General features: G+C 68.5%; 47 protein-coding genes, 3 tRNA genes and 2 CRISPR repeat arrays (1 of these 52 cut by a window edge). Of the genes, 31 read left to right on the top strand and 19 right to left on the bottom strand.

The window, feature by feature from the left end; all coding sequences use genetic code 11:
* The 4 genes from TSB10GB4_RS06345 to TSB10GB4_RS06330 all read right to left on the bottom strand — a co-directional run.
* Window positions 1-263, bottom strand: partial view of an amino acid ABC transporter ATP-binding protein gene (locus TSB10GB4_RS06345; RefSeq protein ID WP_371328866.1) — the beginning only. 538 nt of this gene lie to the left of the window's left edge; only the first 263 of its 801 coding nucleotides appear in the window; its start codon is at window positions 261-263; its stop codon lies off the left edge, out of view.
* Between the two features lie 43 nt (window positions 264-306).
* Window positions 307-1,608 (bottom strand): amino acid ABC transporter permease, encoded by a 1,302-nt coding sequence (locus tag TSB10GB4_RS06340; protein WP_186395029.1) that lies wholly within the window; start codon window positions 1,606-1,608, stop codon window positions 307-309.
* A gap of 4 nt (window positions 1,609-1,612) precedes the next feature.
* Window positions 1,613-2,815, bottom strand: a complete 1,203-nt coding sequence (locus tag TSB10GB4_RS06335; RefSeq protein WP_186395028.1) for an amino acid ABC transporter permease — start codon at window positions 2,813-2,815, stop codon at window positions 1,613-1,615.
* A 348-nt stretch (window positions 2,816-3,163) separates the two neighbouring features.
* Window positions 3,164-4,180: an amino acid ABC transporter substrate-binding protein gene (locus TSB10GB4_RS06330; RefSeq protein ID WP_186389342.1), complete on the bottom strand. Its 1,017-nt coding sequence runs from the start codon at window positions 4,178-4,180 to the stop codon at window positions 3,164-3,166.
* Between the two features lie 297 nt (window positions 4,181-4,477).
* Here TSB10GB4_RS06330 and metC point away from each other — a divergent pair, with 297 nt between their 5' ends.
* Window positions 4,478-5,656 (top strand): cystathionine beta-lyase, encoded by a 1,179-nt coding sequence (gene metC, locus TSB10GB4_RS06325; protein WP_186389341.1) that lies wholly within the window; start codon window positions 4,478-4,480, stop codon window positions 5,654-5,656.
* Window positions 5,657-5,713: 57 nt separating this feature from the next.
* On the opposite strand, the gene TSB10GB4_RS06320 is transcribed toward metC, so the two are convergent.
* The 4 genes from TSB10GB4_RS06320 to TSB10GB4_RS06305 are packed head-to-tail and all read right to left on the bottom strand — an operon-like array spanning window position 5,714 to window position 9,637.
* Window positions 5,714-6,040 (bottom strand): lipid-A-disaccharide synthase N-terminal domain-containing protein, encoded by a 327-nt coding sequence (locus TSB10GB4_RS06320; protein ID WP_186389340.1) that lies wholly within the window; start codon window positions 6,038-6,040, stop codon window positions 5,714-5,716.
* 11 nt (window positions 6,041-6,051) lie between these two features.
* Entirely contained in the window at window positions 6,052-6,849 is a 798-nt protein-coding gene (locus TSB10GB4_RS06315) for a glycosyltransferase family 2 protein (protein WP_186395027.1), read from the bottom strand.
* A gap of 2 nt (window positions 6,850-6,851) precedes the next feature.
* Window positions 6,852-7,835, bottom strand: coding sequence for a phosphatase PAP2 family protein (locus TSB10GB4_RS06310; protein WP_208984504.1), 984 nt, complete (start codon window positions 7,833-7,835; stop codon window positions 6,852-6,854).
* Complete coding sequence (locus TSB10GB4_RS06305) at window positions 7,832-9,637, bottom strand: glycosyltransferase family 39 protein (protein ID WP_186395026.1); 1,806 nt, start codon at window positions 9,635-9,637, stop codon at window positions 7,832-7,834. Before TSB10GB4_RS06305 ends, TSB10GB4_RS06310 begins: the two co-directional genes overlap by 4 nt.
* 199 nt (window positions 9,638-9,836) lie before the next feature.
* Here TSB10GB4_RS06305 and TSB10GB4_RS06300 point away from each other — a divergent pair, with 199 nt between their 5' ends.
* The gene (locus TSB10GB4_RS06300; RefSeq protein WP_186395025.1) at window positions 9,837-10,658 is read left to right on the top strand and encodes a phosphodiesterase; all 822 of its coding nucleotides are present in this window, start codon (window positions 9,837-9,839) and stop codon (window positions 10,656-10,658) included.
* 32 nt (window positions 10,659-10,690) lie between these two features.
* On the opposite strand, the gene TSB10GB4_RS06295 is transcribed toward TSB10GB4_RS06300, so the two are convergent.
* Window positions 10,691-12,289, bottom strand: a complete 1,599-nt coding sequence (locus TSB10GB4_RS06295; protein ID WP_186395024.1) for a Na/Pi cotransporter family protein — start codon at window positions 12,287-12,289, stop codon at window positions 10,691-10,693.
* Window positions 12,290-12,634: 345 nt separating this feature from the next.
* Here TSB10GB4_RS06295 and TSB10GB4_RS06290 point away from each other — a divergent pair, with 345 nt between their 5' ends.
* Window positions 12,635-14,776, top strand: a complete 2,142-nt coding sequence (locus tag TSB10GB4_RS06290) for a bifunctional diguanylate cyclase/phosphodiesterase (RefSeq protein WP_186395023.1) — start codon at window positions 12,635-12,637, stop codon at window positions 14,774-14,776.
* Between the two features lie 191 nt (window positions 14,777-14,967).
* On the opposite strand, the gene TSB10GB4_RS06285 is transcribed toward TSB10GB4_RS06290, so the two are convergent.
* On the bottom strand, window positions 14,968-15,981 hold the full coding sequence (locus tag TSB10GB4_RS06285) for a 1-aminocyclopropane-1-carboxylate deaminase (protein WP_186395022.1): 1,014 nt from the start codon (window positions 15,979-15,981) through the stop codon (window positions 14,968-14,970).
* Between the two features lie 162 nt (window positions 15,982-16,143).
* Between TSB10GB4_RS06285 and TSB10GB4_RS06280 the strand changes: the two genes are divergently transcribed.
* The 10 genes from TSB10GB4_RS06280 to cas2e all read left to right on the top strand — a co-directional run bounded on the left by TSB10GB4_RS06280 (window position 16,144) and on the right by cas2e (window position 28,455).
* On the top strand, window positions 16,144-16,623 hold the full coding sequence (locus TSB10GB4_RS06280; protein WP_186395021.1) for an Lrp/AsnC family transcriptional regulator: 480 nt from the start codon (window positions 16,144-16,146) through the stop codon (window positions 16,621-16,623).
* A 163-nt stretch (window positions 16,624-16,786) separates the two neighbouring features.
* Window positions 16,787-19,072: direct repeats of the CRISPR family, unit length 28 nt; unit sequence GGTTCCCCCACACGCGTGGGGATAGGCC.
* A 146-nt stretch (window positions 19,073-19,218) separates the two neighbouring features.
* Complete coding sequence (locus tag TSB10GB4_RS06275) at window positions 19,219-19,623, top strand: hypothetical protein (RefSeq protein ID WP_186395020.1); 405 nt, start codon at window positions 19,219-19,221, stop codon at window positions 19,621-19,623.
* 230 nt (window positions 19,624-19,853) lie between these two features.
* On the top strand, window positions 19,854-22,442 hold the full coding sequence (gene cas3, locus TSB10GB4_RS06270) for a CRISPR-associated helicase Cas3' (protein WP_186395019.1): 2,589 nt from the start codon (window positions 19,854-19,856) through the stop codon (window positions 22,440-22,442).
* Window positions 22,439-24,037 carry a CRISPR-associated protein Cse1 gene (locus TSB10GB4_RS06265; protein ID WP_186395018.1) on the top strand — a complete coding sequence of 533 codons (1,599 nt, stop codon included), beginning with the start codon at window positions 22,439-22,441 and terminating at the stop codon, window positions 24,035-24,037. Before cas3 ends, TSB10GB4_RS06265 begins: the two co-directional genes overlap by 4 nt.
* On the top strand, window positions 24,027-24,608 hold the full coding sequence (locus tag TSB10GB4_RS06260) for a hypothetical protein (RefSeq protein WP_186395017.1): 582 nt from the start codon (window positions 24,027-24,029) through the stop codon (window positions 24,606-24,608). Before TSB10GB4_RS06265 ends, TSB10GB4_RS06260 begins: the two co-directional genes overlap by 11 nt.
* On the top strand, window positions 24,605-25,750 hold the full coding sequence (cas7e, locus tag TSB10GB4_RS06255; protein ID WP_186395016.1) for a type I-E CRISPR-associated protein Cas7/Cse4/CasC: 1,146 nt from the start codon (window positions 24,605-24,607) through the stop codon (window positions 25,748-25,750). The genes TSB10GB4_RS06260 and cas7e overlap by 4 nt, the downstream gene beginning before the upstream one ends.
* Window positions 25,743-26,486: a type I-E CRISPR-associated protein Cas5/CasD gene (cas5e, locus tag TSB10GB4_RS06250; protein ID WP_186395015.1), complete on the top strand. Its 744-nt coding sequence runs from the start codon at window positions 25,743-25,745 to the stop codon at window positions 26,484-26,486. Before cas7e ends, cas5e begins: the two co-directional genes overlap by 8 nt.
* Entirely contained in the window at window positions 26,483-27,247 is a 765-nt protein-coding gene (locus tag TSB10GB4_RS06245; protein WP_186395014.1) for a type I-E CRISPR-associated protein Cas6/Cse3/CasE, read from the top strand. Before cas5e ends, TSB10GB4_RS06245 begins: the two co-directional genes overlap by 4 nt.
* A gap of 3 nt (window positions 27,248-27,250) precedes the next feature.
* Window positions 27,251-28,138, top strand: a complete 888-nt coding sequence (gene cas1e, locus TSB10GB4_RS06240; RefSeq protein ID WP_186395013.1) for a type I-E CRISPR-associated endonuclease Cas1e — start codon at window positions 27,251-27,253, stop codon at window positions 28,136-28,138.
* The gene (gene cas2e, locus TSB10GB4_RS06235; protein WP_186389325.1) at window positions 28,138-28,455 is read left to right on the top strand and encodes a type I-E CRISPR-associated endoribonuclease Cas2e; all 318 of its coding nucleotides are present in this window, start codon (window positions 28,138-28,140) and stop codon (window positions 28,453-28,455) included. Before cas1e ends, cas2e begins: the two co-directional genes overlap by 1 nt.
* Before the next feature lie 54 nt (window positions 28,456-28,509).
* Window positions 28,510-30,240: direct repeats of the CRISPR family, unit length 28 nt; unit sequence GGTTCCCCCACACGCGTGGGGATAGGCC.
* 575 nt (window positions 30,241-30,815) lie between these two features.
* Here the strand turns inward: cas2e and TSB10GB4_RS06230 are convergent.
* A tRNA-Arg gene (locus tag TSB10GB4_RS06230) sits at window positions 30,816-30,891 on the bottom strand.
* A gap of 286 nt (window positions 30,892-31,177) precedes the next feature.
* On the bottom strand, window positions 31,178-31,483 hold the full coding sequence (locus TSB10GB4_RS06225; RefSeq protein ID WP_186389324.1) for an ETC complex I subunit: 306 nt from the start codon (window positions 31,481-31,483) through the stop codon (window positions 31,178-31,180).
* 276 nt (window positions 31,484-31,759) lie between these two features.
* On the opposite strand from TSB10GB4_RS06225, the gene TSB10GB4_RS06220 reads away from it, so the two are divergent.
* A tRNA-Pro gene (locus TSB10GB4_RS06220) sits at window positions 31,760-31,836 on the top strand.
* A gap of 200 nt (window positions 31,837-32,036) precedes the next feature.
* Here the strand turns inward: TSB10GB4_RS06220 and TSB10GB4_RS06215 are convergent.
* From TSB10GB4_RS06215 to TSB10GB4_RS06205, 3 genes are all read right to left on the bottom strand, one after another.
* Window positions 32,037-33,017: a diguanylate cyclase gene (locus tag TSB10GB4_RS06215; RefSeq protein ID WP_186395012.1), complete on the bottom strand. Its 981-nt coding sequence runs from the start codon at window positions 33,015-33,017 to the stop codon at window positions 32,037-32,039.
* Window positions 33,018-33,683: 666 nt separating this feature from the next.
* A complete protein-coding gene (locus tag TSB10GB4_RS06210) occupies window positions 33,684-34,193 on the bottom strand; it encodes a DUF192 domain-containing protein (RefSeq protein ID WP_244296517.1) in 510 nt (169 codons plus the stop codon).
* 161 nt (window positions 34,194-34,354) lie between these two features.
* Window positions 34,355-34,939, bottom strand: coding sequence for a cold-shock protein (locus TSB10GB4_RS06205; RefSeq protein WP_186389322.1), 585 nt, complete (start codon window positions 34,937-34,939; stop codon window positions 34,355-34,357).
* A gap of 345 nt (window positions 34,940-35,284) precedes the next feature.
* On the opposite strand from TSB10GB4_RS06205, the gene gloA reads away from it, so the two are divergent.
* On the top strand, window positions 35,285-35,725 hold the full coding sequence (gene gloA / locus TSB10GB4_RS06200; RefSeq protein ID WP_186395011.1) for a lactoylglutathione lyase: 441 nt from the start codon (window positions 35,285-35,287) through the stop codon (window positions 35,723-35,725).
* A 171-nt stretch (window positions 35,726-35,896) separates the two neighbouring features.
* Here the strand turns inward: gloA and TSB10GB4_RS06195 are convergent, their stop codons facing one another.
* Together TSB10GB4_RS06195 and TSB10GB4_RS06190 are read right to left on the bottom strand one after the other, a co-directional pair.
* Window positions 35,897-37,177 (bottom strand): hypothetical protein, encoded by a 1,281-nt coding sequence (locus tag TSB10GB4_RS06195; RefSeq protein ID WP_186395010.1) that lies wholly within the window; start codon window positions 37,175-37,177, stop codon window positions 35,897-35,899.
* A 184-nt stretch (window positions 37,178-37,361) separates the two neighbouring features.
* A complete protein-coding gene (locus TSB10GB4_RS06190; protein ID WP_186395009.1) occupies window positions 37,362-37,700 on the bottom strand; it encodes a helix-turn-helix transcriptional regulator in 339 nt (112 codons plus the stop codon).
* Between the two features lie 338 nt (window positions 37,701-38,038).
* On the opposite strand from TSB10GB4_RS06190, the gene TSB10GB4_RS06185 reads away from it, so the two are divergent.
* The 3 genes from TSB10GB4_RS06185 (at window position 38,039) to TSB10GB4_RS06175 (ending at window position 40,058) form a co-directional block, all read left to right on the top strand.
* A tRNA-Glu gene (locus tag TSB10GB4_RS06185) sits at window positions 38,039-38,114 on the top strand.
* Window positions 38,115-38,404: 290 nt separating this feature from the next.
* Complete coding sequence (gene chrA / locus TSB10GB4_RS06180) at window positions 38,405-39,604, top strand: chromate efflux transporter (protein WP_186395035.1); 1,200 nt, start codon at window positions 38,405-38,407, stop codon at window positions 39,602-39,604.
* A gap of 16 nt (window positions 39,605-39,620) precedes the next feature.
* Window positions 39,621-40,058 (top strand): YqaA family protein, encoded by a 438-nt coding sequence (locus TSB10GB4_RS06175; RefSeq protein ID WP_186395034.1) that lies wholly within the window; start codon window positions 39,621-39,623, stop codon window positions 40,056-40,058.
* Window positions 40,059-40,065: 7 nt separating this feature from the next.
* Here TSB10GB4_RS06175 and TSB10GB4_RS06170 read toward each other — a convergent pair whose 3' ends face one another.
* The gene (locus TSB10GB4_RS06170; RefSeq protein WP_186395008.1) at window positions 40,066-40,845 is read right to left on the bottom strand and encodes an IclR family transcriptional regulator; all 780 of its coding nucleotides are present in this window, start codon (window positions 40,843-40,845) and stop codon (window positions 40,066-40,068) included.
* A gap of 287 nt (window positions 40,846-41,132) precedes the next feature.
* Between TSB10GB4_RS06170 and TSB10GB4_RS06165 the strand changes: the two genes are divergently transcribed.
* From TSB10GB4_RS06165 to menC, 6 genes are all read left to right on the top strand, one after another.
* The gene (locus tag TSB10GB4_RS06165) at window positions 41,133-42,710 is read left to right on the top strand and encodes an ABC transporter substrate-binding protein (RefSeq protein WP_186395007.1); all 1,578 of its coding nucleotides are present in this window, start codon (window positions 41,133-41,135) and stop codon (window positions 42,708-42,710) included.
* A 196-nt stretch (window positions 42,711-42,906) separates the two neighbouring features.
* Window positions 42,907-43,824: an ABC transporter permease gene (locus TSB10GB4_RS06160; protein ID WP_186395006.1), complete on the top strand. Its 918-nt coding sequence runs from the start codon at window positions 42,907-42,909 to the stop codon at window positions 43,822-43,824.
* 4 nt (window positions 43,825-43,828) lie between these two features.
* Window positions 43,829-44,728, top strand: a complete 900-nt coding sequence (locus TSB10GB4_RS06155) for an ABC transporter permease (RefSeq protein ID WP_186389314.1) — start codon at window positions 43,829-43,831, stop codon at window positions 44,726-44,728.
* Window positions 44,725-45,576, top strand: coding sequence for an ABC transporter ATP-binding protein (locus TSB10GB4_RS06150; protein ID WP_186395005.1), 852 nt, complete (start codon window positions 44,725-44,727; stop codon window positions 45,574-45,576). The genes TSB10GB4_RS06155 and TSB10GB4_RS06150 overlap by 4 nt, the downstream gene beginning before the upstream one ends.
* Window positions 45,573-46,400, top strand: coding sequence for an ATP-binding cassette domain-containing protein (locus TSB10GB4_RS06145; RefSeq protein WP_244296514.1), 828 nt, complete (start codon window positions 45,573-45,575; stop codon window positions 46,398-46,400). Before TSB10GB4_RS06150 ends, TSB10GB4_RS06145 begins: the two co-directional genes overlap by 4 nt.
* 72 nt (window positions 46,401-46,472) lie before the next feature.
* Entirely contained in the window at window positions 46,473-47,615 is a 1,143-nt protein-coding gene (gene menC / locus TSB10GB4_RS06140) for an o-succinylbenzoate synthase (protein WP_186395004.1), read from the top strand.
* A gap of 912 nt (window positions 47,616-48,527) precedes the next feature.
* Here menC and TSB10GB4_RS06135 read toward each other — a convergent pair.
* Window positions 48,528-49,604 (bottom strand): ABC transporter ATP-binding protein, encoded by a 1,077-nt coding sequence (locus TSB10GB4_RS06135; protein ID WP_186395003.1) that lies wholly within the window; start codon window positions 49,602-49,604, stop codon window positions 48,528-48,530.
* A gap of 238 nt (window positions 49,605-49,842) precedes the next feature.
* Between TSB10GB4_RS06135 and TSB10GB4_RS06130 the strand changes: the two genes are divergently transcribed.
* From TSB10GB4_RS06130 to TSB10GB4_RS06100, 7 genes are all read left to right on the top strand, one after another.
* Entirely contained in the window at window positions 49,843-50,541 is a 699-nt protein-coding gene (locus TSB10GB4_RS06130; protein WP_186395002.1) for a GntR family transcriptional regulator, read from the top strand.
* Window positions 50,538-51,452, top strand: coding sequence for an alpha/beta hydrolase fold domain-containing protein (locus TSB10GB4_RS06125; protein ID WP_186395001.1), 915 nt, complete (start codon window positions 50,538-50,540; stop codon window positions 51,450-51,452). Before TSB10GB4_RS06130 ends, TSB10GB4_RS06125 begins: the two co-directional genes overlap by 4 nt.
* Window positions 51,453-51,486: 34 nt before the next feature.
* Window positions 51,487-52,704: a sugar ABC transporter substrate-binding protein gene (locus TSB10GB4_RS06120; RefSeq protein WP_186395000.1), complete on the top strand. Its 1,218-nt coding sequence runs from the start codon at window positions 51,487-51,489 to the stop codon at window positions 52,702-52,704.
* A gap of 138 nt (window positions 52,705-52,842) precedes the next feature.
* Window positions 52,843-53,760 (top strand): carbohydrate ABC transporter permease, encoded by a 918-nt coding sequence (locus TSB10GB4_RS06115; RefSeq protein WP_186394999.1) that lies wholly within the window; start codon window positions 52,843-52,845, stop codon window positions 53,758-53,760.
* Window positions 53,757-54,590 carry a carbohydrate ABC transporter permease gene (locus tag TSB10GB4_RS06110; protein ID WP_186394998.1) on the top strand — a complete coding sequence of 278 codons (834 nt, stop codon included), beginning with the start codon at window positions 53,757-53,759 and terminating at the stop codon, window positions 54,588-54,590. The genes TSB10GB4_RS06115 and TSB10GB4_RS06110 overlap by 4 nt, the downstream gene beginning before the upstream one ends.
* 20 nt (window positions 54,591-54,610) lie before the next feature.
* Entirely contained in the window at window positions 54,611-55,498 is an 888-nt protein-coding gene (locus TSB10GB4_RS06105; RefSeq protein ID WP_186394997.1) for a sugar phosphate isomerase/epimerase, read from the top strand.
* Window positions 55,495-56,490 (top strand): Gfo/Idh/MocA family protein, encoded by a 996-nt coding sequence (locus TSB10GB4_RS06100; protein WP_186394996.1) that lies wholly within the window; start codon window positions 55,495-55,497, stop codon window positions 56,488-56,490. The genes TSB10GB4_RS06105 and TSB10GB4_RS06100 overlap by 4 nt, the downstream gene beginning before the upstream one ends.
* The last annotated feature ends 175 nt before the right edge of the window (window positions 56,491-56,665 follow it).

Below are 56,665 nucleotides of genomic sequence, written 5' to 3'. Positions count from 1 at the left end.
ATCCCGTCGACGATGATCGAGCCCTTCTGATGCTCTTCCAGGCGGTTGATGCAGCGGATCATCGTCGACTTGCCGGACCCGGACGGGCCGCAGATGACGATGCGCTCGCCGCGCATCACCTTGAGGTTGATGTCGCGCAGCACGTGGAATTCGCCGTACCACTTGTTCATGTTGGTGATCTCGATGGCGACGTCGGTCTCCGACACCGTCATCTTGCTGCGGTTCGCATGGATCTCGGCAGCGTCGATAGCGTTTTCAGTCATGACCAGCTCCAAACGTTGTGTCGGCTTCGCGGGGCCGCGCGCGTCAGCGCGCGTGGCCCCTGTGCAGGCGGCGCTCCATGTAGATGGAATAGCGCGACATGCCGAAGCAGAAGATCCAGAAGACGAAGGCGGCAAAGACGAAGCCCGTCGCCGGCGTGTTGGGCGAGGCCCAGTTGGCGTCCGAGAAGTTCAGCGAGACGATGCCGAGCAGGTCGAACAGGCCGATGATCAGCACCAGGCTGGTGTCCTTGAACAGGCCGATGAACGTGTTGACGATGCCCGGAATGACCAGCTTCAGCGCCTGCGGCATGATGACGAGGCCGATGCCCTGCCAGAACGACAGGCCCATGGCGTCGGCCGCCTCGTATTGCCCCTTCGGGATCGCCTGAAGGCCGCCGCGCACCACCTCGGCCATATAGGCGGAGGCGAAGAGCGCGACGCCGATCAGCGCCCGCAGCAGCTTGTCGAAGTTGACCCCGTCGGGCAGGAACAGCGGCAGCATCACCGAGGACATGAACAGCACGGTGATCAGCGGCACGCCGCGCCAGAACTCGATGAAGATCACCGAGACCAGCTTGACCGCCGGCAGCTTCGACCGCCGTCCCAGCGCCAGCAGGATGCCGAGCGGGAAGGAGGCGACGATGCCGACGATGGCGACGACCAGCGTCACCAGCAGCCCGCCCCAGAGCTGCGTCTCCACCGACCTCAGGCCGAAATCGTAGGAGATGACGGCGAAGACCAGTGCCAGCGCCAGGTAGAAGCCGGCGACCACCGTCAGCGGCGAGGCCGGCGCGATCCCGGCGTTCCGGCAGATCAGCGCCACCACGGCCAGCGACAGCGCCGCCAGGACGGCGAGGCCGATCCAGAAATTGCCCGAGAGGCCGACATTGCCGCCGGTCAGCAGGATGAAGCCGACGATCGGGAAGACGACGAGCAGGTAAAGCACCGTCTCGCGCTTGAACGGCACCCGCGGGATCGCCGCCGGCACCAGGCCGGCGATCAGCAGCAGGCCAGTGAGATCCACCCGCCAGCGTTCGGCGATCGGGTAGCGGCCATACATGAACTGGGCGAACTTGGCGTTGACGAAGGCCCAGCAGGCCCCCGCCCCTTCCACGACGCAGGCCTCCCGGTTCGAGCCGGTCCACACCGCGTCGATGAACAGCCAGTTGATCGTCGGCGGCAGGATCAAGGCCAGCATGGCGATGCCCAGCACCGTCATGATGGCGTTGCCGACGCTGTCGAACAGGTTCTGCCGGACCCAGCCGACAACCCCGGTCTCGGAGACGGGCGGCGGCATGCGCGGCGCCTCGTCGGTTCGCACATAGGCGATTTTCGACACGCTCATCGCCCTACCTCTCCACCAGCGCCATGCGCGAATTGTACCAATTCATGAAGCCCGAGGTGAGCAGCGACAGGGTCAGATAGACCAGCATGGTGATGATGATCACCTCCACCGCCTGGCCGGTCTGGTTCAGCACCGTGCCGGCGAACACCGCGACAAGGTCCGGATAGCCGATGGCCACCGCCAGCGAGGAGTTCTTGGTCAGGTTGAGGAACTGGCTGGTCAGCGGCGGAATGATCACCCGCATCGCCTGCGGGATGATGACGAGCTGCAGGGTGCGCCGGGGCCGCAGGCCCAGCGAATAGGCCGCCTCGGTCTGGCCGTGCGAGACGGCGAGGATGCCGGCGCGGACGATCTCGGCGATGAACGCCGCCGTGTAGAGCGCAAGGCCCAGCAGCAGGGCCATGAATTCCGGGATGATGACGACGCCGCCGCGGAAGTTGAAGCCCGCCAGTTCCGCATAGGCAAGGTCCACCGGCATGCCGGTGACCAGGAAGACCAGCAGCGGCAGGCCGATGATCAGCCCGAGCCCGACAAAGACGCTCGGAAACTGCTGGCCGGTCGCCTGTTGCCGCTTGCGCGCCCAGCGGGAGATGCCGATGGAGGCGGCAATGGCCGCAAGCAGCGCCCAGAGAATCGCGGACGAGCCCGGCTGACCGATCACCTCGGGAAGGATCAGGCCGCGATTGTTGAGATAGACCCCCGATATCGGCTCCAGCGACTGGCGCGGCGAGGGCAGCACGGAAAGCACCGCCTTGTACCAGAACAGCAGTTGCAGCAGCAGCGGGATGTTCCGCAGCATCTCCACATACCAGGTGGCGATCTGGCGGATCAGGAAGTTCTTCGACAGCCGCGCGATGCCGACGATGAAGCCGAGCACCGTGGCAATCACGATGCCGATCACCGCCACCAGCAGGGTGTTGTACAGCCCGACCAGGAAGGCGCGGAAATAGGTGCTGTCGTTGGAATACTGGATCAGCGACTGGGAGACGTCGAAGCCGGCGCGCTCGGAGAGAAATCCGAGGCCGGAGGCGATCCCCGCCCGTTCCAGGTTGATCTTCGCGTTCTGGGCGAAGTAGGCAAGCATCCCCAAAAGGAAGGCGACGACCAGGACCTGGAAGACAATGCCGCGCACGCGCGGATTGTAGAACCAGGATGCGCCGGATCCGCCGCCTGCTTGCTCGCGCTCGGCAGAGCTTGCAGGTGTCATGTCAGACAGGTTCCCCTCGCCGGTTCGCTGTGTTCAGCGTTACCCGAAATCCGCTGTTCTCAGCGCAACCCCTAAATCACCGGCCCGTTTTCGGGCCTGGCCGGTCCGGTGTTCCGAACTCGGTCACGTGGTGTGCATCCCGGTGTGGCGACTTTGAACCACGCCTCGTTTGGCGGCGACCGCCAGAGCGTCTGTCAAACTCGAGAACCGCACCGGAACCGTAAACTTGCCGGTCGCCCTTTTCATCCGGCTCGTTGCGAGCCTGCCGCCAAACGGGACGACCTTCGGATGCGGGTGACCACAGCGGAAGAACCCGGCGCGAGGATCGCGCCGGGTCCGGTCATCGTCTTAGCGGATCGGCGGAGCGTATTGCAGGCCGCCCTTCGACCACAGCGCGTTCACGCCGCGGGCGATGCCGAGCGGGGTCTCCGGACCGACGGTCTTGTCGAAGACTTCGCCGTAGTTGCCGACATGCTTGATGATGCGGGCCGCCCAGTCGTTGCTGAGGCCGATCGACTCGCCGAAGTTGCCTTCGGTGCCGAGCAGGCGGCGCACGTTCGGGTCCTCGGACCCCTTCATCTCCTCGACATTGGCCGAGGTCACGCCGAGTTCCTCGGCGTTCAGCATGGCGTAGTGGACCCACTTCACCAGGTTGAACCACTGGTCGTCACCCTGGCGCACGGCGGGGCCGAGCGGCTCCTTGGAGATGATCTCCGGCAGCACCATGTGCTCGCCCGGATCGGTGAGCTGCAGGCGGATCGAGTAGAGGCCCGAGGCGTCGGTCGTGTAGACGTCGCAGCGGTTGGCGTCGTAGGCGGCGTTCACCTCCTCGAGCTTCTCGAACACGACCGGATTGTACTCCATGCCGTTGGCCCGGAAGTAGTCGGTCAGGTTCAGCTCGGTGGTGGTGCCGGTCTGCACGCAGACGGAGGCGCCCGACAGCTCCAGCGCCGAGGAGACGCCGAGCGACTTGCGGACCATGAAGCCCTGGCCGTCATAGTAGTTGACGCCGGTGAAGTTCAGGCCGAGCGTCGTGTCGCGGCTCATCGTCCAGGTGGTGTTGCGCACCAGCACGTCGACTTCGCCGGTCTGCAGCGCGGTGAAGCGCTCCTTGGCGGTCAGCGGGGTGAACTTGACGGCGTTGGCGTCGTCGAAGATCGCCGCGGCAATGGCCCGGCACATCTCGACGTCAATGCCGGTCCACTCGCCCTTGTCGTCCGGAGCGGCAAACCCGGCGAGGCCGGTGTTGGAGCCGCACTGCAGGAAGCCCTTCGCCTTGACGTCGTCGAGCGTCGCGGCGGACGCAGCGGTGGCCGTCAGGCCGAACGCCGCGCCGAGCACGATCGGAAGCAGTTTATGCGTCATGGATATGCAGCCTTCTCTTTTGCCCTGTCTATTCTGGGTTTTTTCGAGATCACGCGCGCGGGATACAGGATGCGGCCATGTTGCGTCTGCGAAAAGCAGTGTCGGCACAGGATACCCCCTCCCGGCATGTCCGCAGCCTTGTTGTTATCTGGCCGTCGGAAATGCCACCGTCATCTCATGAGTGCATTCGATGGCATTTATCGCTAAGGGTCAAGAGCCCGACGCACCGTAAGGTACGATTTGCGAAAAATTTTTCGCTATCTGAAAATCCAGTCAACATCCCGCGAAAGGTAGTGCATGTCTGCGTCCCAGTCGAACCGCGCCCGTGGTCTTGCCACGAAGCTCTCTCACGCAGGTCGGGAGCCCAGTGCGTTCCACGGTTTCGTCAACCCGCCGGTGGTTCACGCCTCCACCGTGCTGTTTCCGGACTGCGCGACCATGTTGTCCGGCGGTCAGACCTATCACTATGCCCGGCGCGGCAATCCGACGACCGACGCGCTGGAAGAGGCGCTCGCCGAACTGGAGGGCGCGGCCGGCGTGCGTCTTGCCGCCTCCGGGCTCAATGCCGTCGCGGTGGCGCTGCTGTCCTGCCTGTCGGCCGGCGATCATGTCCTGATCACCGACAGCGCCTATGGCCCGACGCGCCACTTCGCCGACACCACCCTCACCCGCTTCGGCGTCGCCGTCGACTATTATGACCCGGCGCTCGGCGCCGGCATCGAGGCGCTGTTCCGACCCAACACCCGCGCGGTGTTGACCGAGGCGCCCGGCTCGCTCAGCTTCGAGATGCAGGACATTCCGGCGATCGCCAGTGTCGCCCATGCGCGCGACGCGCTGGTGATCATGGACAACACCTGGGCAACGCCGGTCTTCTTCGATGCCATCGGCCATGGCGTCGACCTGTCGGTGCAGGCCGGCACCAAATATCTGATCGGCCATTCCGACGCGATGCTCGGCACGGTGGCGGCGAGCGAGCGGGCCTGGCCGCGCCTGAAGGAGACCCACGGCGCGCTCGGCATGCATGTCGGACCGGACGATGTCTATCTGGCCTTGCGCGGCCTGCGCACGCTGGAGGTGCGCCTGCGCCGGCACATGGAGAACGGGCTCGAGATCGCCCGCTGGCTGGAAGAGCGCCCCGAGGTCGCCCGCGTGCGCCATCCGGGGCTGGAGAGCGATCCGGGCCATGCCATCTGGAAGCGCGATTTCACCGGCGCCTCCGGCCTCTTCGCCTTCGACTTCGTCGACAGCGTCAGCGAGGCGCAGAGCCACGCCTTCCTCGATGCGCTGGAGCTGTTCGGCCTCGGCTATTCCTGGGGCGGTTTCGAAAGCCTCGCCATTCCGGTCCGGCTCAAGGGCGCGCGCACGGCAACGCCGCTGCCGACCGGGGGCCCCAGCGTGCGCCTGCATATCGGCCTGGAGGACACCGCCGACATCCGCGCCGACCTGGAAGCGGGCTTCGCGGCGCTGCGCGGCTGAGCCGGGCAGCCTCGGTTGGCGCCAAGCGAGGGGGCGGCAACCGCCCTCTCGCGCGCCTCAGATGTTCGGGTCCTGCCGCTTCTCGCGGAAGATCAGCCAGATGTTGCGGAAGTAGATCACCAGCCCCAGCCCCTGCCCGGCGATGAACACCGGATCGCCGGCCTGGATCGCATAGACCAGCAACAGGCTGCCGCCGGCGATGGAGAAGAACCAGAAGGCCACCGGCACGATCGACCGGCCGACCCGCTCCGAGGCGATCCACTGCACCACGAAGCGCATCATGAACATCGCCTGGGCGACGAAGCCGAGCGCCACCCAGCCGTCGAATCGCTGGATGAACACCAGATGGAACCAGGCGAGAAGATCGCTCAGCATGCCAGTCATATCCCTGTTTCCTAAGGCATCGCCCGGTCGCGAACGGTGATCTCGCTGACCTGCGGCACCCGCTTGCGGCGGCGGCGCAGCCACCACACGCCGTAAAGGTCGAGCACGCCGACCAGCGCCCGGTCGAGAATGCCGTATTTGGAAGTGCCGTGCCGGCGGTGCCGGTCGACGATGTCGACATGGGTGACGCCGTAGCCCTCGCGCAGCACCAGGGCCGGCAGGAAGCGGTGCCAGCTATCGAAATAGGGCAGCCGCAGGAACACCTCGCGCCGCACCGCCTTCAGCCCGCAGCCCGAATCGCGCGTCTGGTCCTTCAGCAGCCGCCCGCGCAGCCCGTTGGCAAGGCGCGAGGCCTGCCGCTTCGCCCAGCTTGCCTTGCGCCCGGTGCGCTGGCCGGCGGCAAGCGCGACGCCGTCGCCGGCCGCCTCCAGCGCGGCGATCAGCGCCGGGATATAGGCCGGATCGTTCTCGCCGTCGCCGTCGATGGTCACCACCACCGCGCCGCGCGCCACCTGCAACCCGCTGCGCACCGAGGCGCTCTGGCCGCAGGACACCGCATGCCGCAGGGCGCGCAGGAACGGGCGGCTGCGCATCAGTTCGGCGAGCACCTCGCCGGTGTCGTCGCCCGACCCGTCGTCGACGACGATCACCTCGAAGCCGCGCCCGTCCAGCGCCGCGGCGATCTCCTCGATCAGTTCCGGCAGGTTGTCGCGCTCGTCCTTGGCCGGCACGATCACCGAGATGTCCGGCGCCGGGGTCTCCGGAACCGCGGTCTCCGGCGCGCTGGCGCCGGATGTGGAAGCCGTCATGATCAGTCCGCCTCTTTGCGGGTCTCGGAAAGGATCGGCGCCGGCACCGCCCGGCGCCAGCCGCGCCGGCCGGTCACCCCCTGCCACAGCCCCGCCAGCGCCAGCCCGGCGCTCCGCCGTCCGGCGATCGGCTCGATCGCGCCGTGCTCGTCGAAATGGAAGCCGAGACGCCGGCGCGCCATCCAGCGCCCCATCGCCAGCGCGATGGTCAGGCCGAGCAGGGTTCCGGCGATCACGTCGCTCGGATAATGCGCGCCGACCATGATGCGGCTGAAGGCGATCCAGAAGGCGCAGACCGCGATCAGCCAGCGATAGGCCGGGAAGATCAGCGCCAGCGCCGTGGCGAAGGCGGCGACCGTCGTCGAATGGCCGGAGGGAAAGCTGGTATAGGCGCCCTTGAACGACAGCACGTCGAAATACACCGGCCCGACCTCTTCATACAGCTTCGGGCGGGCCCGGCCGAGAAGCCATTTCAGCAGCAGCACGGCGATGCCGCTCGCCGCCACCACGGAGAAGATGAAGGCCGCATGGGTCCACACGAGGGCCAGCGCCGCGCGCACCCGGAAGCGCAGCCGGTCCCAGTCGAGCGCCAGCGTCAGCAGGCAGTAGAGCCCCGTCGTCCACAGGATCCAGTGGCCCTTGCCGAGATCGGTGATGGCGGAGAAGGCCTGCTTGTACTCATCCGGCAGCGACCGCAGCCAGGGATAGGTCGGAATGTCGAGGGCGATCGCGGCGATGCCGACGGTCAGCAGCATCACCGCCAGCACGTCCTGCGGCCGGTGTCCGGGCCGCAGCGCCCGCCGCGCCCCGGCGGCGCGCTGCGACCGTCCGCGCAGGATCGCCCGCACCCGCAGCGCATTGCCCTTCATCCGCCGCAAGTGGCGCAGCGCCCACGCGCCCGCCTGCTCGACAGGCCCCGTCTCTCCGGAAGGTCCCGTCTCGCCCGGCGCCAGCCCCGACCGGTCCTGCATGTGTGTCTCCGTCATTGGGACAGGTCCGCGGCGCGGTAGATGCCGAAGTCGAGCCGCTTGCCGCCATTGATGTTGAAGCCCTGCAGCCGGATCGCCGGCTCGGCACCGGCAAAGCCCTGCTCGGCCATCGCGTCGAGGAAATTGCGCTCCTCGCGCCCCTCGACCACCGCCACCCGGCAGCGCTCGCCGCGCTCCGCCGCCCCGCGCCCCGCGATCAGGAAGCCGGCGGCGTCCTTGACGGAGGCCGGCAGCGTGTCGGTGCCTTGCAGGAAGATGTAGCTCGGCTCGTTGAAGCCGACATTGGTCACCTGCGGGGCGTCGCAGTCGGCGATCTCGCGCACCGTCTCGGCCAGCCGCGGGCTGATCCAGATCGGCGACAGGCCCGGCAGGATGAAGCCCCAGGCGGCGATGATGACGAGGATCGCCGCACCCAGCGCCGAGGGCAGCGCCGCCACGGCCGCCCCGCGCGCCAGGTGGCGCATCGCCGCCAGCCCCGGCACCAGCGCGATCAGCGCGATCACCACCCCCGGCGGCGACGGCCAGACGCCGAGCAGCGGCGCCAGCGCGAGACTGGCCACGGCGACGCCGGCGACCGGGATGATGAACAGCGCCGCCGCGCCGATCCGCCAGGCTTTGCCGGGCACCTCGCCCGCCTCGTCGAGGCGCGACAGCAGCAGCGCCGTCAAGATCGCGATGGCCGGCAGCAGCGGCAGCGTGTAATGCGGCAGCTTGGTCGCGGTCAGTTCGAAGACCAGCCAGGACGGCACGATCCAGCACAGCAGGAACACCACCGCCGGGGCGCGCCGCAGGCCCGCCAGCATCGGCAGCGCCAGCAGCGTGAAGGCCGGCAGCGGCCAGAAGGTGGCGAGCGCGGCGGCCAGATGGGTCAACGGCGGCGCGCCGTGGCTCTCCTGGCCCGAGCCGACCTTGGCCAGGAAGTCCTTGCCCACCGCCTCGGCGAAGAAGGCGCCGCCCGACTGCAGCGCGATGGCGATGAACCACGGCAGCACCAGCAGCACGAACAGGGCAAGGCCCGGCAGCGGATAAAGCCGCTTCAGCCAGCGGACCTCGCGCCCGACGAGGCAGAGCGCGACGAGGGTCAGGCCCGAGACCAGCGGCCCGACCGGCCCCTTGACCAGCACCGACAGCGCCATCGACGCCCAGAAGATCGCCGCCTGGCCCCTGTGCCAGCCGCCCGCCCGGTCCAGCCAGATCCGCGCCAGCGCCCCTTGCGCGGCCAGGATCGTCGCCAGCAGCATCGCGTCGGTCTTGGCCAGTCGCGCCTCGACCCCCAGCAGCAGCGTCGCCGCCGTCAGCGCCCCGGCGAACAGCGAGATCACCGGCCCGGCAAAGGCGCGGGTGCACCAGTAGGTCAGCAGCACCGCCAGCACCGCGCCGAGCTGCGAGGGCAGCCGATAGACCCAGATCGGCGCGTTGGTGCCGAGCCCGCTGATCTCCACGGCCGCCGATTGCAGCCAGTAGATGCCGACCGGCTTCTTGTGCCGCGCCTCCTCCTGGAAGCGGATGTCGACGAAGTCGCGGCTCTCCAGCATCTGCTTGGAAGCCTGGGCAAAGCGCGGCTCGTCGCGGTCGAGCGGCGGCACCTGCACAAGGCCGGGCAGGAAGACTACCAGCGACAGCAGCAGCAGCGCCAGCGGCGCCAGGCCGCGATGGCCGAGCCGGCGCAGCCAGCGCCCGCCGGCGCCGGAGAAGCGCCCGGTGAAGGTGCCGGCGAACATGCCCGTGAACGCGCCCTCCGGCGTCCCCGGATTGCGCGTCGGAGTATCTGTGGATTGACCGGCCGGTGTATCCGTCATGTCAAGATCGCCTGCTAGAGCCGCCTGGCGTGCGGCCGCGTTGCCCTCTCGCGCGTTTCCTACAGGAGCGCGGGCAAAAGGGAAACCGTCCACGCGCACGGCATCCCGCCGCATTCCTCTTCCTCTCGCGCGGACGCAGGACATCCGTTAAATCGGACGAGCGCGTCCCCCGCATCCCGACTGCCTCACGGAGACCTTGATGACCCTGATCGCCCAGATCACCGACCTGCATGTGCGCCCGAGCGGACTGGCCTGCTACCGCGTCAGCGAAACCAACATGCTCGCCCGCCGCGCCGTCGAGGCGCTGAACGCGCTCGACCCGCAACCCGACGCCGTGGTGATCACCGGCGATCTCGCCGACGGCCCGGACCTGCGCGAATATGCCGGCGTACAGCGGCTGATCTCCCGCATCAAGGCGCCGGTCTATGTGCTGCCCGGCAACCATGATTCGACCGCGATGATGCGCGAGACGCTGATCGGTGTTGGCCCGATCAACGAGGGCGAGAACGGCAAGATGCACTATGCCGTCGATATCGGCGATGTGCGCCTGGTCGCGCTCGACAGCGCCGTGCCCGGCGCGCCCCACGGCACGCTCGGCGAGGCGCAGCTCGTCTGGCTCGATCAGGCGCTCTCCGCCAGCGACCGGCCGACGCTCATCGCCCTGCACCACCCGCCGGCACGCACCGGCATCGGCCATATGGACAGGATCGGCCTCACCGATTCCGATGCCTTCGCCGAGGTGATCTCCCGGCATTCCCATGTTCAGCGCGTGATGTGCGGCCATGTCCATCGCACCATCGTCGCCGCTGTCGGCAACACCATCATGACCCTGTGCCCGAGCACCGCCCATCAGGTGGTTCTCGACCTCGCCGACCGGGGCGAAGGCCAGTTCGTCATGGAGCCGCCGGCCTTCTTCCTGCACCGCCACACGCAAGACAGCGGCGTCGTCAGCCACCTGGCCTATGTCGAGAGCCATCGCGGCCCGTTCCCGTTCTACGCCGACGAAGGCGTGAGCTGGTAGGCAGCCGCCAGCCTCGCGGCCGGCCCTCGGCCTCACACGCGGGAGAGATGGCGCACGATCCGCCACTGGTGATGGGCGACTCGTGCCAGCCATCTCTGCCCGTCGAGGCGGGCCAGCGCGGTTTCCGCGTCGATCTCGCGCGCCGCGGCGGCATCGATCGCCCCGGCGCGCAGCCGGTCGCTCTGCTTGCGCAAGGTGTGCTGGAACCGGGCGAGCCGCGCCTCCGCCGGCAGCCGGCCGCTCTCCCCGCCGCCCTGCGCGCCCACCTTGCTCATGTCCGAAAGCTGGCCCGCCGCCAGCCGCGCCAGACCGGCCAAAAGGTGCGTCCGCCGGCCGAGGCGCGCGTCGTCGTGCAGCCCGGCGATGCGGCGGTCCTCCGCCGCCCGCGCCGACAGCCGCGACAGATGGTCGAGCGCGTGGCGCAGCGACAGGTTGCGCGAATGCGCCGCCCGGTCGCCCCGGTCGGTGCGCAGCCCGTCGACATAGGTCCGCAGGGCGGAAATGCCCGCCGCAACCTCGTCCAGCCGACCGTTGCCGTCGTCCGGCTCGTCCGCCTCCAGCTTGTCCGCCACCACCACGAAGAGGCCGGCGGCAAGCTCGCGCGCGCTCACCCCGGCCGCATCGAGCGCTGCCGCCGGTTCGGCCAGCAGCGCCGGATCGAGCCGCCCGGCGGCCAGCGGCTGACGGTCCGGCACCATCCATTCGATGACCCTCGCGAACGTCCCGGCGAAGGGCAGGATCACCAGCACCCCGACGATGTTGAACCCGGTGTGGAAGGCGACCAGCGCCAGTTGCGCATCGCCCGCCCCGCCGCCGCCCCGTGCCGCCAGCATCGAGAACGGCGTCAGCAGCGCGAAGGCGAGCGTCGCCGTCATCAGGTTGTAGACCACATGGGCAACGCCCGTGCGCCGCATCGCCACCGAGCCGCCGAGCGAGGCGAGCAGCGCCGTCGCGGTGGTGCCGATGTCCATGCCGATCACCAGCGCCGCCGCCTGCGGCAGCGAGATCGACCCGGCGGCGAGCGCCGCCAGCGCCATCACCACGCCGGCGCTCGACGACTGGGTGATCAGCGTCACCAGGATGCCGATGCCGACCAGTTGCAGCCGGCCGAACAGCGTGTCGCCGGGAAAACTCTCCGGCGTCACCACGCCCTGGAACGCGGCGAGCCCGTCCTTCAGCGCGTCGACGCCGAGGAACAGCAGGCTGAAGCCGGTGAGCGCCCAGCCCGCCTGCGCCATCCGTCCCCGCCCCAGCAGCCGCAGCAGGGCGCCGGCCAACAGCAGCGGCAGGGCCACCATGCCGAGATCCAGCTTGAAGCCGACCAGCGCCACCACCCAGCCCTTGGCGGTGGTGCCGATATTGGCGCCGAGCACGATGCCGAGCGCCTGCGGAAAACTCATCAGGCCGGCGCCGACGAAGCCGACCGCGGTGACCGTGGTGGCGCTCGACGACTGCAGCACGGCGGTGCAGCCGGCACCCGCCAGCACGCCGCTGGCCGGGCTGTCGGTCATGCGGGCGAGCGTGCGCCGCAGCGAGCCGCCGGCCAGCGCCCGCAGCCCGTCGGTCAGAATCACCATGCCTGTGAGGAACAGCCCGACCCCGCCGAGCGCCAGAAGTCCGTCCGCGATCATGCGCCGATCATGCGCTGGCCAACGGCGCAGGGCAATCGCAAGCCGCGTGCTGCGGCCGCCTGTCCACCGGCTCGCGCAGCGCGAGATTTGCAATTTGCGAGCGCAAGTGCAGCGTAAGACGCGCGTATACCAAAAACCAAATCAGCGGGCCCGGCGGCAGAATTATCAATTTTCATTATGCGTATAATGGACTTACACTCGTCAGGCGCGCATCGGAGGGGCCGTGGCGCGCTGGCGGCTGCAACCGTTCGCCGCACCATCGACAGGTCAGGTCGGCGTCCGCCGGTCGGTATCCGCCGATCGGTGACGGCCGGTGAATGTCAGCGAGAGAGCCGGACGGAAGTCGTGACGAGTACATCGGCGAAACCGGGATCCAATGAGCGCAGCAGCGCGCAAGCGCCAGCGCTCGACAACCCGGCGGCACGGTTGATGCTGACCAATCTCCTGCCCGTGGCCATCATGCGCCTGTCGCGCACCCCCTCGCGCGGGTTCCAGATCGACTATCTCAGCGAGAGCAGCGAAGCCCTGTGGGGCCTGTCCCTGCCGGAGATCGGCAAGTGCCCGCGCCGCCTGTGGCGCCGCATCCACCCCGAGGACCTGCCCCATCTCCACGACCGGCTGCGCGAGGCCGGGAAAGGCCGGACGGAGTGGTCGGCGACCTTCCGCATCCGCACCGAAGGCTCCGAGAAATGGGTGGTCGGCCGCGGCCTTCCCCGCCCGGACCTGCCGGGCGATGCCTGGAACATCACCGTCACCGACATCACCGCGCAGATCCAGGCCTATGCCGACCTGCAGGCCAGCGAGGCCCGCTTCCGGGCGCTGACCGAGAACATCCCCGGCGCGATCTTCCGCTATCGCCTGCGCACCGACGGCACCCACCAGATCTTCGACATGACGCCGGGCTGCATCGGCATCTGGGAGCTCCCGGCGGAGGTGATCAACACCGACCCGACGCCGATCTGGAACATGATCCATCCCGACGACGTGCCGCCGATGCGGGCCTCTGTGGTGGACTCGGCGCGCAGCCTCAAGCCCTGGCACTATATCTGGCGCCTGACCACGCCGTCCGGCCGCTTCAAGTGGCTGGAGGGGCGCGGCCTGCCGCATCGCGAGGCGAATGGCGACACGGTCTGGCACTCCGTCATTCTCGACGTCACCGAGCAGCGCAGGAAGGACGAGGAGATCCGCCGGCTTGCCGAGCGCGACGAGCTCACCGGCCTTGCCAACCGCACCCTGCTGCGCCGCCGCCTCGAAACGGCCCTGCGCCAGCGCCTTGCCGATCGCGCCGGCGGCGCGCTGATCCTGATCGATCTCGACCATTTCAAGGACATCAACGACACGCTCGGCCACGATGCCGGCGACATCTTCCTGCGCGCCACCGCCGAGCGGCTGACCGAAAGCGCCGGGCGCGACGACGTCGTCGCGCGGATCGGCGGCGACGAATTCGTCGTGGTGCTGCCGCGGATCTCCGGCGAGCAGGCCGTGCTCGACACCATCGCCCGCATCGACGCGCGCCTGTCCCAGAATGTCCATATCGACGGGCGGGACCTGTCCACCACCGTCTCCATGGGCGTCGCGCTGTTCCCGCGCGACGGCGACACGCCCAACACCCTGCTGAAACACGCCGACATCGCCCTGTTCGAGGCCAAGGCCGCCGGGCGCCAGACCCATGTGGTCTTTTCCCGGGCGCTGAGCGCGGTGCGCGAACGCCGCCAGAGCCTGGCCGAGGCGCTGCGCGGGGCGATCGTCGCCGACACGCTGCGCGTCGCCTTCCAGCCCATCGTCGAGGCCGGCAGCGGCCGTCACAAGGGCTTCGAGGCGCTGGCCCGCTGGACGCTGGACGGACAGGCGATCTCGCCGGCCGAATTCATTCCGCTGGCCGAGGAGACCGGCCTTGCCGTGCCGCTCGGCCGGCTGCTGCTCACCCGCACGCTGAGCCTGGCGCGCCGGCTCGCCGACACCGGCATCGACCCCGGCACCATCTCGGTCAATGTCTCGGCCGCCCAGCTTCGCGAGCCGGACTTCGCCGCCAGCATCGCCGCCGCCCTGCGCGACTACGGCTTTCCGCCTCAGCGGCTGGAGATCGAGGTGACGGAAACGGTCATTCTCGGCCGCTCCGCCGAGCGGATCGCGCTGACCCTGCGCGAGTTGCGCCGGCTCGGCACCCGCATCGCGCTCGACGATTTCGGCACCGGCTATGCCTCGCTCGCCCATCTCAAGCGCATCCGCGTCGACCGGCTGAAGATCGACCAGTCCTTCGTCCGCGACATCGAGACCGATGCCGACGACGCGGTGATCGTGCGCACGGTGATCAGCCTCGCCAAGTCGCTCGGCATGGACGTCGTCGCCGAAGGGATCGAGACCCGCGAGCAGCTCGCGTTCCTGCGCCACTATGGCTGCGATCTCGCCCAGGGCTATCTGTTCGGCCGCCCGACCACCTCCGAGACCGACCTCGTCAGCTATCTCTCCGGCATCGGCCAGGCCTGATCCGAGCGCACCTGACCCGGCCCCTCTCCCGCCCCGTCTCGCAGGCCCCGCTCGGCGCCCGGACACGCGCACGGGCGCGGAACCCTCGTCCCGCGCCCGTCCATTGTTCGCCGTTATGGCCGCTCAACCGTTGCGACCGCTCAGCCGTTGCGGCCCATCAGCCGTTGCGGCCAATCAGCCGTTGCGGCCAATCAGCCATTACGGAATGTGTAGCCGTAGCCGTTCAGCGCCGGGGCGCCGCCCAGATGCGCGTAGAGCACCTTGGAGCCTTCCGGGAAATAGCCCTTCTTGACCAGGTCGATCATGCCCTGCATCGACTTGCCCTCGTAGACCGGGTCGGTGATCATGCCTTCCAGGCGCGCGCACAGGCGGATCGCCTCCTTGGTCTCGTCCGACGGCACGCCGTAGATCGGATAGGCATAGTCCTCCACCAGCACCACGTCGTCCTTCTCGATCGGCCGGCCGAGTTCGACCAGTTCCGCCGTGCGCGAGGCGATCTCGAAGACCTGGCCCCGGGTCTGTTCTGGGGTTGCCGAGGCGTCGATGCCGATGACGTTGCGCGCGCGCCCGTCCTTGGCGAAGCCGACCAGCATGCCGGCATGGGTGGAGCCGGTCACCGTGCACACGACGATATAGTCGAACCTGTAGCCGAGCGCCTCCTCCTGCGCCCGCACTTCCTCGGCAAAGCCGACATAGCCAAGGCCGCCATACTTGTGCACCGAAGCGCCGGCGGGGATGGCGTAGGGCTTGCCCCCCGAGGCCTCGACCTCGGCAATCGCCTCTTCCCAGCTCCGGCGGATGCCGATGTCGAAGCCCTCGTCGACCAGTTGCACGTCGGCGCCCATGATGCGGCTCAGCATGATGTTGCCGACCCGGTCATAGACCGCGTCCTCATGCGGCACCCAGCTTTCCTGCACCAGGCGGCACTTGAAGCCGATCTTGGCCGCCACCGCCGCCACCATGCGGGTGTGGTTGGACTGCACGCCGCCGATCGAAACCAGCGTATCGGCACCGCTGGCGATGGCGTCCGGCACGATATATTCCAGCTTGCGCAGCTTGTTGCCGCCGAAGGCGAGGCCCGAGTTGCAGTCCTCGCGCTTGGCATGGATCTCGACCTTGCCGCCCAGATGCTGGCTCAGCCGCTCCAGCTTCTCGATTGGAGTGGGACCGAAGGTGAGCGGATAGCGTTCGAATTTCCCGAGCATGCCTGTCCTCGCCAGTGATGGCCCGTTGCGGGCCTTGTGGAACCGGCGAAAAAGCTAGCAACGAAGCCGTGAAATGTGCTCTCTAATTCAAAGCCTGAACATCCATTCAGACCGCATGAAAACGCAGTTATCCTCTGCAAGTTTTCGATTAAGAGACATAAAATGAAAGATCCTTCCACGACCGGTCGCCTCGACCGCACCGACCTGAAGATCCTCAAGCTGCTGCAGGAGGACGGCCGGCTGACCAATGCGGAACTGGCGCAGCGCACCAACACCTCGCCGGCCACCTGTCACCGGCGCACCCAGCGGCTGTTCGCCGAAGGCTATATCCGCGGCGTGCGCGCGATGATCGCCCCGGAGAAGGTCGAGCGCGGCTCCTTGGTGCTGGTCGGCGTGGTGCTGGACCGCTCGACGCCGGAGAGCTTCAGCGAATTCGAGGCGGCGGTGCGCAAGCTCGCCTTCGTGCTCGACTGCCATCTGGTCGCCGGCGATTTCGACTACATGCTGAAGATCCGCGTGCGCGACATGGCCGACTTCAACCGCCTGCACGGCGACAAGCTGATCGCCCTGCCCGGTACCCGCCAGACCCGGACCTTCTTCGTGATGAAGGAGGTGATCGATAACGCCCTGCTGGAGTTCTGACGCGCGCGGGACGTACCGGCACTGGCACGGCACGCGGCCAGCTTGACCCCGGCCGGAGCCCGCCGATAGACTTGCCGCGCGCGGGGCCTGCCCCTCGCTTTTCAAACCGGCCACCCGGTGTTCTTTGACACTGTCGAGGAAAGTCAACCTCTTGGGCCCTAGGGGTTCCCCCACACGCGTGGGGATAGGCCCTCGGTAAGAGGCCGAAGGCCGCGAAGGTCATGGGTTCCCCCACACGCGTGGGGATAGGCCCGGCGCGGGCATCAGGACACCTCCTCAAGAGCGGGTTCCCCCACACGCGTGGGGATAGGCCCCTCATACTTGCCGCTGATCTGGTCGCCGACCGGGTTCCCCCACACGCGTGGGGATAGGCCCTTGAGATTCTCGTGCCAATCGCGGCCGCTCGCGGTTCCCCCACACGCGTGGGGATAGGCCCTTCGACATGTTGCGCGGCGAGAAAACCTGAACGGTTCCCCCACACGCGTGGGGATAGGCCCACCCGCTTTCAGTAGGAGTAGCAGCCATGGCGGGTTCCCCCACACGCGTGGGGATAGGCCCTCGGCGAGGATAAGGGTTTGAGGCCGCTTGCCGGTTCCCCCACACGCGTGGGGATAGGCCCGTGATGAAGACCCTCGGCCGGGACGCCTATCGGGTTCCCCCACACGCGTGGGGATAGGCCCCCGTCATCCAGCGCGTTCTCCAGGGTGACGGTGGTTCCCCCACACGCGTGGGGATAGGCCCAGACGATGGCGTCATCGACATCGCCGGCAAGCGGTTCCCCCACACGCGTGGGGATAGGCCCCGAGGACCAGGACGAGCGTCCGGACCCTTTGAGGTTCCCCCACACGCGTGGGGATAGGCCCCTGGCTCTCGACATCCCCGAGGCGCGGGTGGCGGTTCCCCCACACGCGTGGGGATAGGCCCGGGACCATGCCCGAACAGCTAAAGAGGATAGAGGTTCCCCCACACGCGTGGGGATAGGCCCAGGGATGCGATGCCCTTCGGCAAGGCGCGCCTGGTTCCCCCACACGCGTGGGGATAGGCCCGGAAACACCATGATGGCCTCCGGTGTCGATAAGGTTCCCCCACACGCGTGGGGATAGGCCCATCAGGCGGCCGTTGATGTAGCCGGACATCATGGTTCCCCCACACGCGTGGGGATAGGCCCGCCAAGTTCGCCGATGTGGTGCAGACCGAGAAGGTTCCCCCACACGCGTGGGGATAGGCCCCCGTTGTGCTCGACGCCGTCGAGCTGCCGGCCGGTTCCCCCACACGCGTGGGGATAGGCCCATCGGCCAAATGGCCTTGATCCAAGCTTCCCAGGTTCCCCCACACGCGTGGGGATAGGCCCTGAGGAGACTACCCTTGACCCAACCCGCCAACGGTTCCCCCACACGCGTGGGGATAGGCCCGAGATACCTGCCCCTGCTCTGGTCGGACGAGAGGTTCCCCCACACGCGTGGGGATAGGCCCTGGAGCCGTGGGAAGTCTCCATGCTGCTGATGGGTTCCCCCACACGCGTGGGGATAGGCCCTCTGAAGAGTTCGTCGCCTATGAGCGCTTCTCGGTTCCCCCACACGCGTGGGGATAGGCCCGGCACCGGCGGCGTGGGTTTTCGCGACGGCGCGGTTCCCCCACACGCGTGGGGATAGGCCCGGGTTGTAGCGGTCCTGGATGGCCTGAACCTGGGTTCCCCCACACGCGTGGGGATAGGCCCCACGCCGGCACCTGCTCGAAGAGCACCCAATGGGTTCCCCCACACGCGTGGGGATAGGCCCGTAAGGGTGAATTGCCTACTGCCGCCTATCGGGGTTCCCCCACACGCGTGGGGATAGGCCCGGCATACTGGAGGACGAGCTTCGCGACATTTTGGTTCCCCCACACGCGTGGGGATAGGCCCCGGGCTCAGTGAAGAAACGCTTTTTGTCGGCCGGTTCCCCCACACGCGTGGGGATAGGCCCACGAGGCCCTTGCGCCGCGCACGCTGTTTGCAGGTTCCCCCACACGCGTGGGGATAGGCCCCATGCCAGCCCAGCTCTCGCAGAACACATCCGGGTTCCCCCACACGCGTGGGGATAGGCCCATCTACAAGGTCGCGGGCGACGACGTCCTGACGGTTCCCCCACACGCGTGGGGATAGGCCTCCGCCCACGGGCGCCGGCGGGGCCGCCGGATCGGTTCCCCCACACGCGTGGGGATAGGCCCTACCTCAACGAGAACCGGGTCAACACGATCGTGGTTCCCCCACACGCGTGGGGATAGGCCCAGCCCCTGCCGATCGACCCGCTGTCCTGCCATGGTTCCCCCACACGCGTGGGGATAGGGCCTGCCTTACTTCCCGCCACATCGGGTCGTGGATGGTTCCCCCACACGCGTGGGGATAGGCCCCAGCCCCTCAGGGGCGCCGCCGTCCGGATAATGGTTCCCCCACACGCGTGGGGATAGGCCGACTCCCGCCGCCACCCCCAAGATTTCGGCGCTGGCGGCCAAAATGACACAGGCCGAGCATGCACACCTAAAGGCGGAGGCCGCAAGGCGCAGTTCCAGCATCCAGGACATGGTCAAAAGCTTACTGAAATCCGAAGGACTGATCTGATGCACCTCACCCACCTTTCCCAAGCCCTTGTCATCCGCGCCATATCCCGCCCGGATGGCAAGACCATCATGAATGGCGCGGCGCTGGCCGTCCTGCGCGCCGGCACTCTGACCGGATTGCACGACGATCACCCGGCGGCGGCCGGCGCTAAGGAAATCCGGCGCGATATCATGGCGCTGACCGTCGCGGACATGCCGCCGCCGACGGATCTTGTCGCCATCCTGCTGGAGACCCTGTCCCAGCGCCTCGGCGGCCTCGGCCACGCCGCCGCGTGGCGGTCGATCGGCATCAATCCCAATCGCGGACGCGACCTGTTGGCCCGATACTCCCGCGCGGTCGACTGGCCCATATGGAAGACGCTGCGCGACGCCGCGCTGCCGGACGGTCTGGAGCCGGTCGAATAAAGGCCGGTCGGCGCCATTTGAAATTAAGATGATTCTCCCACACGCGTGGGGACAGATCCAACAGCATCATTGCCTTCGGGGCGGCCGCGAGGGTTCCCCCACACGCGTGGGGATAGGCCCTTGGGCCGGCGGGCAGAAATTCAGGACAGGTCTTCTGTCTTGACGCAAGGGAGAAGACGCCTCTACTCTGCCTCCCAAGTTGCATTGATATTTTTTCCATTAGGCGTTTCATGCCAGTAACCGACACTGACCTTGGCGAGCCCTGGGGCAAACTGCAAGACGGGGCTCGCCACCATCTCTTGCACCATTGCGCTGACGTTGCGGCCTGTTTCGACCTGCTGGTCCGCCTGCCGGTGGTGCGGGCGCGGCTGGAGCGCGCCGCGGCGCGAAAACTGACCGAGACCGATCTCAGCCGGCTTGCCGTGCTGGCCTTCCTGCATGACTGCGGCAAGCTGCATCCCGGCTTCCAGGCCAAGGGCTGGCCGCAAGGGATCTGGCATGCTGCCCTGCGCGGCCACTTGCGCGAAGGCGCGTCGATCTTCATGGCAAGGGACCTGCCCTTCCAGGGCCGGATGGCGGAGCACCTTTGCCTGGGCGAGTTGCAGGACTGGGGCGTCGGGGCGGATCTCCTGCTCGCCGTCCTTGCCCATCACGGCCGGCCGTTCGCCCTCGACATGTCCGGCGCGGCGCGGGACTGGCAGCCGGTGGCCGCCAGCGGTTACGATCCGCTGGCCGCCGGCGCGCAGATGGGTGCCTGCCTGCGGCGCTGGTTCGCCCCCGCCTTCGCGGGCGACAGCCAGCCGCCCCTGCCCGATGCGCCGGACTTTCAGCATCTCCTGTGCGGCCTGCTGTCCCTGGCCGACTGGCTCGGCTCCGATGCGCGCCTGTTCGCCTTTCAGGCAGACCTCGACCCTGACTATATCGAGACGGCGCGCGCCCGCGCCCGCCTCATGCTGTCCGGGGTCGGCCTGGTGACGGAGCCCTGGCGCATGGCGATGCCGGCGCCCGACAGGATCTTCACCGCCCTGTCGCGGCACGGCGCGCCCCGCCCGGCGCAGGCCGCCCTGTCCGACTGGCCGCTCGACGATCCGCTGGTCATCCTGGAAGCCGAGACCGGCTCGGGCAAGACCGAAGCCGCGCTCTGGCGCTTCGCCCGGCTCTTCGCCGCCGGGCAGGTGGACAGTCTCTATTTCGCCCTGCCGACCCGCGCCGCCGCCAAGCAGATCCATGGCCGCGTCGACGCGGCGATGCGGCGCCTGTTCGGCGACGGCGCCCCGCAGGCGGTGCTCGCCGTGCCCGGCTATCTCGCCGCCGGCACCGCCACGGGGCGGGCCCTGCCCGAATTCAAGGTGCTGTGGGACGACGATCCTGGCGAGCAGGCCGCGATCGCCCGCTGGGCGGCGGAGAGCGGCCGCCGCTATCTCGCCGCGCCGATCGCCATCGGCACGGTCGACCAGGTGATGCTCGCCGCGCTGCAGGTGAAACACGCGCATCTGCGCGGCGCCGCCCTGTCGCGATCCCTTCTCGTGATCGATGAAGTCCATGCCTCCGACCCCTACATGTCGGCGATCCAGTCGCTGCTGCTCGACATCCACCTTGGGCGCGGCGGCCATGCGCTGCTGATGTCGGCGACGCTCGGCGCCTCGGCGCGCAGCCGCTGGCTCGGCGGCGCCAGGACGCGGCCGCCGCCCTTCGCGCAGGCCGCCGACACGCCCTATCCGGCTCTCTGGGGCAGACACCGGCAGACGCCCCACGCCGTCGAGGGCGACGGCCGGGCGAAATCCGTCGCCATAACGCTCGCCCCGTCCTGGGAGGCGGACCAGGCCGCCGAAATCGCCCTCGATGCCGCCCGGCGCGGCGCCAGAGTCCTCGTCATCCGCAACACCGTCGCCGCCGCCGTCGCAACGCTCGAGGCCGTGATCGCGGCGGACGGCCGGGACCTGCTGTGGCAGGTGGAGGGCGGCCCGGCGCTGCATCATTCCCGCTTCGCGCCCGAGGATCGCGAGTTGCTCGACACCGCGGTGGAGACCGCCCTTTCGCCGAACTCCGACATCCGCCCCGCCGGCGGCGCCATCGTCATCGGCACCCAGACCCTTGAGCAAAGCCTCGATATCTGCGCCGACATGCTGGTCACCGACCTCTGCCCGGCCGATGTGCTGCTGCAGCGCATCGGCCGGCTGCACCGGCACGCGCTTGCCCGCCCGGCGGGCTTCGAGGCGCCGCGCTGTGCCGTGCTCTCCCCGGCCGGCGGGCTCGCTCATCTGGTCGCCCCCGCCTTCGAGAACGGCCTCGGCAGCTTCCGCGACGGCGGCGGCGTCTATCGCAACCTGCATGCCTGCGAGTTGACCCGCCGGCTGGTGCTCGACCATCCGCTCTGGGTGATCCCGCGAATGAACCGCCTGCTGGTGGAAAGCGCCACCCATGACGAGCGGCTCGAGGCGCTGAGCGACGAGCTCGGCCCGGCCTGGGCCGCCTATTGGAACACCCAGTATGGCCGCGACCTCGCCGACACCGCCGGCGCCGGCCATCTCGCGCTTCGGGTCACCGACCCGTTCAGCGAGATCGGCCTCTTTCCCGACCAGGACGAAAAGATCCGCACCCGGCTCGGGGCGGAGGGCGCATCGATCCGCTTCGCCGAGCCGGTTCCCGGCCCCTTCGGCCGGATGATCGGCGGCATCACCCTGCCCGCCCACTGGAGCAAGGGCATCGTCGCCGACGAGCCGGTGCGGCCGGCCCCCGCCGGAGACGGCACACTCCGCTTCGAGGCCGGCGGCAGGGCGTTCCTGTATGGCCGGTTTGGCCTTGCGAGGACCACATGACCGACGACCCGACAAACCTCCTCTCCCGTCCGCTGATCACCGCCGAGCCTTGCGGCGCGCTGACGCTGCCCGGCGCGCTCGCGGCGCTGGCCCGCGATGCGGTGACGGGCTTTCCCGCGCTACGCCCGCATCAGGCGATGTTCTGGCACATGTTCCTGGTGCAGCTCGCCGCGCTGGCGCTGCACCGGGCCGGTCTCGCCGACATGCCGGAGAGCGAGGACGGCTGGCGCGAGCTGCTGCGCGGCCTCACCCCAGATTTTCCCGAGGACGAGCCCTGGTGCCTCGTCGTCGACGACCGGTCGCGGCCCGCCTTCCTGCAGCCGCCGGTGCCGGACGGGGTGAAGCTCCCCAATGACGTGCCGACGGCGGACGCGCTCGACCTGCTCATCACCTCGCGCAACCACGACCTGAAACAGGCCATCGCCCGGCAGGGCGCCCCGGAAGACTGGATCTTCGCGCTTGTCGCGCTGCAGACCGGCGAAGGCTATGGCGGTGCCGGCAATCATGGCATCGCCCGGATGAACGGCGGTTCGTCCTCGCGCGCGCTGCTGACGCTGGCGCCCCTTGCCGGCGGCGCCTCGGCGAAGGACATGGCGCCGCGTCCCGGCGCCTGGATCCGCCGCGACGTCCGGCTGCTGCTGGGCAATCGCGCCGCCTGGCACACGCTCGACTATCCGGACCAGGGCGGCATCGGCCTGACCTGGACCCGGCCCTGGCCGGAGGGCGCGCAGTTGCGCACGCGGCAGCTCGACATCTGGTTCATCGAGGTCTGCCGCCGTGTCCGCCTGCACCTGCGGGACGGCGTGCTGGCCGGCGTCAAGGGCACCTCGGCCGCCGCCCGCATCGACGCCAAGCCCCTCAAGGGCGCGGTCGGCGACCCCTGGGCGCCGGTTCACAAGACGGAGGCCAAGAGCTTCACCCTCGCCGGCGGCGACTTCGACTATACCACGCTGATGGAGCTGCTGTTTTCCGGCACCTGGGCCGTGCCGCCGCTGGCCCGTCCGGCCGGTGCCGAAGGGAGCGCCGGCGGCCCCGGCGTGACCATCGTCGCCATGGCGCTGGCGCGGGGCAATTCCAAGACCGAAGGCTACAGGTCCCGCCTCGTTCCGGTTGCCGGCAAGGCCGCGATCGCCCTCGGTCCCTCTCGCGACGAACTGCACCGGATGGCCAAGGCCCAGGCGGAAGCGGTCGCCGCCTTCGACAAGGCGCTCGCCTATGCGCTGGTGCTGGCCGCCGCCGGGGGCGAGCGGGAGCGGATCCGGCGCGATGCCTATGCTTTCGCCCGCCCGGCGCGCGACAGTCTCGCCCGCTTCGCCGACAACATCTTCTTTGAGCACCTGTGGGCGCGTTTCGAGGCCGAGGAGGCCGACGCCGAGGCGAGACGCGCGGCGGAGCTCGCCTTCGCGTCCCGGCTCAAGGAGTACGCCTGGGCGCTGTTCGACGAAGCCCTGCCGACGATGCCCTGCCCCTCGCTCTACCGCCACCGCGCCGAGGCGCGGGCGCGCCGCGCGCTCTACGCCCGCGCCCTGCGCGATGCGTGGCCGGAGCTGTTCCCGCAAGCCCCGCTAGGGAGGACCGCCAGCGATGCCGCCTGAACCGACAGCCCACCCCGCATCCCAACCGCCCCCCGAAACCGCACCGGCCCGGGAGACGGACGGCCCCGCCGCCACCGTCGCCAAGCTCGCCGCCGCGATGCTGCGGCTCGATCCCGGCGAACTCGCGCGCCTGCGCCGGATGGAGGTGGACGGCCCCGGCGAGCCGGAATTCTGGAAGCTCGCCGTCGGCTGCGGCCTCCAGGGCGAGCCGCGCGACCTGCGGCTGGTGCGTCTCCTCGCCCTGCTGGCGCCGAAGGGCGCGCGCGCCACCCGCGTACCGTTCCACAAATCCGGGACCGAGCATGCGCTTGGCCGGGCGCTGCACAAGGCCGGCCTCTCCGAGGCCCGGCTCGCCCGGTTCCTCGCCCTGCCGCGCGGCGGGCGGGCGGACGCGCTCGAACGCCTGGTGCGCCTGCTTGCGGCGCGCGGCGCGTCCGCCGCGGGCATCGACTGCACCGACATCGCCCGCCTGGTCTGGTTCGATACGCCCAGGGACCTGCGAAAGCTCGCCGAAACCTATTATCGCGGCCTCGACGCGGCCGCCATCAACGCCAAGGACACCGCCCGATGACCGCGCCCCGCTTCCTGCAGATCCACACGCTGCATTCCTACACCGCTGCCCTGCTGAACCGCGACGACACCGGCCAGGCCAAGCGCCTCGCCTATGGCGGCACCAACCGCACCCGCATCTCGTCCCAATGCCTCAAGCGGCATTGGCGCATGGCGGAAACCGACCCGCATGCGCTGCAGACCCTTGCCGGCTATGTCGGGTCCTTCCGCTCCCGCGAACTGGTCACCGAGAAGGTGATCGCGCCCCTGCGCGGCCGCTATCCGGACGAGATCGTCAACGCGCTGGAGCCGGAGTTCCAGCGGCTCGTCTATGGCAAGAACGCCGACAAGGGCAAGAAGAGCCGCCAGACGCTGCTGCTCGGCCAGCCGGAACTCGAGTGGCTCGCCGCCCGCGCGGAAGAGATCGCCGCCGCCTCGGCCGATGCCAAGGCCGCCGAGAAGGCCGTCGCCGACTGGGTCAAGGACAAGAACTTCAAGGCGATGGCGGAGAACACCGCCGTTCCCGGCGGTCTCGCCGCCGCCCTTTTCGGCCGCATGGTCACGTCCGACCCGGCCGCCAATATCGAGGCGCCGGTCTATGTCGCCCATGCCTTCACCGTCCACGCGGCGGAAGCGGAGGGCGATTATTTCACCGCCGTCGACGACCTCAAGCACGACGAGGACGACAGCGGCGCCGACACGATCCAGGAGACCGAACTCACCTGCGGCCTGTTCTACGGCTATGTGGTGGTCGATCTGCCGGGCCTGATCGGCAATTGCGGTGGCGACCGGGATCTGGCCGCGCGCGTGCTGCACAACCTGCTGCACCTGATCGCCGAGGTCTCGCCGGGGGCCAAGCTCGGCTCCACCGCCCCCTTCGGCCGCGCCGACCTGATGCTGGTGGAAGCCGGCGACCGCCAGCCGCGTTCGCTCGCCACCGCCTTCCGCAAGGCCCTGCGGCATGATGCCGACGCGGCCGTCGCGGCGCTGAGCGCCCACCTGGCGAAGATCGACGGAGCGTATGCGACCGGCGAGCAGCGGCGCTATCTCTCCACCGTCGACACGCCGCTCGAAAGCCCGGCCGACAGCGGGCTCGCCTGCCTGTCGCTCGCGGATCTGGCGCAATGGGCGGCAGGCCGGGTCGAGGCCGCTCCCGATGCCTGACCACCGCTGGCTCGCGCTTGTGCTGGAAGCGCCTCTGCTCGCCTTCGGCGGCGTGCGGATCGATCATGTCGGCGTCACCCGCGACTTTCCGGCCGCCTCGATGCTGACCGGACTGCTGGCCAATGCGCTCGGCTGGCGCCGGACGGATTGGCAACAACACCAGGCGCTCCAGGATCGCCTGGTCTTCGCCGCCCGCCGCGAGCGGGAAAACCCCGCCGGACTGCTGACCGACACGCAGAACGCCCGGCTGGAGAAGACCGAGAGAGGCTGGACCACGTTCGGCGCTCCGGAAGGGCGCGACGGCGCCAGCTACGGCGCCCCGCATCGCCGCCAGCGCGATTTCCACATGGATGCGCGCGTCGGCATCGTCCTTCGGCTGCAGCCGGCCGACGAGACGCCGGACCTCGACGCGCTTGCCGACGCGCTGCAGCGTCCGGCCCGGCCGCTCTTCATCGGCCGCAAGCCCTGCCTTCCCACCGCCGGGCTGTTCTCCTGCTTCGTCGCGGCGGAGACGGCCTTCGAGGCGCTGTGCCGCCTGCCGGTCGGCGAGGGGGACGCGCGCGCCCTCCCCCATGCCATGCGGGCGCTGTGGCCGCTCGGCGAGGGCCCCGTCGACGGCGCCGATGTGGAGCGCATCGTCGAACTGCCCGACCTGCGCAACTGGCGCACCGGCCTGCATGGCGGCGCGCGCAAGGTCGTCGAGGGCCGGATCCGGATGGAAGGAGCCGCGGCATGAGCCAGCCCCTCAACATGGTCAGCCTGCCGGTCCACCTGCGGGATCTGCGCCGCCTTGCCGCCCATCGCGGCCATGGCGACGACGAAGGCCGCGCCCTGCACCACCTGCTCGGCGAGACCTTCGGACCAAAGGCGCTGCAACCCTTCCGCCTGATGGTCTCGCCCGGCGGGCGGGCGGCGACGCTCTACGCCTACACGCCAAGGAGCGGCGAGGACCTGCGCGACACGGCGGCGGCGGTCGGAGCGCCGGAAGCGCTGGCCGCCTTCGCCATCGACCGGCTGGCGGTCAAGACCATGCCCGACGCCTGGAAGACCGGCCACCGCCTGGCCTTCGACCTGCGGGTGCGCCCGGTGCGGCGGCTGCTGAAGCCTCTCGCCCAGGCCGGCCCCGCGACGGACGGCAAGCCCTTCGCGGCGAAAGCCGAGGTCGACGCCTTCCTGGTCGATGCGATCCGCCGTCATCCCGACGGCCCGCCGGCGGACGGGGAGCCCCCGCTGCGCCGCGAGGAGGTCTATCGCGACTGGCTCGCGCACCGGCTGAAGGACGCGGCGGAGCTGATCGTGCACGGCACGCATCTCGTCGGCTTCGAACGGCGGCGGGTGCGGCGCGGCTCGTCCGTTTCCGAAGGTCCCGACGCGACGTTCCATGGCGAGTTGCGGATCGGTGATCCGACCGCCTTCGCCCGCCTGCTCGCCACCGGGGTCGGGCGCCATGCCGCCTATGGCTACGGCATGTTGCTGCTCAGGCCGGCCGGGAGGTGAGCGGTGCTGGTCGGCCGTCTGGGGCTTGAAAAGGCCCGCATCCCCCATGCCGACCGGCATGGCCTCGTCTGGCTGGACCGGGGGCGGCTTGAGGTCGAGGATGGCTGCCTGCGCTTCCTGACCGCCGGCGGCGGCGAGCTTGCCGCCGGCGACTACCAGATCCCGCACCAGTCGCTGTCCATCATCCTGCTCGGCCCCGGATCGAGCGTCACCCACGATGCGCTGCGGCTGCTGGCGCGGCATGGCTGTGCGCTGGCGGCCATCGGCGAAGGCGGCGTGCGTTTCTACACCGCCCCTCCCCTGATGCCCGACAGTTCGGCGCTGGCGCGCGAGCAGGCCCGCCTGTGGTCGGATCCCGGTACCCGGATGGAGGTCGCCCGCGCCATGTATGCCATCCGCTTCGGCGAGATCGTCCGCACCCGCGACATCGACGTGCTGCGCGGGCAGGAAGGCGCGCGGATCAAGCGCAGCTACCAGCTTGCCGCCGAACGCCACGGCGTTCCCTGGAAGGGACGCAACTATGACCGCGCCAATCCCAATTCCGGCGACCTGCCCAATCAGGGCATCAACCATGCGGCCAGCGCCATGCGCGCCGCCGCCTCGGTCGCCGTCGCCAGTCTCGGCGCCATCCCGCAGCTCGGGTTCATCCACGAGGACTCCGGCCAGTCCTTCGTGCTCGACATCGCCGACCTCTACCGCCACGACCTGGTGCTGGACATCGCCTTCGGCGCCGCCCGCGAGGCGATCAAGTCGGGCGAAGCGGTCGAGCGGCTGACCCGGCGGCGTGCGGCGCTGCTGTTTCGCCAGCGCTCGGTCATTCCCTCGATGATCGACCGTATCAAGTCGCTGATCGGCCCCGGCGAGGAGAACGACACGGAGGCGCCCGCCTGATGCCGATGGTGGTTGTGATCACCCGCGATGTCGAGGGGCGCTACCGGGGGTTTCTCGGTTCGGCGATGCTGGAACTGTCGGCCGGTGTCTATGCCCATCCGCGCATGAGCGCGGGGGTGCGCACGCGGATCTGGGATGTGCTGCGCGACTGGCACGGCCAGTTGCGGCGTGGCAGCATCGTCATGACATGGGTGGACAGCTCCGCCAATGGCGGCCTCGGCCTGCTGGCGCTCGGCGAACCGCCGAAGGATATCGTGCCGCACGACGCCATGCTGCTGGTGCGCCGGCCCTTGCCGGAAATGAAGGGTTTTGACTGAACCCTCCATTGTTCTTTGACATTGTCGATAGGAATCAGCATCTTGGGCCCTAGGGGTTCCCCCACACGCGTGGGGATAGGCCCCACCGACAGCGGTCAGAAGTCGTACGACTTCGGGTTCCCCCACACGCGTGGGGATAGGCCCGACATTGGCGCTCTCGCGGGCGCGGGCGGCGGGGTTCCCCCACACGCGTGGGGATAGGCCCGTATGCTGGAAAGTCTTGATGACGCGCTCGACGGTTCCCCCACACGCGTGGGGATAGGCCCCATGTTCACCTGTGGCGCCAGCCATAAGAACGGGTTCCCCCACACGCGTGGGGATAGGCCCCCGAGCCGCTGCAGCTCGTCCACCACCACCTGGGTTCCCCCACACGCGTGGGGATAGGCCCTTCGTCTTGGTCGGCTCCCCCGTAGTCGTGAAGGTTCCCCCACACGCGTGGGGATAGGCCCCCCGTCCGGCCAGGCACCGCGATCCAGATAGAGGTTCCCCCACACGCGTGGGGATAGGCCGCATAGACGCAGTTGAGGCCGAATACCTCCTCGGGTTCCCCCACACGCGTGGGGATAGGCCCGCCGATCTCGATGACCGCGTCAGCCAATTGGCGGTTCCCCCACACGCGTGGGGATAGGCCTTGCGCGCACGGCAGCGCGCCGTCCGGGCTGATGGTTCCCCCACACGCGTGGGGATAGGCCCGCTTGCCGTCGTGCGGCAGGCTATCGCAAAGGGGTTCCCCCACACGCGTGGGGATAGGCCCAGGCCGGTTTCACCCAAAGGAGTCTCCCATGAGGTTCCCCCACACGCGTGGGGATAGGCCCTCTCCCTAACCGCGCCAACCGCCTAACCACTCGGTTCCCCCACACGCGTGGGGATAGGCCCCCCTGCTCGCCGGTCGCGGGTTTCGACGGCTGGGTTCCCCCACACGCGTGGGGATAGGCCTCGACCACGTATGGTCCGTCATCCTCGACCTTAGGTTCCCCCACACGCGTGGGGATAGGCCCCTCCGACCACCTCCAGCCGCAACTGGCGGATGGGTTCCCCCACACGCGTGGGGATAGGCCCGACCCGAGATTTCAGATCCTGATGGTCCAATGGGTTCCCCCACACGCGTGGGGATAGGCCCCTTCGAGCACCGCGCCGACACGAAGGCCGTCGGGTTCCCCCACACGCGTGGGGATAGGCCCTCCACCCAGGGCCGCACACCTGGCTCGTGCCGGGTTCCCCCACACGCGTGGGGATAGGCCCGATGATGTTGCTCATCACACGACCCTCTTGTCGGTTCCCCCACACGCGTGGGGATAGGCCCGAGCCCATGCGCGTCCCGGGCAGCCGTCAGCGGGTTCCCCCACACGCGTGGGGATAGGCCCCCGCAAGGCAGGCCCGCAACAGGTCCCGGTCAGGTTCCCCCACACGCGTGGGGATAGGCCCTCGAAGCCGTTGGACCGGCTGTCCGCCTGCATGGTTCCCCCACACGCGTGGGGATAGGCCCTGGTGGCACGACTGGTCTCGCGCACGGTGGACGGTTCCCCCACACGCGTGGGGATAGGCCCTGTCCATCTACTTTGCATACGACGGACTCTACGGTTCCCCCACACGCGTGGGGATAGGCCCAGACAAAGGCCCGGAAAACAGCCGGGGGGGGCGGTTCCCCCACACGCGTGGGGATAGGCCCCAGACGCTCCAGCTCGGCGGCAGGCGCCGCCAGGTTCCCCCACACGCGTGGGGATAGGCCCACCGGAGACGGCGGTGGCGGGAAGGCGGTTCCCCCACACGCGTGGGGATAGGCCATGGTCATCGGGGTCGTGTGCCGAGAGTTCGGAAGGCATTTCGAACTCGGAGCCAGAACCACGACCGCGCGACCGGCCGGTCAGCCCCCCGGCTCCGCGCTTGCGCGCGGTCGAGGTCACGGCAAAAGGGATACGAGGCCTACCCTTTGCATTGGCCGTCATCCCGGCCGCGGGCGCAGCCGGAGAGCCGGCGGGGCCAACGCCGGCTCACGGTCTCACAACGACCAGGGGCCCAACGGCCTGCGTCCCGCCAGCATCATGACACAGCCCGAACATACAGGGACCCATTGGCACCCCCGGCAGGTGTTGCCCGCTCTGCCCTCTCCTTGCGTCTTCCCGGACGAGGCCGAAGGCCGACGATCCGGGACCGGGGAGGCACGGCGGTTGCGGTGTCTCGCGCGCGCCGTATGCTCTCGGCTCGCCGGTGCCGGGGCTTGCCGGTGCCGGAGCTTGCCGGTGCCGGGGCTCGCGATGCCGCCCGGAAGGACGCAGGGCAAGCGCAAGACTGCCCCCTGTCTCAGGGGCCGTCCGTTACCCATGTCTGCCGGCCGCACACGGGCCGTACAACAGAAATAATGGCGACCCCGGCAGGATTCGAACCTGCGACCATCGGCTTAGAAGGCCGGTGCTCTATCCACTGAGCTACGGGGCCGTCGCGGCGCGCGGCGCCATTCCTTGAAACCAGTCACTCCGAAAACTGGCGGGCTTGCCGCAGCCTGCCCCGCCTCGCGGCCCCGCCCCGGATCTCCTCCCCAGAATCTCCTCAACCGGATCTCCTCAACAGGATCTCCTCAAGGCCGACCCCTGACATGGCGGCCCCGGCCAGACGGGGCCATGCCGCGCAAAGCGCATCATCCTTGGCGCACCGTCCCTGGTGCCCCCTTGGCGGGTCCTGCCGCCGGCAGACCCTTCCGGACCGCGATGCCCGCCGGCCCGCGTCAATGCGTCCAGGGCATATAGCGGTCGTAACGGAAATTGTCCGAATAGGCGATCTTCGGCACCCGCCGCTCGCGCGGCAGTTCCACCCGGTAGGCGATGCCGTTCTTGCGGGCGTAGGCTTCCGCCTCCTCCTGCGTCTCGAAGCGCAGGCGGAGCTGCTGCTTCATGTCGGTGGAGGAGGTGTAGCCCATCAGCGGCTCGATCGTGCGCGCCTGCTCCGGCTCGAACTCCAGCACCCAGTCATGGGTCTTGCCGCGCCCCGACTGCGTTGCCGTCTTCGCCGGGGAATAGATGCGTGCGACCATCGTGCGATGCCCCTCAAGATGTCCCGCGGCGCGCTCAGCGCTCCGCCTTTCCCGTCGGTTATTCCTTGGTTCGGCCGAGGAAGTCAACTCGCCAAAACGCCTCCCCCGCTTTCGGCCCCCAGCGTTCGCCCCCGGTGTGCGCCTCCAGCGTTCGCCCCCAGTGCGCGCCCCCGGCGTTCGCCGGCTTTCCCCGCCTGCGCCGCGCGGCGGCGCCCGCCCGCCCTTCAGCCTTGACGCCCCGGCGCATCCCCGATACACCGCAGAAATTCAGGACGTCGGGGTATAGCGCAGCCTGGTAGCGCATCTGCTTTGGGAGCAGAGGGTCGCAGGTTCGAATCCTGCTGCCCCGACCATTTCCCTGCCCCTTTCCCTGATCATCCCTCCCCAAGCCCGTTTTCCCGCCCCTTATCCGGTCCTTTCGCCAGAAAATCCGGCCGCTTGCGGCCGTTTCCTGAAGCATCGCGCGAACAGGGCGCACGGCGCGTCTGCTCTCGCCCGCCTTGGGTTCAGGAATGCTTGGGCTCAGGAATGCTTGAGTTCAGGCAGCTTGGGTTCAGGCATGGCCGCCGGCGCGCCGGCGCTCGCGTTTCACGCCATACATGCCGGATTCCGCGTTGCGCAGCACGCTCTCGAACGACATGTCGGTCTGGCGCACGGTGAACAGGCCGGCGGAGGCCGAGGTGACCAGCAGGCAGGCGGGGCTGCCGTCCGGCGGGTTCCAGTGCATCGGCTGGCGGATCCGGTCGATGATCTCGTCCATCCGGTCGGTGATGTCGCTTGCCTCCGCATCGGCGAAGCCGATCATGAACTCGTCGCCGCCCATGCGCCCGACGATGTCGCCGGCCCGCACCGCCCGCTTGAGGATGCGGGCGATGGAGCGGATCACCATGTCGCCGGCAAGATGGCCGAAACGGTCGTTGACCTGCTTGAAATTGTCGAGATCGAGATAGGCGAAGCTGGCGCAGGCGGTGTCCAGGCCGATCCGGGCGATCATCCGCCCGGCCTGCAGGCGAAACTCGACCGGGTTGAGCAGCCCGGTCATCCGGTCGGTCGCCGAAAGCTGCCGCAGGCGCTGCGCCTCCTCGCGCAGCCGGTGCTGCTGCTGCAGGCTGTCGGCCAGCCGCTCGCGATGCGCCGCCGCCTCCTGCGACACCGCCAGGAAGCGCGCCGCCAGCGACTTGGTCTGGTCGTATTGCAGGATGGCGAGCGGCTCGCCATCCGCCCCCGGCACGCCGAGCCGCCAGCCGGAGAAGGTCAGGCTGGCGCCGTCCTCGCCGGGCAGCCCGATAAAGGCGGAGGTGGTGGAACGGAACGCCCGGCCCACCCGCTCCAGCAGTTCCTCCGGCGGCAGGGTCGACAGGGCGAAGACGCCCCTGGCCTCCAGCCCGTCGAACTGGCGCAGCGCCTGCCGGTTGGCCAGCCACACCCGTCCGCTCTCGTCGAGCACGATCGTCGCGCGCGGCATGTTCTCCACCGCGGCGCGGATGCCCTCCATCAGCAGGTCGATGTCGGGGCGGTGGTCCAGGGTTGCCATCACCGCCCTCCCCACCCGCCGGCGGCAGCCGGCATAAGCAAAAAAGCTCCGGCGGCAGCCGGCATATGCAAAAAAGCGCCGGCGGCAGCCGGCAAAACCTTGAAACTCCCGGCGGCGGCCGGCGTCAGGGGACGAGCGGTGAGCGAACGAGCGCCGGGCGCGCCCGGGGATCGCGGGATGCCGGCCTCGCTCGAGTTCGTCTTCTCGCTCGAGTCCGTCTTGCAGTTTCCGACAGTGGCCGACACCATGCTCGCAGCCCTTCCCCGTCCTCGACACGGTCTTCCCGGCGCGCCCAAAGGGCTACCGCGGACGACATCTGCAAACGGCCGGCGCGCTTCGCTCCATAACGAGGCGACCTGCCGCCATGAACTCCGTTCGGCGGCCCACCCGATCCGACCGCCCCAATCGGGCGCCACCAGACCGGAACACCAGACCGGAACCACCACCGGCAATCGGCCGCGCCGCCTCGGCGCCCCCGCTTCGCGGCAGGCCACCGGCGCCGTCCCTGCCGGGATGGTACGGACAAATCCTAGGGTGATTCGTTCCGGTGATTCGCAGCTTACGCGGAAAAAACCCTAATCAACCCCCCCTTGCCGGGGGCTGATAGGGCGAAATAACGATGCAATAACGGGGGAATGACGCCGCAAATAAGGGCTTGACAGGATTTCAGCGGGGTGCCGCATCCTGGATCGTCGGACTGTCGACCCGGTCGCCGATGCCGATGCCGAGCGCCGCGCTGGTGCCGCCCGGCACTTCCAGCACGAAGCGGACCACGGCACCGGAGGGCACCAGGGCCTCCGACAGCGGCACCGTGTTCTCGGCGATGCCGGCGATGCGGCCGCCGCGCTCGATGAACAGCATGTCGAGCGGGATCAGGGTGTTCTTCATCCAGAAGGCGACCTGGCCGTCGCTCTTGAAGTCGAACAGCATGCCGGCGTCGGCGGCAAGAGCCTCCCGGTACATCAGCCCGCGCGAGCGGGCGGCCGGCGTGTCGGCGATCTCCACCTCGAAGCGGTGGATGGTGCCGGCGGCGGTGGTGACGCTCAGCGCCTCGCGCCGCAGCGTCAGCTCGCCGTCGCGGGCAGTGCCCGGCAGCGATACCAGCACAACCAGCAGCAGCGCCGGAACAAGCCGGCTAAGGAACAGGCGAGCCGGCAAAAAATCGAGCGAAAACAATCGGCGCGCCGCCGCCCAGCCTTGGATCGTCCGAAACGACAGTGCCTGTGCGAGCCCCGCGCCGGTGCCGGCCCTGCCCGCTCCCAAGCTCGCCCCCAAACTCGTATTATGAGTAGGGCTCGGATCAGCGAGGCTCGAAGGGGTGTGCCGCAAGGCCGGCCTCAATGCGAGGAGGGAATGTGGACGCCCTCGCCGTCGGGGCGGATCTCGGCGGCCATGCGGCCCTTCGGCCCTTGCCCGAAGCGCACCAGCACGGTCTGTCCGGGCCGCAATTCGGTGATGCCGAAGCGGCGCAGCGTCTCCATGTGCACGAAAATGTCTTCCGTGCCCTCGCCCTGGGTCAGGAAGCCGAAGCCCTTGACCCGGTTGAACCACTTGACGACCGCCGGCTCGTAGCCGCCTTCCGGCGTCACCTGCACATGGGTGCGCGAGGGCGGCAGTTGGGACGGGTGAACGGCGGTGGACTCGTCCATCGACAGCACGCGGAAGGCCTGCAGCCCGCGGCTGCCCGGCGTCACCTCGCAGACGATGCGCGCGCCCTCATAGGCGGTGCGGAAACCGTCGCGTCGCAGGCAGGTGACATGCAGGAGAATGTCCGGCTGTCCGTCGTCGGGGACGATGAACCCGTAGCCCTTGGCCACGTCGAACCATTTGATCGAGCCGGCGACGACCGTCAGGTCGACCCCGGACTCCTCCGATCCCGCGTCCCGCGAGGCCACAACCGGCTTTGCCCCCAAGTCCTTCATAGTCCCGCCTCTGATACGCCGTAAGCTGGATCCGTGAGCGCACAACCGGAAAACCCCCGATTCCGCAAGGCCAAGGATAGCATCCCACGGCCCCGGAACCAGTGCATTTTGCGAAAAAATGCGATGGATACCCTTGAGCAACAGTTTGTCCGGCTCACGCCGATTCGCAAGCCTTGCGCGGGACGTCGCCTCGGAAAGATCGCGGGCCTCCATTGAAGTCGCCGCGCAAGACCATATTCTCTTGCGCGACGCCGGCCCCAGCCGCGCCCCCCCGCCGCGCCCCCCGCCGCGCCGCGCTGCGTGGGGTCCACCCCAGACACCAGACACCGAAACGAAGAGGCAGTCATGCGTTACCTGCACACCATGGTCCGCGTCCGCGACATCGACCAGTCGCTGGACTTCTACTGCAACAAGCTCGGCATGCAGGAGGTCCGCCGCCACGAGAGCGAGGCCGGCCGCTTCACGCTGATCTTCCTCGCCGCCTCTGAAGACGTGGAGGCGGTGCGCGCCGGCCAGGCGCCGGCGCTGGAGCTGACCTACAACTGGGACCCGGAAGACTATCAGGGCGGGCGCAATTTCGGCCATCTCGCCTATGAGGTCGACGACATCTACGAGACCTGCGCCAGGCTCCAGGCCGCCGGCGTCACCATCAACCGCCCGCCGCGCGACGGCCGCATGGCCTTCGTCCGCTCGCCGGACAACATCTCCATCGAGCTGCTGCAAAAGGGCGGCGCGCAGGAACCGCAGGAGCCCTGGGCCTCCATGGGCAACACCGGAAGCTGGTAAGCGGCCGAAATCCGGGAGGGGCGCGAGGCGCCTCTCCCTTGCGCGCGCAAAGCGGCCGCAAACTCGGCAGGACCTGCTGCGCCGGGCTTATGGCGTCAAAAGCGCGGGTTCGAGCCCTGCACTTTAAGTCAAAATAGTTGCATTAAATCAAAATCTTGTTTCCATTATCTCCTAAGCTCCGGCAGGCCGAGCCCAGTCGGGCAAGGCATCGAGATAGATAAGTTCTGCACGCAATACCGGATCGAGCGCCTCGGGGAGCAAGCGGCGTAGCTGCTGCCATTCCGCCGACTCCTCATCCGCCTGCATGCTATTGCGATGGCGCTGCAGATGCTCGCCCACCGTCGTTCTGAGCAGGTCGCAGCTTGCAGTGTTTCCGATCAACTGCGTCAATAGGTTCGCGTAGCGAGCAAATGTGCCCGTGTTCAGAAACGTGTTGAGCATCGCCCGAACGTTTGGGTGGGCGCTCGCGTAATTGCATTTCTTCCCGTTAGCGGTCGCAACGATGGAGAAGGCCGCTGCGACAAGCAGACCTTGGGCCCTCTCAAGGCCCATGAGGGGCTTGTCGCGATCCCACTTGGCCAGCGTTTGAAACCACGGTAGGCGGCGTTGGTGGATGTCGCAGAGGCGCGGAGTGACGATCCGGTCCTCGTGATAGGGCACCTTCGAGCGCGGTATGGTCAATTGGTCAAAGCGAACGAGCCTCGGTCCATCGAATCGGTCACCGTCGGCCAGGTAACACGACAGGACCAAGGTTTTCTGCTCTCGCGAAGCGATGAGCGCTGCTGGATCAAGTACGAAGGCGTTTCCTCTGTGGCGACGGATGACGTCTCGAAAGCTCTGCGGCACCATGCGCGCCGTGTCGATGCCGAACAGGATCCATAGCAATGGAATGCCCTCGCGCTCATAGTGCTTGCATCGAGCCGAAATCTCCGTCTGGAACGTGCCCGACATCTGAAATTCGACGGCGAACGAGCCGAAGCTTTCCCATTCTACATAGACATCAGGGAAGCGGCCGTGCCTATTCTCGGTTGGCGGAAGATATTCAGCGACCGTGTGCCGGATATATCGCTCGTCCAGCGCAACTAGCTCGGCGACTTGTTGGCACATCAAGCGATGAAAATCCGACTCCTGCCGCCCCCTGTATTGAGCAGCGCGGGCATCGTCGGGGGCTATGTTGCGTCCATGATACCATGGGCAATCGGAGGCGCCCCCCGGGTAATGCGCAAAGTGCGGGCTGCTGGAGCCCCGAACCTTGGGCGCGCGAATGTAAACCTCACCTTCGCAAGCCATGCAGCGCGCAACAAGACCATCTTTGCTATGGCGCCTGTCCGTGATCTGGTCGCGGATCATTCCCCAGCTATCGCCGGGCATCGCGAGCAGATCGTGCGCAGTGATGGCACCGATTCGCTCGACAATCGCCGCTTCTACAATGCGTTTTGGTTTCCTCGCCATTTCGACAGTGTATCTACAATTTAGAACAGAGCAAGAACTTGAAGTCACTCGCTAAGCCACCACCGTCGCCCCCATCCAGCCGCACCGCGACGCTGGTCATCCCGTTCTCGGCCGCCTCAACGGCGATGCCCATGGGGAAGCCCCCGGCAGCCAGATCCACACATAGGCTTCGTCCTGGCGCGGCCTAGAAGTCATCTTTCACCGCCTTCCGGCTCTGGCGCACCGCCTTGGGAAGCAGGGTCAGCTTGTCGCGAACTAGGCCGAGGTGACGGGTGAGCGTGGTCGGCCCGGCCTCGAACAACGGCACGCCGACGATCGCCGCCACTTCGAAGGCCGCGCCGATGGAGCAGCCCATGTCGCCACTCTCGATCCGGTGGACGAGGCCGCGCGAGATCCCGGCCCGCTCGGCCACTTCCGTGATCGTCATCTCCCGTTCGATCCGGGCACTGCGGATCATATGGCCGAGCAGCTCGGCGGCCTCCTGCCCGTAGCGCGAGTAGCTGCGTGTCGCCGGCTTGCTCATCCGCGTCTCGTTGTTCCGTAAAAAGAGCCGATAGCGGCTTGCCGCTCCGTTTATGGACCACCCTACCACGAAATCCCGTCGAAAGGCCAGATATGTTCCATAAACGGCTCGCAAAGCCTTAATCGGATCTATTCATGGAACGAAATCGCCCCATTGCGGACGGACTCGACCGCCCTTCCCGGTGGCGCGGCGCATCCCGGCCGGGCAAGAGCGCGAAGATCGGCACCGAATTCCCCGCGCCGCCCTCCCCCTCCTCACCAGCCTGTGGACGATGCGACACCTACCCCCTTGCCCGCCGGGGCAAAGCTGCTTATAACCCGCGCACATCGACGGACCGGGCGCCCATCGTCTAGCGGTCTAGGACGCCGCCCTTTCACGGCGGAAACACGGGTTCGAGTCCCGTTGGGCGTACCACTCCACCGCTTGCCTTCCCATCCCTCTCCCGACATTTTCCTTTGCCGATCGCCGCCGTGCCGCCATCCTGCGCCCGTGTGGGCGGCGGGTGCCGTCACGCGCCCGCAACACCGCGCGGCTATACGGCCCCGTCCGGAAAAGAGGCAGGAGAGACCGACGTGACGACGAGCGCGCCCATGAGCGGGAACGACGGCCCCCAGACCGACACCCCACAAACCGGCGCCCCCCAGACCGACACCCCCCAAACGGGCGCCCCACAGACCGGCGCCCCCCAGACCGAGACCCCCGCAATGCCGCCGCAGGGCAGCACCGGCGAGGTGTTCCGCGCCTTCCTGAAGCTCGGCCTCACCTCCTTTGGCGGCCCGATCGCCCATCTCGGCTATTTCCGGCAGGAGCTGGTGCTGCGGCGCAAGTGGCTGGACGAGGCCGCCTATGCCGATCTCGTCGCCCTGTGCCAGTTCCTGCCCGGCCCGGCCTCCAGCCAGGTCGGTTTCGCGCTCGGGCTGATGCGCGCCGGCCCGCTCGGCGCCCTTGCCGCCTGGGCCGCCTTCACCCTGCCGTCGGCGCTGCTGCTCGTCACCTTCGCGCTCGGGGCCTCGCTGTTTTCCGGCCCGCTCGGCCAGGGCCTCGCCGCGGGGCTGAAGCTGGTCGCCGTCGCCATCGTCGCCCATGCGGTGCTCGGCATGGCAAGGGCGCTGTGCCCCGACCGGGAGCGGGCGACGCTGGCGCTCGCCGCCGCCGCCCTCGTGCTGCTGGTCGCCGGCCCGCTGGCGCAGGTCGGCGCCATCGCCCTTGCCGCCCTCGCCGGGCTGATGCTGAGGCTTCCCGGCGCCGCCCCCGGCCAAGGGCCCGCCGTCGCCGCCCGCGCACCCGTCTCGCGCAGAGCCGGCCTTGTCTGCCTCGCGCTCTTCGCCCTGCTGCTGGTCGGCCTGCCGCTCGCCGTTCACCTGGTGCCGTCGCAGGCGCTTACCGTCCTCGACGCCTTCTACCGCGCCGGCGCGCTGGTCTTCGGCGGCGGCCATGTGGTGCTGCCGCTGCTGGAGGCCGAGGTCGTGCGCGGCGGCTGGGTCGACGCGCAGAGCTTTCTCGCCGGCTATGGCGCGGCACAGGCCGTGCCCGGCCCGCTCTTCACCTTCGCCGCCTATCTCGGCGCGGTGCTCGCCGTGCCGCCGAACGGCATTGCCGGCGCGGCGCTGGCGCTCATCGCCGTGTTCCTGCCCGGCCTGCTGCTGCTGGTCGGCGTGCTGCCGTTCTGGCAGGCGTTCCGCGCCCGCACGGGCGCGCGCGCGGCGATGGCCGGGGCCAATGCCGCCGTCGTCGGCATTCTCGGCGCTGCGCTCTACGACCCGGTCTTCACCAGCGCGGTGACGACGCCGGCGCAGTTCACCCTGGCGCTTGCCTGTTTCGTGCTGCTCACCGCCTGGAAGGCACCGCCCTGGGTGGCGGTGCTGGTCGCCGGGCTCGGCGGCGTGCTGATCGCCGCCGTCTGATGGTCGAGGCCTCATGATGGTCGAGATCGGGGTCTATGGTGGGCTGTTTCTCTCCGCCCTCAGTGCGGCGACGCTGCTGCCGATGCAGTCGGAGGCGGTGCTGGTCGGCCTGTTGCTGAGCGGCCGTCCCGTGCTGCTGCTGCTTGTCGTCGCCAGCCTCGGCAACACGCTCGGCGGGCTAGTCAACTGGGCGCTGGGGCGCGGCATCGAGCGCTTCCGCCACCGCCGCTGGTTCCCGGTCAGCGAGGCGGCGCTTACCCGCGCGCAAGGCTGGTACAGCCGCTGGGGCAAGTGGTCGCTGCTGCTGTCCTGGATGCCGGTGATCGGCGATCCGCTGACGCTTGCCGCCGGCGTGATGCGCGAGCGATTCGTCACCGTCCTGGTGCTGGTGGCGATTGCCAAGACCGGCCGCTATGCGGTGCTCGCCGCCGTCACGCTCGGCCTGTTCGGCTAAGCCGCCGTCACGCCAAGGCGACGACGGAGGAAATCGTCCGCGACGCATCGGTAATCGCCGGGACGAGTTCGCGCTTGACCCGCTCCTCGCTCCATTCGGGGATATAGACCGGCATGCTGATCGCCGCGACCGCCTGGCGGTTGGCGCCGATCACCGGCGCGGCGATGACGATTTCCTGCAGCATGATCTGCTGGTTGGTGATGACATAGCCGTCGCGCTGCGCCTGCGCGACGCGCGCCCGCACGATTCCAGGGTCCTGGCAGGTGAAGGGCGTCACCGGCTCCGGCAGGCCCGGCTCCAGCATCCGCTCCAGCACTTCGGGCGGCGAGAAGGCGGCGATCACCTGGCCGATCGCCGTCACCGCCGCCGGCTGGCGCACGCCGATCAGCGTGGCGTCATAGGCAAGGCTGGTGTGGGGGATTCGCGCCTTGTAGACCACCTCGTGCCCGTCCAGCACGCCGAGATTGATGGTGGTGCGCAGCATCCGGCTGACCTCGATCATCCGCGGCAGGGCGCGCTCCAGCAGCCGGTCGTGGATCAGGAACGCATAGGCAAGATCCAGCATCCTCAGGCCCGGCCGGTAGCGGCGGGTCTTGTCGTCGCGGTCGAGATAGCCGAGCGCGTGCAGCGTGTAGGTCAGCCGCTGCGCCGCGCTCTTTTCCAGCCCGGCCGCCTCGGCGATCTCGGTCAGGCTCAGCGCCGCGTGGTGGTCGCGAAACAGCGCCAGCACGCGCATGCCCCGTTCCAGCGTGCTCGCCAGCACCGGCGGCCTGGTCTGTCCGCTCATCCTGCCATCCTCTCCCCCGAAACTCCCCCGAACGTCCGCCCCCGCTCTAGGGCGAAAACCGCTGCACCGTGAATGCCTTGATCTGTCCCGCGCCGCCGAAGCGGCGGCGCGGGACATCTTTTCCCTAAGCCGCACGATAGAGCGCCGCTTGACAAGCCCCATGTTGTCACATTTAAATATCAATGTCGATAATCACTATTCGATAAAAAACACAAAATATCGATCACAGCCGGCGCCTATCGCGCCTGACATCGATCAAGGGCGATCCAGCGCCCAGGAGGTCTCGAATGTCCCGAAGCATGTCCCGCAGCACGTCCCTTTCCGCATCGCTGAAGTCCCTCAAGCTCGGCACCGCGCTCGCCGCCGCGCTTGCGCTCGGCGCGCCCCTCGCCCCGGCGCTCGCCGGCCCGGCCGACAACAGCTTGGTCTGGTCCGCCCAGAAGGAGCTGACCGCCGCCGACACCTATTTCGACACCTCGCGCGAGGCGGTCGTCGTCGCCCAGCATGTCTATGACGGCCTGGTCTTCTGGGATCAGCAGGCGCAGGAGTTCAAGCCGCTGCTGGCCGACGAATGGCGCCAGATCGACCCGCTGACGCTGGAATTCGACCTGCGCGAGGGCGTCACCTTCCATGACGGCAGCAGCTTCGGCCCGAAGGACGTGGTCTACACGCTGAACTTCGTCACCGACGAGAAGAACGGCGTTCTCAACTACGGCGACATCAAGTGGATCAAGTCGACCGAGCAGGTCGGCGAGCGCACCGTCCGCATCCACCTGAACGAGCCGTTCCCGGCCGCCCTCTCCTATCTGGCGCTGGTCCTGCCGATCCTGCCGGACGGGCATTTCGACAAGGCCGAGACCGGCAGCGACGGCAACAAGCGCTTCGCCGCCGTGCCGCCGGTCGGCACCGGCCCCTACAAGGTCACCAGCTTCGGCAATGGCGACACCGTCGTCATGCAGGCGAACGAGGCCTATTTCGACGGCCCCAAGGGCAAGCCGCAGATCGGCACGCTGACCTACCGCACCATCGCCGACGGCGCGACGCAGATCGCCGAGCTGATGACCGGCGGCATCGACTGGGTCTGGGGCATCAGCAACGACCAGGCCGAGAACCTCGCCCAGGCGCCGCACCTCACCTCGGTCAACGCGCCGACCATGCGCATCAGCTACCTGACCTTCGACCTGAAGGGCACCAGCGGCACCGACGTCTTCACCGATGCGCGCGTGCGCAAGGCCGTCGGCCATGCCATCGACCGCGCCAACATCGCCCGCCACCTGATGGGCGAGAACAGCCAGGTGGTCAATGCCGCCTGCCATCCGGTGCAGTTCGGCTGCACCAGCGACGTCACCGCCTATGACCACGATCCGGAAAAGGCCAAGGCCCTGCTCGCCGAGGCCGGCAAGGCCGACGGCTTCTCCGTCGACCTCTACGGCTATCGCGACCGCGAGGTCACCGAGGCGATCATGGGCGATCTCGCCAAGGTCGGCATCAAGGCCAACCTGCGCTGGCTGCAATATTCCGCCGCCCGCGACCTGATCCGCGAGGGCAAGGTGCCGGTCGCCAACATGAGCTGGGGCTCGTCCTCGATCCCGGACGTGTCGGCCATCACCAGCTACTTCTTCGGCGGCGGCCCGGACGATCCGGCCAAGGACCCGGCGCTGCAGGAGGCCATCCGCCGCGCCGATCTCGCCAGCGATCCGGACGTGCGCCTCGCCAGCTATGCCGAGGCCCTGCAACTGATCGCCGACGAGGCCTATTGGCTGCCGCTGTTCAGCTACACCAAGAACTACAGCTACAACGCGCAGCTCGACTTCACCCCGTCGGCTGACGAACTGCCCCGCTTCTACGCCACGAGCTGGAAGTAACGGCAGGACCGGTGCCGCGCCCGGATGCGGCACCGGTCCATTTCGCGCGCATGAGGAGGCTCGGCGGCGCTGCCGGCGGTGATCCCCCGGTTGACTGCTATGGTGGGCCGCTCCCGTTCGGCCGGCCCCTTTAGGCTGTCCCATTTAGGCTGCCCCGCATGGCGTCACTCCGGTCCCTGTTCCGCAAAGGCCTGGCATGATCCGCTTCACCCTGAAACGCCTGGCGATCGCCGCGCTCGTCGCCCTCGTCGTCTCGGGCATCAGCTTCGGCCTGATGTTCGTCTCGGGCGACCCCGCCATCGCCATCGCCGGCGAGGGCGCGACGGAGGACGATCTCGTCGTCATCCGCGCCCGCTACGGCCTCGACCGCCCGATCCCGGTGCAATATGCCGAATGGGTCGGCCGCGCCGTCCGGGGCGACTTCGGCGACAGCATCTATTTCAGCAAGCCGGTGGTCACCCTGCTGGCCGAGCGTTTTCCGGCCACCGCGACGCTCGGCGTGCTGGCCATCGGCGTCGCCATCGTGCTGGCGATCCCGCTCGGCATCATCGCCGCCATCCGCCAGAACCGCCTGCCGGACCGTGCCGCCCTCACCTTCGGCACCATCGGCCAGGCGACGCCCAGCTTCTGGCTCGGCCTGATGCTGATCTGGCTGTTCGCGGTCAAGCTCCAAGTGCTGCCGGTCTCCGGCTCGCAGACGCTCGCCCATTTCGTGCTGCCCGCCCTGGTGCTCGGCTACTACGCCGCGCCCTCCATGCTGCGCCTGTGCCGCGCCGGCATGATCGACGCGCTGTCGTCCGACTATGTGCGCACCGCCCGCGCCAAGGGCCTGCTGCCGCGCCAGGTCCTGTTCGGCCATGCCATCCGCAACGCCATCCTGCCGGTGATCAGCGTCGCCGCCGTCGAGTTCGGCTTCATCCTCGGCGGCTCGGTCGTGGTGGAAAGCGTCTTCGGCATTCGCGGCATCGGCCTGCTGGCCTGGGAGAGCATCGCCCGCAACGACTTCCCGACCATTCAGGCGATCATTCTCGTCTACGCCATGATCTATGTCTGGCTGACCTTCCTCGCGGATGTGATCAACGCCTGGCTCGACCCCCGCATCCGCGTGAGCTGACCCCATGACCGCCCAATCCCTGCCGGCAACGGCCAAGCTCCCCCACCCCTCGCCGCGCCGCATCATGCTGAAGCGGGCGCGGGCCCATCGCGGCCTGCTGATCGGCGGCGCCATCGTCCTGGCGGTCGTGCTGATCGCCCTTTTCGCGCCGCTGCTGGCTCCGCACGACCCGTATGCCCAGGACCTGTCGCGGCGGCTGCTGCCGCCGGTCTGGTCGGACAAGGGAAGCTGGGAGCATATCTTCGGCACCGACGCCCTGGGGCGCGACTATCTCTCGCGCATCCTCTTCGGCGCCCGCATCTCGCTGCTGATCGGCATCACCGCCGCCATCGGCTCCGGGCTGATCGGCACGACGCTCGGCCTGCTCGCCGGCTATTTCGGCGGCCGCGTCGACAGCATCGTCACCTTCATCATCTCCGTGCGCCTGGCGCTGCCGGTGGTGCTGGTGTCGCTCGCCGTCGTCTCGCTGTTCGGCGGCGACCTGTGGATCGTCGTCACCGTGCTCAGCCTCTTGCTGTGGGACCGCTTCGCCGTCGTCGTGCGCTCGGCGACCCAGCAGTTGCGCAACCAGGAATTCGTCACCGCCGCCCGCGCCATGGGCGCCTCCACCCCGCGCATTCTGATCGTCGAGCTGCTGCCGAACCTCATCGGCCCGCTCGTCGTCATCGGCTCGCTGGAGGTCGCCCACGCCATCCTCTTGGAATCGGCGCTCTCCTTCCTCGGCCTCGGCGTCCAGCCGCCCACCCCCTCCTGGGGCCTGATGGTCTCGGAAGGCAAGGGCCTCGTCTTCTTCGACGCCCGCCTGATCGCCATTCCCGGCGCCGCCATCGCCATCCTGGTGCTCGGCATCAACCTGATCGGCGACGGCTTGCGCGACGTGCTGACCCCGGAGAGCCGGGCATGAGCGTCCTTTCCGTCCGCAACCTCAGGGTCACCATTCCGACCCATGGCGAGCCGCTGCAGGCGGTGCGCGGCGTCGATATCAAGGTCGGCGCCGGCGAGACGCTCGGCATCGTCGGCGAGAGCGGCTGCGGCAAGTCGGTCACCTCGATGGCGATCATGCGGCTGCTGCCCGGCCGCATCTCCGTCAAGGCCGACGAGATGCGCCTTGGCGACACCGATCTTCTCGCCACCAGCGAGCGGCGGATGGCCGACATCCGCGGCGACCGCATGGCGATGATCTTCCAGGAGCCGATGACCGCGCTCAATCCGGTGCTGACCATCGGCCGGCAGATGACCGAGACCTGGACCCGCCATCGCGGCGGCGGCAAGCGCGAGGCGCGCGAGCGCGCCCTCGACCTGCTCGACCGGGTCGGCATCCCGCATCCGCGCGAGCGGCTCGGCGTCTACCCGCACCAGCTTTCCGGCGGCCTGCGCCAGCGCGTGATGATCGCCATGGCGCTGCTCTGCGACCCGGACCTGATCATCGCCGACGAGCCGACCACCGCGCTCGACGTCACCGTCCAGGCGCAGATCCTCGACCTGCTCGCCTCCCTGCAGCAGGAACGCGGCCTCGCCATGATCTTCATCAGCCACGACATCGGCGTCGTCGCCCGCATCGCCGGCCGCGTGCAGGTCATGTATGGCGGGCGCACCGTCGACAGCGGCCCGGTCGGCGAATTGCTTGGCGCGCCCAAACACCCCTACACGCGGGCGCTGCTCTCCTCCGTGCCGCGCCGGGGCATGCGCTGGGGCCGCGACACGCTCGGCGCCATCCGCTGGAGCGACGACACGCCGGAGGCCTCCTCATGAGCGACCAAGTCATGAGCGAGAAAGCCATGAGCGACATCGTCATGGAGCTGCGCGACGTGCGCCGCACCTATCGCCTCGGTGGCGGCGTCTTCGGCACCCCGCGCGACCTCAAGGCGCTGGACGGCGTCAGCCTGCAATTGCATCGCGGCGAGGTGCTGGCGCTGGTCGGCGAATCCGGTTCCGGCAAGAGCACCCTGTCGCGCATCCTGCTCGGGCTCGAGGCGCCGACCTCCGGCGAGGTATTTCTTGACGGCGCGCCGGTCGCCTCGATCCGCCGCCGCGCCTTCGCCGCCCGCGTCCAGCCGGTGTTCCAGGACCCCTATTCCTCGCTCAACCCGCGCAAGACCGTGCACCAGATCATCGAGGCGCCGCTGGTCATCGCCGGCGGCGTCGCGGCGGCCGAGCGGCTGCGCCGGGTGCGCGAGCTGCTCGACATCCTGCGCATGCCCGAGCGCATGCTGGAGGCCTATCCGAGCCAGATGTCCGGCGGCCAGCGCCAGCGCGTCGCCATCGCCAGGGCGCTGATCTCGCGGCCGGAGATCGTCGTCTGCGACGAGCCGACCTCGGCGCTCGACGTCTCCGTCCAGGCGGAGGTGCTGAACCTGTTGATGGAGCTGCGGGCCGAGTTCGGCCTCACCTATCTCTTCATCAGCCACGACCTTGCGGTGGTCGAATATATCGCCGACCGGGTCGCGGTCATGCAGTCCGGCCGCCTCGTCGAGGTCGCCGAGGCCGAAACCCTCTTCGCCTCGCCTCAGCACGACTACACCCGCCGCCTGCTCGCCTCCGCGCTCACCGTCCCGGCCGCCAGCCCGAACCCCTGAACTCGTCTGCCTTTCCCGAAGCCGGCCCCACCCTTGTCCGGCCGGCTTCCCACTCCCCAAAAGGTCAATAAAATGACACGCCCCATCGCCACCCGGCACCTGCCCCTTTGCATCGACAGCGCCGAGCTGCACATCGTCCGCCTGCCGCTGATCTCGCCCTTCACCACCTCCACCGGCACCATGCACGAGAAGGTGTTTCCGCTGCTGGTGCTGAAGTCCGGCGAGCTGGAAGGCTATGCCGAAGGCGTGATGGACCCGCTGCCCGACTATCTCGACGACACCATCTCCGCCACCACCTACTTCCTGCGCGAGGCGATCCTGCCCAACGTCGTCGGCAAAAGCTTCGAGAACCCGCAGCAGTTGGAAAAGGTGCTGGCCCCCTGGCGCGGCCACTGGATGGCCAAGGCCACCGTCGAGATGGCGTTCTGGGACCTGTGGGCCAAGGCGCTCGGCCTGCCGCTCAAGACCCTGCTCGGCGGCAGCGGCGACAGGGTCGCCGTCGGCGTCTCGCTCGGTATCGAGGACATCGAGGCGACCGTCCAGGCGGCCAAGCGCCATCACGCGGCCGGCTACAAGCGCATCAAGCTGAAGATCGAGCCGGGCCACGACCTCGATCTCGTCGCCCGCGTGCGCGCCGCCCTGCCGGACGCGAGGATCAGCGTCGATGCCAACACCGCCTACTCGCTCGCCGACCTGCGCACCCTCAAGGCGCTCGACGCCTTCGACCTGGAATATATCGAGCAGCCGCTCGCCTATGACGACATTCACGACCACGCCGTGCTGCAGTCGCGCATCGCGACGCCCGTTTGCCTCGACGAGAGCATCCGTTCGGCCGCCGATGCCCGCAAGGCGCTGGCGAGCGATGCCGCCCGCGTCGTCAATATCAAGGTCGGCCGCGTCGGCGGCCATCTGGAAGCCCGCCGCATCCATGACATTGCCGAGGCCTGGAGCGTTCCGGTGTGGTGCGGCGGCATGCTGGAGTCCGGCATCGGCCGTGCCCACAACATCCACATGTCGACCCTGCCGAACTTCCGCAAGCCCGGCGACACGTCGAGCGCGCGGCGCTACTTCCGCAAGGACCTGACGGTGGAATGGCTGGAGACCGAGGACGGCATGATGCCGGTACCGCAAGGCCCCGGCATCGGCGTGCGCCTCGACCGTGAGTTCCTGGACGGCATCTCGAGCGAGCGCGAGACCTTCGGCGCGGCCGCGTAAGGCGGCAGGCGCGACGGGAGTAACGACAGCGGGCGGCGGTTGCGAAGCAAGTCCAAGTGACGGCGGTTGGCGGCGACACGCCGCCGTCGCCCGCTCTCGGCCGCTGCCCCACCCTCGGCCGCCGCCCCACCCGTCGCCCTGCACGCACCACCCTCTCGGCGTCTTCCCGGACGGCGCGCAGCGCCGAGCCGGGATCGGCGAGCCGAGGGCCTGTCGGCCGCGCTCCCCGAACGACGCCACACGCACCGTGCCTCTCCGGTTCCGGCTCGCGGCTTCGCCTTGGCCGGAATGACGCAAAGAGAGGTTGGCGCAAAGGAGGGAACAGCGGGGATACCGGCCGCCGCCCCACCCTCAGCCGTCACACCGGGCAAGCGCAGCGCGACCCGGTGCCCATTGGCTCCCAGAGCGGCTACGAGGGCACACCCACCCCTCCCGCGTCCTCCCGGACGGCGCCCGCTCTCGCGCACCCGTCGCCCGGCACGCACCACGCTCTCAGTTCGTCCTCCCGGACGGCGCGCAGCGCCGAGCCGGGATCGGCGAGCCGAGGGCCTGTCGGCCGCGCTCCCCGAACGACGCCACACGCACCGTGCCTCTCCGGTTCCGGCTCGCGGCTTCGCCTTGGCCGGAATGACGCAAAGAGAGGTTGGCGCGACGGGAGGGACGAACAGCGAAGCAGCTACGCGGAAGAAATCCCCGGGGAGGCAGCGCGAGGCCGCCGCCTCACCCTCACCAAGGTTATCCCCGCGCCGGACACGCCGGAGCGCGGCGCGGGGACGGCCCGCCGGCCCGTATCCGGGGCTGACGCGGCTTGAGACGCAAAAATCAAAAAAACGCGATTTCGAGACGGATTTTCGCAAAATCCGTCTCAATTTCAGATCTACACATAAATCATTGATTTAAAACATAAAACCATCAATTCACCTCGAGCCTCGCGCCGCTGTCGCGCTCGAAATAATGCAGGTCCGCAAGATCGTAATCGAGGCTTATCCTCTCGTTGCGGCACAGCGCCACGGTCGGCGCCAGCCGCGCCGTCAGCTCCTGATCGCCGAACCGGCAGATCGCCATCGTGTCGGAGCCGAGCGGTTCGAACACCTCAACCACCGGCGCGATGGCGCCGTCCCTGTCCCCGGCAAACGACAGGTGCTCAGGACGGATCCCCACGTCGATCCGCGCCCCGTCGGGCGCTGCCACCTCGCCCAGCCTGAGCGCCGCATCTCCCACCCTCAGCACCGGCGAAGCCCCTGATCTGTCGAGGTTTCCGCTGAAGATGTTCATCTGCGGCGAGCCGATGAACTCGCCGACGAAGCGACAGTTCGGCCGGCTGTAGAGCTCGATCGGGTGGCCCTGCTGCACGATGTTACCCCCGCGCAGCACCACCACCCGGTCGGCCAGCGTCATCGCCTCGGTCTGGTCATGGGTGACATAGACCGTCGTGGTCTTCAGCATCGCATGCAAGCGCTTGATCTGCGTGCGCATTTCGACGCGCAGCTTGGCGTCGAGGTTGGACAGCGGCTCGTCGAACAGGAACACCGCCGGCTTGCGGACGATGGCCCGGCCCATCGCGACGCGCTGGCGCTGGCCGCCGGAAAGCTGGCCCGGCTTGCGGTCGAGATAGGGCTCGATCTGCAGGATACGCGCCGCCTCGCGCACCTTCGGCGCGATCTCGGCAGCCTTCAAGCCTCTCATTTTCAAGCCGAATCCGATGTTTTCGGCAACGCTCATATGCGGGTACAGCGCATAGTCCTGGAACACCATGGCGACGTCCCGGTCGCGCGGTTCGACATTGTTGACGACCCGCTCGCCGATCTTCAGCACGCCGCCGGAGATCTCTTCCAGCCCGGCGATCATCCGCAGCATGGTCGACTTGCCGCATCCCGACGGCCCGACAAAGGCGACAAACTCGCCATCGCGCACATCGAGATCGACGCCATGGATCGCCCGCACCGAGCCGTAATTCTTGACGATCCCTTCCAGCCGGATTTCGGCCATGGCGCTCTCCCTGTTCGCCGCCCTCGTTCCGGGGCTTGCATTATCGATAATTTGGATGTTATCGATATCGATAATGAAGCGCAAGCCCGGTCGGGAGAGCGGATATCTCCGCCGGGTCCCGCGGCCGACGTTCCGGCCACCCCGGCAATCTCGGGCCGGCGGACGGCGGCAGCGGGGCAAAAAAGCGCGGAAAAGCTGGGCCGGCGGGGGTCCGGCCGCAGGAAGGAGCCGATGTTCGATGGCCGTTGAGAGTTTCTCGACCGCGTCCGTGATGGATCTTGTCCCCCGCCAGTCGAGCCGGCGCAGCCATGCCGTCTTCGTGGCGCTGCAGCGGGAAATCGTGCTCGGCGACCTGCCGCCGGACTCCGCCCTGACCGAGATGGAACTGGCCCAGCGCTTCCAGTGCAGCCAGAGCACCGTGCGCGAGGCCCTGATGCAGCTCTCCGAGGAGGGCCTGGTCAAGCGCCTGCCGCATCGCGGCACGCTGGTCGCCCCCTGCCGCACGGAGGACGCCCGCGCCCTCATCAACATCCGCCGCGAGGTCGAATGCGGCTATCTCGAACGGGTGCTCGGCAATGCCGGACGCGGCCTTGTCGGCCAGCTTCGCGACGAGCTCGACGCCATGCGCAACGCCGCCCGCGACGGCGACGAATACCGCCTTTCGGTTCATGACCGGGCGTTTCACACCGCCCTCTTCGCCGCCGCCGACCTGCCGCTGGTGGTGCCGATCCTGACCCGCTGCCTGATCCACAATCACCGCTACAAGATCATGAATTCGCAGCCGAACCGGGCGCTTGAAGAGACCGCCGAGCGGCATGTCCCCATCGTCGAGGCCTTGCGCGCCGGCAATATCGACCATCTGCGCGCGGTGCTTGCGCACCACATCTCGACCATCGTCGACTTCGGCCCGGACCTCACCGGGAGACCCTGCGGATGACCGCCCGCCAGCCCAGCCCGGCGATGCGTGCCCTGCTCGACCGCCTCGCGCGGGAAGATCAGGGTCTTGCCGACCCGACCACGCTGGAGCCGCAGGCCGGGCGCTCGCTCGCCGCGCTCACCAACATCCGCTGGAACGAGGACCTGCCGCCGGTCGCCGAAAGCCGCAACCTGATGCAGGCCGGCCTGCCCGCCCGCCTCGTCGTGCCGAAAGGCGACACGGGGCGCGACGCGATCCTGCATGTCCATGGCGGCGGCTGGGCCTTCTGTTCCGCCGCGACCCACGAGGCCGCCGCCCGGCGCCTTGCCGATGCGACCGGCGCCCGCGTGCTGACGGTCGAGTATCGCCTGGCCCCAGAACACCCGTACCCTCAAGGACTTGAGGATGTGCTGGCGGCCTGGACCGCGCGCGATCCCGGCTTTCGCTGGTCGATCGCCGGCGACAGCGCCGGCGCCAATCTGGCGCTCGCCGCCATGCTGCGGCTGCTCGAGGACGGCGGCGCGCTGCCGGCCCAGGCGCTGCTGTTCTATGGCGTCTATGGCGCCGACTTCGCCACGCCCTCCTACGAGGCCTACGCGGACGGGCCGGGTCTCACCCGGGCGAAGATGCAGCGCTACTGGAACTGGTATGCGGCGCGCGATCTGCGCGGCCGGCCGACGGTGTCGCCGCTGGCGGCCAGCGACGCGGCGCTCGCCGCCCTGCCGCCGCTCTATCTCAACGCCGCCGGGATCGACCCCCTGTGCAGCGACACCGAATTGCTGGTCGCGCGCTTGCGGGCGCTCGGCCGCGACGACCCTTTCGATCTCATCGGGGGCGTCGTCCATGGTTTCATGCAGATGGGCTCGGCCCTGCCGGAGGCGCGCGGCGCCTTCGAACAGGCCGGCACCGTCTTCAGAAAACGGGCCGCCTGAGGAGCGGCCCATCATCCAGGGAGGAACCAACAAGATGAAAATACTGAGGAAACTCGCTGTCGCCGCCAGCGCGCTGACGCTGATGGCCAGCCTTGCCCATGCCGACAGCACCGTCCGCTTCTGGTATCACTTCGACAATGCCGACAACCCGATGGACGCCCTTGTCGCCGAGTTCGAGGCCCAGAATCCGGGCATCAAGGTCCAGGCCGAGAACATTCCCTGGAACAGCTATTACGACAATCTCTACACCGCGATCGTCGGCGGCAACGCGCCCGACGCGGCGATGGTGAAGATGTTCGCGCAGCCGCGCCTCGTCGAAATGGGCGCGCTGGAGCCGATCGGCGGGCAGATCGACGCCTGGGACGGCAAGGATCGCCTTGAGGACAATCTTCTCGACCTGACCCGTGCCGCCGACGGCAACACCTATTACCTGCCGGTCCAGTACGTGGTGCTCTATCTCTACTATCGCCAGGACATGCTGGACGAGCTCGGCCTCCAGGTGCCCGCCACCTGCGACGAATTCCGCAGTGTCGCCAAGGCCTTGACCCGCGACACCAATGGCGACGGCCGGCCCGATGTCTACGGCTTCGGATTTCGCGGCGGCAAGGGCGGCCATGACCACTGGGCGAGCTTCGTGCTCGGCCGCGAGGGGGTCGACCTCCAGCAGGGGCTGACCTCGGAGGCGGGGATTGCCGGCAGCCAATACGTGGTCGACCTGTTCCGCGAGGACGGCGTCTTCCCGCCCTCCGCGCCCAATGACGGCTTCCAGGAAATCCTCGGCGCCTTCAAGGCCGGCAAGACGGCGATGACCATCCATCACATCGGCTCGGCCAACGGCCTTGTCGAGGTGCTTGGCGACAAGGTGTCGGCCGCGCCGGTGCCCGAATGCGGCGGCGGCCGCTGGACCGCCTTCGGCGACGAGAGCACCGCCATCCTGTCGTCGGCCTCCGACAAGGAGGCGGCCTGGAAGTGGATCTCGTTCCTGTCCTCGCCGGTCAACAATGCCCGGTTCAACGAGGCAACGGGCCAGCTTCCGGTGGTCCGCTCCGATGCGGAACGCTGGTCTCTGCACCCGCGCCGCTTCGTCAAGGCGACGGTGGACTCGCTCCCTCACGCTCACCTGCTGCCGAATGTCTCGCAGACCTCGGACTTCGTGAACACCGTCTGGCCGGTCAACATGCAGCGCGCCCTGACCGGCGAGATCTCGGCGAAAGAGATGAACGAAAAGATCGCCGAACTCTACGCAAACTAGCCGGAACCGGCCCCATCGCCGCCGGGGAGGCCTGCCGCGCGCAGCCTTCCCGGGTCTCCCGCACCCTGGAATCGATCAGCCACGGGACGGCCGGGCGTTTTCGCCCGACCGTCCGCTGATCCAGCCGACGGCCAGACCATGACCGATACAACCGTTCCCGATGCCGGGCCGACCGGGCGCCCGCTCGGCCGGCGCGTGCTCCCCTACGCCATGCTGTCGCCGGCGGTGCTGGTGACGCTCGCCATCGTCTTCTTTCCCATGCTGCAGACGGCCTGGATGAGCCTGCACGACTATGTGCTGTTCCGGCCGCACCGCTTCGAGTTCCTCGGCCTCGACAACTACCGCAAGGCGCTGGCCGACGAGGTGTTCTGGATCTCGCTGCGCCACACCGCGATCTGGATCGGCATCACGGTTCCCGCCCAGTTGCTGCTCGGCCTTGCCACCGCCCTGCTGCTCAACCAGGACTTCCCCTGGCGCCCGCTCGCCCGCGCGCTGATCATCATTCCCTGGGCGCTTCCCTCCGTCGTCATCGCCCTGATGTGGGTGTGGATCTACGACAGCAATTACGGATTGATGAATGATTTCCTGCTGCGCCTCGGCCTGATCGAGCAGGCGATGCCCTGGCTCGCCCGGCCGGACACCGCGCTCGGCGCCATCATCCTGACGCTGACCTGGCAGGGTTTTCCGTTCTTCGCGGTGATGATCCTCGCCGGCCTGCAATCGATCCCGCGCAGCTATTACGAGGCGGCGGCCATCGACGGCGCCAGCGCCTGGCGCCAGTTCTGGCACATCACGCTGCCCGGCATTTCCGGCGTCCTGGTGACGGCGGTGCTGCTGCGGATGATCTGGGTCGCCAATTCCTTCGACGTCATCTTCGTGATGACCGGCGGCGGACCGGGCTACAGCACCTACACGCTGCCGCTCTACGCCTTCGTCAAATCGCGCACCAATCTCGACTTCGGCTACGGCTCGGCGCTCGCCGTCCTGTTCACCCTGCTGCTGATGGGGGTCGTGCTGATCTACCTGCGCCGCACCGGAAAGGCGGTGAGCCGATGAGACTGCGCAAGCCCCCGCTGTGGCGGCGGATCCTGACCGTCGACCTGCCGATGCTGGCGATCCTCGCCTTCACGCTCGGACCTTATGCCTGGATGCTCCTCACCTCGGTGACGCCGGAGGCCAGGCTTTTCGTGGAGGGTCCGTCGATCCTCGGCGCGACCTTCGAAAACTATGCCCGCCTGTTCCGCACCGTCGGCTTCGGCCGCAACCTGCTCGACAGCCTGATCGTGGCGGGCGGCACGGTGGTCGTCGGCCTGTCGCTGTCGATCACCGCCGCCTACGCGTTCTCGCGCTTCGAGTTCAAGGCCAAACGCCTGTTGATGATGCAGTTCCTGCTGATCAACATGTTTCCGCTGGTGCTGCTGATCCTGCCGCTCTTCGTGCTGATGCGCGTGCTCGGCCTGCTCGACACCCATGCGGCGCTGATCATCGCCAACTCGACCATCGCCATCCCCTTCTCGGTCTGGATGATGGTCAGCTACATGAACGGCATTCCCCGCTCGCTCGACGAGGCGGCGATGACCGACGGCTGCACCCGTCTCGGCGCCCTGCGCCGGGTGATCCTGCCGCTCTGCGCGCCGGGCATCGTCGCGACCGGCATCTATATCTTCATCACGGCCTGGAACGAATACCTCTACGCGCTGACCCTCGGCGGCCGCAACGTGCGCACCATCACCGTCGCCGTCCAGACGCTGATCGGCGAGTACGAGGTGCAGTGGGGCCTGCTCACCGCCGGCGGCATCATCGGCGCCATGCCCGCGACCGTTCTCTTCCTGCTCGTCCAAAAACGCCTCATCTCCGGCCTCACCCAGGGCGCGGTGAAGGGCTGAGCCTCGAAAGGACCCTCCTCTTGAAGAACCCGATCGGCATCATCTCCATGCAGTTCGCCCGCCCCTTCACCGGCGCCGACCTGCATCATTTCGCAAGGGCGGCGAAGCTCGGCTTCGACTTCGTGGAGTTGCTGGTGCCCGAGCCCGAGGACGGGCTCGACTTTGCCGAAACACGCCGCGCCGCAGAGGATGCCGGCCTCTTCCTGGTGCTCGCTGCGCGCGTCTCGCCGACCCGCTCCATTGCCTCCGACGATCCGGCGAACCGCCAGGGCGGGCTCGACTACCTCAAGCGCTGCGTCGAGGTGGCGGACGGGCTCGGCGCCCGGATGATCGGCGGCCCGCTCTATGGCGAGCCGATGGTCTTTGCCGGACGCCCGCCGGTGCCGCGCAGCGATGCCGACATCGCCGCGCGTGCCGAACGCACCATCGAGGGGCTGAAGCAAGCCGCCGCCGTTGCCCGCTCCGCCGGCAAGGTACTGGCGCTGGAAGCGCTGAACCGCTTCGAGACCGACGTGATCTCCACCACCCGGCAGGCGATCGAGGTCGTCGACGCCGTCGGCGATGCCGGCCTCGCCCTGATGCTCGACACGTTCCACATGAACATGGAGGACCGCTCGATCCCGGACGCGATCCGCGCCGCCGGCAGCCGCATCGTCCATTTCCAGGCCAACGAGAACCATCGCGGCCATCCCGGCACCGGCCATATCGACTGGCCGGCGGTGATGCGGGCGCTGCATCAGGTCGGCTACAGGGGGCCGATCTCGCTGGAGCCCTTCCGCCGCAACGACGACCGCGTGGCGCTGCCCATCGCCCATTGGCGCGCGCCGCGCGAGGACGAGAGCGACAAGCTGATGGCGGGCCTCGGCGTCATCCGCAACGCGCTGGCGCTGGCGGAGGTCGACCAATGATCAATATCGGCTGGATCGGCTGCGGCCGCCACGCACGGCAGATGCTGCTGCCGCAGCTCGGCCGCAACGGCTTTCGCATCGCCGCCCTGTGCGATCGCGATGCGGCCGCTCTTGGCGAGGCGGCGGCGAACTACGGCGTCGCCGCGCTGCACAGCGACTACCGCGACCTGATCGCCCAGCCGGGGCTCGACGCCATCGGCATGGCCGTCGGGCCGGAACTGCACCGGCTCGCCTCCATCGCGGCGCTGGAGAAAGGCCTGCCGGTCTTCATGGAAAAGCCGCCGGCAGCCGATGCGGCCGGCGCCCGCGAAGTGGCGGCGGCCTCGCAGAAGGCCGGGAAGCCCGTCATCGTCGGCTTCATGAAGCGCTATTCGACCGGCAACCGGATCGCTCGCAACGTTCTGGACGGGGGCAGCTTCGGCACGGTGCTCGGCATCACCGGCAGCTACATGACCGCGCCGACCTATTTCGTCGGCGAGCCGGACTATACCGGCTTCTTCCTGCATCACTGCGTGCACTACATGGACCTTGTCCCGTGGTTCGCCGGCGAGGACTTCGGCGACATGCTGGTGCGATCAGTAAGCCCGGTGCCGGGCAAGCTGCTGCTGCATGTCAACTTCACCACCAGGGGCGGGGTGATCGGCAATGTGGTGATGGGCACGGTGCAGTCGCGCGGCACGCCGATGGAGGAACTCCGCATCATGGGGGACCATGCGCGGCTGGAGATCGACAACATCATCGATGTGCGGCTCTACCGCGATCCGCCGTTCAAGGCGGACGATCCGGCCGCGACCTTAGACCCGGCCTGCGACACGCTGTCGTGGACGCCCAACTTCACCGCCGCCGCCAACGAGGACCACAAGGGCTATGCCGCCCTGCTGGCCGACACGGCGCGCGCCTTGCGCGGCGAAGCGAGCAATGCCCCCGGCATCGAGGCCGGCGTGCGCGCCATGGAGCGGCTGGAGCGGATGATCGCGCAGATCAAGGCGTGAGGCCCCGGGCTCCCGGCCGGGCCCACGGCGCCACGACGGATGCCGGCGGGCGCGACCTGAGACATAGGTGACAGAACGTACCGGACACATGGGTAACACTTTTCGCTTTGCGGGAGGTGTTGATGCCGTGGAAGGAGTGTTCGGTAATGGACGAGCGAGTACGTTTCGTCGGCCG

It is taken from the genome of Stappia sp. TSB10GB4, from assembly GCF_900185745.1.
Taxonomy (GTDB): domain Bacteria; phylum Pseudomonadota; class Alphaproteobacteria; order Rhizobiales; family Stappiaceae; genus Stappia.
This window is presented reverse-complemented; position numbering and strand designations above follow the sequence as displayed.

Coding starts and splice junctions, on each gene's coding strand:
- TSB10GB4_RS06340 (WP_186395029.1), bottom strand. CDS start 1,608: ATGAGCGTGTCGAAAATCGCCTATGTGCGAACCGACGAGGCGCCGCGC.
- TSB10GB4_RS06335 (WP_186395028.1), bottom strand. CDS start 2,815: ATGACACCTGCAAGCTCTGCCGAGCGCGAGCAAGCAGGCGGCGGATCC.
- TSB10GB4_RS06330 (WP_186389342.1), bottom strand. CDS start 4,180: ATGACGCATAAACTGCTTCCGATCGTGCTCGGCGCGGCGTTCGGCCTG.
- metC (WP_186389341.1), top strand. CDS start 4,478: ATGTCTGCGTCCCAGTCGAACCGCGCCCGTGGTCTTGCCACGAAGCTC.
- TSB10GB4_RS06320 (WP_186389340.1), bottom strand. CDS start 6,040: ATGACTGGCATGCTGAGCGATCTTCTCGCCTGGTTCCATCTGGTGTTC.
- TSB10GB4_RS06315 (WP_186395027.1), bottom strand. CDS start 6,849: ATGACGGCTTCCACATCCGGCGCCAGCGCGCCGGAGACCGCGGTTCCG.
- TSB10GB4_RS06310 (WP_208984504.1), bottom strand. CDS start 7,835: ATGACGGAGACACACATGCAGGACCGGTCGGGGCTGGCGCCGGGCGAG.
- TSB10GB4_RS06305 (WP_186395026.1), bottom strand. CDS start 9,637: ATGACGGATACACCGGCCGGTCAATCCACAGATACTCCGACGCGCAAT.
- TSB10GB4_RS06300 (WP_186395025.1), top strand. CDS start 9,837: ATGACCCTGATCGCCCAGATCACCGACCTGCATGTGCGCCCGAGCGGA.
- TSB10GB4_RS06295 (WP_186395024.1), bottom strand. CDS start 12,289: ATGATCGCGGACGGACTTCTGGCGCTCGGCGGGGTCGGGCTGTTCCTC.
- TSB10GB4_RS06285 (WP_186395022.1), bottom strand. CDS start 15,981: ATGCTCGGGAAATTCGAACGCTATCCGCTCACCTTCGGTCCCACTCCA.
- TSB10GB4_RS06280 (WP_186395021.1), top strand. CDS start 16,144: ATGAAAGATCCTTCCACGACCGGTCGCCTCGACCGCACCGACCTGAAG.
- TSB10GB4_RS06275 (WP_186395020.1), top strand. CDS start 19,219: ATGCACCTCACCCACCTTTCCCAAGCCCTTGTCATCCGCGCCATATCC.
- cas3 (WP_186395019.1), top strand. CDS start 19,854: ATGCCAGTAACCGACACTGACCTTGGCGAGCCCTGGGGCAAACTGCAA.
- TSB10GB4_RS06265 (WP_186395018.1), top strand. CDS start 22,439: ATGACCGACGACCCGACAAACCTCCTCTCCCGTCCGCTGATCACCGCC.
- TSB10GB4_RS06260 (WP_186395017.1), top strand. CDS start 24,027: ATGCCGCCTGAACCGACAGCCCACCCCGCATCCCAACCGCCCCCCGAA.
- cas7e (WP_186395016.1), top strand. CDS start 24,605: ATGACCGCGCCCCGCTTCCTGCAGATCCACACGCTGCATTCCTACACC.
- cas5e (WP_186395015.1), top strand. CDS start 25,743: ATGCCTGACCACCGCTGGCTCGCGCTTGTGCTGGAAGCGCCTCTGCTC.
- TSB10GB4_RS06245 (WP_186395014.1), top strand. CDS start 26,483: ATGAGCCAGCCCCTCAACATGGTCAGCCTGCCGGTCCACCTGCGGGAT.
- cas2e (WP_186389325.1), top strand. CDS start 28,138: ATGCCGATGGTGGTTGTGATCACCCGCGATGTCGAGGGGCGCTACCGG.
- TSB10GB4_RS06225 (WP_186389324.1), bottom strand. CDS start 31,483: ATGGTCGCACGCATCTATTCCCCGGCGAAGACGGCAACGCAGTCGGGG.
- TSB10GB4_RS06215 (WP_186395012.1), bottom strand. CDS start 33,017: ATGGCAACCCTGGACCACCGCCCCGACATCGACCTGCTGATGGAGGGC.
- TSB10GB4_RS06205 (WP_186389322.1), bottom strand. CDS start 34,939: ATGAAGGACTTGGGGGCAAAGCCGGTTGTGGCCTCGCGGGACGCGGGA.
- gloA (WP_186395011.1), top strand. CDS start 35,285: ATGCGTTACCTGCACACCATGGTCCGCGTCCGCGACATCGACCAGTCG.
- TSB10GB4_RS06195 (WP_186395010.1), bottom strand. CDS start 37,177: ATGGCGAGGAAACCAAAACGCATTGTAGAAGCGGCGATTGTCGAGCGA.
- TSB10GB4_RS06190 (WP_186395009.1), bottom strand. CDS start 37,700: ATGAGCAAGCCGGCGACACGCAGCTACTCGCGCTACGGGCAGGAGGCC.
- chrA (WP_186395035.1), top strand. CDS start 38,405: ATGCCGCCGCAGGGCAGCACCGGCGAGGTGTTCCGCGCCTTCCTGAAG.
- TSB10GB4_RS06175 (WP_186395034.1), top strand. CDS start 39,621: ATGGTCGAGATCGGGGTCTATGGTGGGCTGTTTCTCTCCGCCCTCAGT.
- TSB10GB4_RS06170 (WP_186395008.1), bottom strand. CDS start 40,845: ATGAGCGGACAGACCAGGCCGCCGGTGCTGGCGAGCACGCTGGAACGG.
- TSB10GB4_RS06165 (WP_186395007.1), top strand. CDS start 41,133: ATGTCCCGAAGCATGTCCCGCAGCACGTCCCTTTCCGCATCGCTGAAG.
- TSB10GB4_RS06160 (WP_186395006.1), top strand. CDS start 42,907: ATGATCCGCTTCACCCTGAAACGCCTGGCGATCGCCGCGCTCGTCGCC.
- TSB10GB4_RS06155 (WP_186389314.1), top strand. CDS start 43,829: ATGACCGCCCAATCCCTGCCGGCAACGGCCAAGCTCCCCCACCCCTCG.
- TSB10GB4_RS06150 (WP_186395005.1), top strand. CDS start 44,725: ATGAGCGTCCTTTCCGTCCGCAACCTCAGGGTCACCATTCCGACCCAT.
- TSB10GB4_RS06145 (WP_244296514.1), top strand. CDS start 45,573: ATGAGCGACCAAGTCATGAGCGAGAAAGCCATGAGCGACATCGTCATG.
- menC (WP_186395004.1), top strand. CDS start 46,473: ATGACACGCCCCATCGCCACCCGGCACCTGCCCCTTTGCATCGACAGC.
- TSB10GB4_RS06135 (WP_186395003.1), bottom strand. CDS start 49,604: ATGGCCGAAATCCGGCTGGAAGGGATCGTCAAGAATTACGGCTCGGTG.
- TSB10GB4_RS06130 (WP_186395002.1), top strand. CDS start 49,843: ATGGCCGTTGAGAGTTTCTCGACCGCGTCCGTGATGGATCTTGTCCCC.
- TSB10GB4_RS06125 (WP_186395001.1), top strand. CDS start 50,538: ATGACCGCCCGCCAGCCCAGCCCGGCGATGCGTGCCCTGCTCGACCGC.
- TSB10GB4_RS06120 (WP_186395000.1), top strand. CDS start 51,487: ATGAAAATACTGAGGAAACTCGCTGTCGCCGCCAGCGCGCTGACGCTG.
- TSB10GB4_RS06115 (WP_186394999.1), top strand. CDS start 52,843: ATGACCGATACAACCGTTCCCGATGCCGGGCCGACCGGGCGCCCGCTC.
- TSB10GB4_RS06110 (WP_186394998.1), top strand. CDS start 53,757: ATGAGACTGCGCAAGCCCCCGCTGTGGCGGCGGATCCTGACCGTCGAC.
- TSB10GB4_RS06100 (WP_186394996.1), top strand. CDS start 55,495: ATGATCAATATCGGCTGGATCGGCTGCGGCCGCCACGCACGGCAGATG.